A 57,671-nucleotide genomic window follows, 5' to 3' on the forward strand; every position below is an offset into this window, starting at 1 on the left:
CGAACGAGGAATTGACGGCCGCCCTGGCGCGTGCCGACCACGCCCTGTACGCGGCCAAGACGGGTGGCCGCAACCGCGTCGAGATCGGCGCGCCGCGGCTGAGGCGGGCTTAAGCGAAGATGGAACGAAAAAAGGTCCGACGAATCGGACCTTTTTTCTTGATGCTGGCGGAGCGGACGGGGCTCGCCCACGTTCCGCGGGCCGCGGTTTCGCTTGCAAGCGAAACCCTTCGAGCCTCAAACCGTGCCTCCCGCAGGGGAGGCACTCTGATAGAACGAAAAAAGGCCCGACGAATCGGACCTTTTTTCTTGATGCTGGCGGAGCGGACGGGGCTCGAACCCGCGACCCCCGGCGTGACAGGCCGGTATTCTAACCAACTGAACTACCGCTCCGTTTACTCTGATCGGTGCTTCACTTGCAAGACTTCTGAAACTGACTGGTGGGCGCTGAGAGGCTCGAACTCCCGACCTAATCCTTGTAAGGGATCCGCTCTACCAACTGAGCTAAGCGCCCGTTTCAGGGTTTTTCTTGCCGACGTTTGTCATCACGTCCGAAGAGGCCCGAATCATAGCGTATCCCTTCGAAAACCTGCAAGGGGTTTTCGGAAAAAAGTGAACAGGGATGTGACACACCACGTTCTCATATACAACAAACTGTTGTATGGATGTGTAAGCCGATTCGTATTCCTTGCATAAGGATATACACATAATCGACAATTGCCAGTTTACATGCCGGCAATATTTAGACATCAACAATCAGGTGCGAGTTTGCCGAGGCAGGAGAGAACGGCGGAGACAACGCGGCAGTTTTTTTCACTCTTCCCAGCTAGGAAAAACTCAATGATCAAGATGTCCAAGATGCACAAGCGCGTCATCGCCGCGCATGGCGCAATGCTGGCGCTCGCAGCCGTACCCGGCGGCGCGGCCCTGGCCCAGACTGCGCAGGCGACCGAACTGCAGACGGTGACCGTGACCGCACAACGCCGTACCGAAAACATCAAGGAAGTCCCGGTGTCCGTCACCGCCATCAAGGGCGAGAAGCTGGACGTGCTCGTGTCCGGCGGCGCAGACATCCGCCTGCTGGCTGGCAAGACTCCCAGCCTGAACGTTGAGTCCTCGAACGGCCGCACGTTCCCGCGTTTCTATATCCGTGGCTACGGCAACACGGATTTCTCGACCTTCGCATCGCAGCCGGTGTCGCTGATCTATGACGACATCGTCCAGGAAAACCCGATCCTGAAGGGCTACCCGATCTTCGACCTGGCCGGCGTGGAAGTGCTGCGCGGCCCGCAGGGCACGCTGTTCGGCCGCAACACCCCGGCAGGCGTCGTGAAATTCGAATCCGAGAAGCCGAACCTCAAGAAGACCGAGGGTTACTACAACCTGTCGTACGGCACCCACGGCACCGCCAACGTCGAAGGCGCGATCAACGTGCCGCTGTCGGACAAGTGGGCGATGCGCGTGTCGACCCTGCGCCAGCACCGCGACGACTTCGTCGACAACTATAGCGACGTCGCCAAGACGAACAAGACCGGCGAACTGGACGGCTACAACGAACACGCCGAACGCGTGCAGTTCCTGTACAAGCCGGACACCACGTTCAGCGCCCTGTTCAACGTGCACCAGCGCACGACCAACGGCAGCGCCCGTCTATTCCGCGCGAACCTGATCAAGAAGGGCACGAACGATATCGCCGACGGCTACGATCTCGACAGCATCGTGACGAACGCCCAGAACTTCCAGAGCCTCAAGACGAACGGCGCCAATGCCCGCATCACGTGGGACCTGGGTCCGGTCATCTTCCACTCGATCACTGGTTACGAGTCGGTCGGCAGCTACTACAGCCGCGGCGACATCGACGGCGGCACGCCGCAAGGTCCGGGCTTCATTCCGTTCCAGTCCGAGACGGGCGGTTTCATCGACGACCTGAAGCAGTATTCGCAGGAATTCCGCGTCGAGTCGAAGAGCACGGGCCCGCTGAACTGGCAGGCCGGCGTGTACTACTTCAAGGAAGACGTGACGGGCGGCAGCGACGGCTACAACAGCGCCACGGGTGCCCGCACCTCGCGCCAGGCCAGCGAGCAGAATAACAAGGCCTGGGCCGCGTTCGGTTCCGTGACATACAACATCAACGACGCCCTGTCGGTGCGCGGCGGTATCCGTTACACGGACGACAAGAAGGACTTCCGCACCGTCACCGCGATCGGCTTCACGCCGGTGGGCCCGGACAGTGTCGGCGAAAGCAAGGACAAGATCAGCTGGGACCTGTCGAGCACGTACAAGCTGAATCGTGACGTGAACCTGTACGCGCGCGTCGCGACCGGCTTCCGCGCCCCGAGCATCGCGCCGGCCTCGACCTTCGCACCGGTGGGCATCACCGTCGCCGACGCCGAGACCATCACGTCGTACGAAGGCGGCATCAAGGCCGACCTGTTCGAACGCCGTGCCCGCGTCGCGTTCTCGCTGTACGACTACGAGATCAAGAACCAGCAGCTGACCGTGGTCGGCGGCAACACCAACGTCACCAAGCTGATCAACGCGAAGAAGACGGCTGGCCGCGGCGCCGAGTTCGACCTGGAAGGCCTCGTGACGCCGGACCTGCGCGTCGGCGCCAGCGCGTCGTACAACTTCACGGAAATCCGCGACGCGAGCCTGTCGCTGACGAAGTGCGCAGCCTGCACGATCACCGATCCGCTGAACGCCGCCGGCAACGTCCTCATCGATGGCAACCCGCTGCCGCAGGCACCGAAGTGGATCGTCAACCTGAACGCCCGCTACAGCATGCCGGTCGCCAATGGCGAGTTCTACGTCTACACCGACTGGTCGTACCGTTCGAAGATCAATTTCTTCCTGTACGAAGCGAAAGAGTTCACGGGCAAGCCGCTGACGGAAGGCGGTCTGCGCCTGGGCTACATCTGGGCCGACGGCAAGTATGAAGTGGCCGCCTTTGGCCGCAACATCCTCGACCAGCGCCGCATCTCGGGTGCCATCGACTTCAACAACCTGACGGGCTTCACCAACGAACCGCGCACCTACGGTGTCCAGTTCAAAGGCAATTTCTAAGTTTTACCAAGTCGTCAGACAGAAAGGCCGCGAGCGATCGCGGCCTTTTTTTTAATTCGGGGTCAGAGCACATTTCGGATCAATTTTCTTGCGCATCCCGAATCGTTCAAGTCCGCAGGCGCCGTCGGTGTATCGCTTTGGAGAGGCAGGCGGCGTCCCGATCGCGAATTGCTTTAAAGCTCGTGCACCAAAAAGTGCTCTGACGCCGAATTTCTTCGTTGGTGACGATTGAGATATCTCAATGTTGAGGATGTGCATATGTGAGCAACGCCTGACAGTCACGGAACATTGTTAATTAATTGGTCTTGCCAAGGCGATATGTTCTTCTGCTGAGTTCACAGTTTTCCGAAGAATCTAGGTTTTAGCGCTATCAATCGGTGAAAGTGTTGTATAGACATCGAATCCAATTGTGAAATTTCTACACGTTCATTTCTTTCGCGCTAATCTGGCACTCCCGCTTTTCAGACGGGAAATCGACGCTAAAAAAGCGTCGAGACAAAAGATCTCAGGCAATCACGCCTGCGGAAAATCAACTTTTGTGTTTTTCTAAAAGGAATAAACATGAAGTCTCAGCAATCGAAGTCTCCGGCAGTGTTGAAACTGTGCGCCGCGGCCGTCCTTGGTCTCGGCGCCGGCGTTGCGGGCGCGGGGGTGCCCGCGGACGTGCCGGCCACACACGCCGCGCAGCGTGTGGCCGTCTCGGACCAGACCGACCGCATCATCGTCAAGTACAAGGACGAGAGCGCACCGGTCGTCTCCAAGGGCGGGCAGGTATCGGTCGCACGTGCAATGCCGCTGTCCGCCTCGCGCAAGGCCGTGGTCGACCGCGCCGGCCAGCAGTTCGGCATGCTGGTGAAGGCGTCGCATTCGATCGCCACCGGTGCCCGCGTCTTCAGGCTGGACCGCAAGGTGTCGCTGGCCGATGCCGCCAAGCTGGCGGCAGAGCTGAAGTCGCGCGATCCTTCCGTCGAGTACGCCGAGCCGGACCGCATGATGCATCCGCTGTTCACGCCGAACGACTCGATGTACAGCCAGCAGTGGGATTTCTTCGAAGCGACCGGCGGCCTGAACGCGCCGGCCGCCTGGGACAAGTCGATCGGGACCGGCATCCGCGTGGCCGTGATCGACACCGGCTACCGCCCGCACGCCGACCTGTCGGGCCAGATCCTGGCCGGCTATGACTTCATTTCCGATACCGCTATCGCGAACGACGGCAACGGCCGCGACAGCGACGCCAGCGATCCGGGCGACTGGACCGCGGCAGGCGAGTGCGGGGCCGGCGAACCGGCGTCGAACTCGAGCTGGCACGGCACCCACGTGGCCGGCACCATCGCCGCGGCGACGAACAACAGCACGGGCGTCGCCGGCGTCGCATACGGCGCCAAGGTCGTGCCCGTGCGCGTGCTCGGCAAGTGCGGCGGCTACACGTCCGACATTGCCGACGGCATCATCTGGGCATCGGGCGGCACCGTGTCCGGTGTGCCGGCCATCGCGGCGCGCGCCCAGGTGATCAATATGTCGCTGGGCGGCGGCGGCGCGTGCGACACGACGACGCAGAACGCGATCAACAGCGCCCGTTCGCGCGGCACCGTGATCGTCGTGGCGGCCGGCAACGAGTCCCAGAACGCGAGCAACAGCAACCCGGCCAACTGCGCGGGCGTGATCACGGTGGCGGCAACGAACCGCTCCGGCGGCCGTGCCTCCTACTCGAACTACGGCACCGTGGTCGACGTCGCGGCACCGGGCGGCGACAGCGGCGCGGCCATCCTGTCCACGCTGAACGCCGGCACCAAGTCGCCGGGCGCCGACAGTTACGCGGGCTATATGGGGACGTCGATGGCGACGCCGCACGTGGCCGGTGTCGTCGCGCTGATGCTGGCCAAGAACCCGAACCTGACGCCGGACGAGGTCGAGTCGCGCCTGAAGTCGAGCACGCGTCCGTTCCCGGCCAGCTGCTCGGGCTGCGGCACCGGTATCGTGGACGCCTCGGCCGCGGTGGACGCGGCGGCCGGCACGGGTGGCGGTACGGGCACGACGATTTCGGAAACGGAGTCGAACAACACGCTCGGCACGGCCAACGGCGTGACGACGTCCGGCACGACGGTCAATGCCGCGATGGGCAGCTCGACGGACACGGATTATTTCTCCGTCCAGCTGCCGGCCGGTAAAACCCTGAGCGCGACGATGACGCCGAATTCGAGCTCGGACTACGACCTGTACATCTACAACAGCGCGGGCACCTTGCTGGCGCGCAGCGAGAATGGCACGGGCAGCGCGGATACCGCCACGTCGTCCAACACGGGCTCGACCACGGTGACCCGTTATGTACGCGTCGTCTACTACAGCGGCGGCACCGGTTCGACCAGCGGCAAGTACACGCTCAAGCTCACCTGGTAATGCGTTATAACTGGACTCATAACCGTTAAAATTCAATTACTTAACGAAACTTTCCTGTTGTAAAAAACCCGAAAAACGGCCCCATGTGGGCCGTTTTTCGTTACGCTGCACAGTTCGGTTTACTGAAAAGGATGCAGCATGACGCAGCGCCACAAGATCTCTTCTTTGTTGAAAATTTGTGCAGCGGCCTTCGTTGCCGCCGGTTTCGCCGGCCCGGCCGTGGCGCAGACCAATCACGCCGTCGTCCAGACCGACCGCATCATCGTCAAGTACAAGGGCGACAGCGACACGTCGAAGACCGGCGTGGCCGCACGCGGCATCGACCGCGCACGCCAGGCGCTGATCGACCGCGCCGGCCAGACCTATGGCGCCACGATGCGCGCGCTGCGCGCGACGGCGAACGGCGCGAACGTGCTGCAACTCAACCGCACGATGTCGCTCGACGAGGCGCGCCAGCTGGCCGCCGAACTGAAGTCGCGCGACGCCAACGTCGAGTACGCTGAGCCGGACCGCATCATGGTCCCGCTGGCCACCCCGACCGACCCCAGCTATACCCAGCAGTGGGACCTGTACGAAGCCACCGGCGGCATCAACGCGCCCGCCGCCTGGGACAAGTCGACCGGCGCCGGCATCAACGTGGCCGTGATCGACACGGGCTATCGTCCGCACGCCGACCTGTCGGGGCAGATCCTGCAGGGCCATGACTTCATCTCGACGACCACGATCGCCAACGACGGCGGCGGCCGCGACACCGACGCCAGCGACCCGGGCGACTGGGCCCCGGCCGGCAGCTGCGGCACGGGGATCCCCGTCGCGGACCAGAACTCGAGCTGGCACGGCACGCACGTGGCCGGCACGATCGCCGCGAAGACCAACAACGGCCTCGGCATCGCCGGCATCGCGTACAACGCCAGGATCGTCCCGGCGCGCGTGCTGGGCCGTTGCGGCGGCTACACGTCCGACATCGCCGACGCCATCGTCTGGGCGTCGGGCGGCACCGTGACCGGCGTGCCCGCCAATGCGAACAAGGCGCGCGTGCTGAACCTGTCGCTGGGCGGCACCGGCGCCTGCGACACCACGACGCAGAATGCGATCAACAGCGCCCGCTCGCGCGGCGCCGTGGTCGTCGTCGCGGCCGGCAACTCGAACACGAATGCGATCAATTCGAACCCGGCCAACTGCGCGGGCGTGATCACCGTCGCGGCGACGAACCGTGCGGGCGGCAAGGCGTCGTATTCGAACTACGGCACCAACGTCACCATTGCGGCACCGGGCGGCGACAACGGCGCCGGCATCCTGTCGACCTTGAACGCGGGCACGACGACGCCGGCATCGGACAATTACGCCTGGTACATGGGCACGTCGATGGCGACGCCGCACGTGGCCGGCGTCGTCGCGCTGATGCTGTCGGCGAATCCGAACCTGACGCCGGATGACGTGGCCGCCAAGCTGAAGTCGACGGCGCGCGCCTTCCCGGCCGCGTGCTCGGGCTGCGGCGCCGGCATCGTCAACGCGGCCGCCGCCGTGAACGCGGCGCTGGGCTCGACGACCACGACGACGACGACCCCGACCTGGACGTATTGCGCCGCCGAGAACGGTACCTGCTCGTTCACCGGCACGCGCGACGTGCGCTACGGCACCGCCACGAGCTATGTGACGAAGACCTTCACCGGCTCCGTGAAATGCTCGAACTCGGTGTTCGGCGATCCGGCCTATCGCGTCGCCAAGTCGTGCAGTTACTCCAGCGTCACCAAGTAAGTCCTCTCTACCGCCGCCGCATCCCCGCGGCGGCGTTCCCCCTTGCACTATTCCTAATTCCCAGCGATACTGTATGCAATTACAGTAGTCGCTCGGCGCGGGCGACCGCCACCGTGAACGCCCCCGTCCGCAAGATCATCCACTGCGATTGCGATTGTTTTTACGCATCCGTCGAGATGCGCGACGACCCGTCCCTGCGCGGGCGGCCGCTGGCCGTCGGCGGGCGGGCCGAGCAGCGCGGCGTGGTCGCCACGTGCAACTACGAGGCGCGCCGCTTCGGCATCCATTCGGCGATGGCCACCGCGCAGGCGGTCAAGCTGTGCCCGGACCTGATCCTGATTCCACCGAACATGGAAAAGTACCGGGTCGCGTCGCGCCAGATCATGGACATTTACCGCGACTACACGGACCTCGTGGAGCCGCTGTCGCTGGATGAAGCCTATCTCGACGTGACGAACTCGCCGCATTGCAAGGGCAGCGCGACCTTGATCGCGCAAGAGATTCGCCGCCGCATTCATGAAACGGTCGGCATCACGGCGTCGGCCGGCGTGGCGCCGAACAAGTTCGTCGCCAAGATCGCCAGCGACTGGAACAAGCCCGATGGACTGTTCCTCGTGCGGCCGGATGAGGTCGACGCGTTCGTCGCCGTGCTGCCTGTGAAGAAATTGTTCGGAGTAGGGAAGGTGACGGCCGCGAAGCTGCATCGCCTCGGCGCGCAGACGTGCGGCGACCTGCGCGACTGGAATATGGACAAGCTGCAGCAACACTTCGGCTCGTTCGGCGCGCGGCTGTACGATTTGTGCCGCGGTATCGACTACCGCGACGTGAATCCCGTGCGCGAGCGCAAGTCGATCAGCACGGAGGAGACGTACACGCCGGACGTCCCCGACCTGGATGGCTGCCTCGCGTTGTTGCCGGACCTGTACGAGCATCTGCTCGGCCGCATCAAGCGCAACAATGCTGAAAAATTCATCAATAAATTGTTCGTGAAGATCAAATTTGCCGACTTCCAGCGTACGACCGTCGAGTGCGTGGGCTACGCGCCGAACATGACGACGTTCCGTCACCTGATGGAGACGGGCTGGCTGCGGGCGAGCCGTCCCGTGCGGCTGCTGGGCGTCGGCGTGCGCCTGAGCGATACGGAAACGGTCGAGCAGCTGAGCTTGTTTGACGAACGTGCAACACAATAAAAATCCCTTGTCGACGACGTGAATTTTGCCGCCAGTCAGCGTGTAGAATGTCGTTCCTTTGAAATATCGAGATAACTGGAAGCAACGTTATGTGGTTCAAGAATCTTCAGATCTACCGCCTGCCCGCACCGTGGAATTTCTCCCCTGAACAGATGGAAGAGGCCCTGCAGTCGCAGGCGTTCACGCCCGCCAGCAGCAACGAATTGCTGCGCCAGGGCTGGGATTCGCCACGCGGCAACGGCAAGCTCGTTCACGTCGTCAACAAGCAGATGCTGATGATGCTGGGCACGGAAAAGAAATTGCTGCCGAGCTCGGTCATCAACCAGGTCGCCAAGGCCAAGGCCGCCGAGCTGGAAGAGCAGCAGGGCTTCCCGCCGGGCAAGAAGGCGATGAAAGAACTCAAGGAACGCGTGGCCGACGAGCTGCTGCCGCGCGCGTTCTCGATCCGCGGCAACGTGTGGACGTGGATCGATCCGGTCAACGGCTGGCTCGTCGTCGACGCCGCCAGCCCGAGCAAGGCCGACGACGTCATCAAGCTGCTGCTGAAGGCCGTCGACAAGCTGCCGCTGGAATCGCTGCGCGTGCAAAAGTCGCCGGTCGCCGTGATGACGGGCTGGCTGGAATCGGACGAAGCGCCGTACAACTTCACGATCGACCAGGACACGGAACTGCGCGCCACCGGCGAGAGCAAGGCCGCCGTCCGCTACGTGAAGCACTCGCTGGATCCGGAAGACATCCGCCGCCACATCGCCAACGGCAAGCAGTGCACGCGCCTGGCCATGACGTGGAACAGCCGCATCTCGTTCGTGCTGACCGAGCAGCTGGCCGTCAAGGGCATCAAGCCGCTGGACGTGATCAAGGAAAACGAAACGATCACCTACAGCGACGACGAGCGTTTTGATAACGACATCATGCTGATGACCGGCGAGCTGGCCAAGATGCTGACCGACCTGGTCGAGGCACTGGGCGGCGAAGCCAAGGCGTAACGAAAAACGGCCCGGATTTTTTCATCCCCGGGCCGTTTGTCTTTATTTCGCCGACGCCACTTCTTCCGTCGTGGCCGGTTCTTTCTTGCCGACGCCGCTTTCCGGCTGGCCGCCCGAATAGGTCGAGCCCGGGCGATTCTCGCCCGGCGCCGGCTTGCCCGGCAGCGGCTGCAAGGCTTTCGCCTTTTCCACGTCGATGCCAGCGATGTCGGCCACGCGACGTCCGTAATCCTCGTCGCAATGCCACAGGTGCCATACCATGCGCAGCTGGATCACTTCCGGACATTTCTTGAGGTCGTTGCCGACATTGTTGACGAGGTCGTCCCGTTCCCAATCCGCGAACGTGCGGTAGCGGTCGCCGGCCTGCTTGTAGTCGTCGGCGGTGCGGCTCGTCTGGTAGCGGCCCAGGTGGCCTTCGACGTGCTGGTGGTAATCCTTCTCGGGCTGCGGTGCCTCGCCCAGGCCGCCCAGCAGGCTCGGTTCGTAATTGATGTGCTTTTCTTCGCCGCCGCCGTCGACATGGAAAGTCATCTGGCCGTCGCGCTGGTTCGTGCGCGCGATCGCTTTTTCTTGCGGCGCATTGATCGGTAGTTGCAGGTAGTTGGGCCCGACGCGGTAGCGCTGCGTGTCCGAGTAGGACAGGGTGCGGCCCTGCAGCATCTTGTCGTCCGAAAAGTCGATACCGTCGACGAGCACGCCCGTGCCGAAGGCCGATTGCTCGGTTTCGGCAAAGACATTGTCCGGGTTCTTGTTGAGCACCATGCGACCCACGGGCAGCAGCGGGAAGCGGTCTTCCGGCCAGCGTTTCGTGTCGTCCAACGGGTCGAATTCCAGTTCCGGATGCTCGCCGTCGCTCATGATCTGCACGCAGAATTCCCACTCCGGAAACTCGCCGCGCGCGATCGCGTCGTACAGGTCGCGCGTGGCGTGGCTCGTGTCGTGCGCCTGGATCTCGGCGGCCTGCTGGCTCGTCAGGTTGCGCACGCCCTGTTTCGGCTGCCAGTGGAATTTGACGAGGTGGGCGATGCCCTGGTCGTTCACGAGCTTGTACGTGTTGACGCCCGAGCCTTCCATCTCGCGGTAGTTGGCGGGAATGCCCCACGGGCTCTTGACCCACGTAACCATGTGCAGCGCTTCCGGATGGCTGCAGATGAAATCGTAGAAGCGCCACGGCTCCTGCTGGTTCGTGACGGGGTCGGGCTTGAAGGCGTGGATCATGTCCGGGAACTTGATCGCATCGCGGATGAAGAAGACTTTCAGGTTATTGCCCACGAGGTCCCAATTGCCGTCGACCGTCTTGAGCTTGACGGCGAAGCCGCGCGGATCGCGTGCCGTCTCCGGCGATTCCTTGCCACCGATCACGGTCGAGAAGCGCACGAACACGGGCGTCTGCACGCCGGTCTCGTTGAGGACGCGGGCACGCGTGTACTTGCTGGCGGGTTCGTTGCCGATCTTGCCGTAGGCCTCGAAATAACCGTGCGCGCCCGTGCCGCGCGCATGCACCACGCGCTCGGGGATCCGTTCGCGGTCGAAGTGGGTGATCTTTTCGATGAACTGGTAATTCTCGAGGGTGGCCGGACCGCGTTCGCCGACGGAACGCATGGCCTGGTTGTCGCGGACGGGATGCCCCTGGCGCGTGGTCAGGGTGGGGCGCTGCTCGCTCATCGCATGGCTCCTTCAGGTTTGTTGGAAAACCATTATAGGAATTGACGAAAGCGAGCAGCGCCCGACACACCGGGGTCAGAGCCCGATTTTGGGCAATTGCCCAAATCGGGGCTCTGACCCCGGCTTACAGCGCCTGGAACACGCCCGCTGCGCGATTCTTCGTGACGTTATTCCAGGTGAACACTTTGCCGTTCATCGCGACATAGACGCCCGGCGGCAGCATCTGCGCGGCGGCGCAGGCGAAGCCGAAGTTGAACAGCGCATCCGAGTTGGCGATTTCGTACGGGATCATGGCACCGGTGAACACGATCGTCTTGTCCGACGTTGCCGCGCCCAGCACCTCGGCCGTTTCGCGCATCGTATCGGTACCGTGCACGATCACGATCTGCTTCTCGCTCGCGGCCTGGCACGCGGCCAGCACGTTCTGGCGATCGCTGTCCTGCATCTCCAGCGAATCGAGCAGTGACACGACCTGCAGTTCGACAGGAATGGTCATGCGGGAACGTGCAATGACCTCCGGTAAGTGGCTTTCGGCAAAGCCCAGAACGCCATTGAGTTCGTTATAGTGTTTGTCGAAAGTGCCGCCAGTGGCGATGATCCGCAAAGTCATGATGATTTGAAAACTCGGTAAAAAAAGGTGGGTAATGATAGCCGCAAACCGTAGTGTTTCCGTATGTGTCTGCGCTAGAATCGTCCGGATCGGATGAGTATCCTTTCTCCTTTTTGGGCCGAGCCCGCCTTCCAATGAAACCCGTCGCACCTGGAACCGTCATCTTCCATCGCCATCGCGGCTATGGTGTCATCACCCACGTCAACCTGCTGACAGGCTGGATTTCCGCACGCTTCGGCAACGAGTCGCGCACGCTCGACCTGAACCTGTCGACCGACGAGGTGCAGCACGCCGATGGCGAAGCGATCCTGTTCCGCCGCTCGCCGCCGGACCGCATGCCGCATGCGCGCCTGATGGCGATGGTGCGCGAGCTGCACATGGCCGGCTACGAAAAACTGTACCTGTATTCCTGGCCGAAGCCGTCGGGCCTGCATTGGCGCTGGCAATTGTTCACGGGTAAGCGCGACTGGATGCAGCGGCCGTGGCGCGAAGGCTGGTACGGCTCGGGCGCCGACTACAACAACAATCCCGTGATGGGCTGGGGTGATGCGCCCGGCGCCAGCACGGATGAGTTGATCCATGCACTGGCGAAGTTCGATCCCGAAGGTCTTGCGCGCGCGCTCGGGCGCGACGAGGATCACACCGCATGGTTCGCGAACGTGTGTGATGCGCTGCTGCCGGGCTATATGTATTCCTTCGATATGGCGCCGATGCAGCCGAATGCAAACGGCGGCCTCATCGAGATGCCGCCGGTGCCCATCGTTCCCGTGCGTGCCGGGTTGCCCGCGTATGCCGGGCCCGTGATCGAGTGGCCGCCCGGCTGGGCCGGTCTATGGACGCGCCGGCATGAGATGCCGATGCGCAAGCCCAACTTCACCGGCGAACCGGAGTTACGGTAGGGTGGGGTGTTTGATGCCAGAGTATCAAACACATGCCCACATCTTCACGATGTGTTGAAAGTCACTTCCTGAGCCTGGTTGCCTGGATCTCGTCCAGGCACTACATCATCCCATCCTCCTGGTAGCTGTCCTGCCTGCCATTGAATCCAAGGTCCGCTCTGCGGTGCCATTGGGTTCGTCATGTCTATTCGTTTGTTAAACCCAAACCCAATAAATTTACCGACATTAAAAGATTTATTGCTCCGTAGCAAATGTTAACTTTGCCGGCTCGGCTCAGAATCTCCACCAACTTGATGCAACCGCCGCTCGGGCGCCATCACGATTCAGTTGTCGATGATCGTGAAGGCCATCCATCAAGGCGACGCGACATTATAAAAAGATGGAGGAGACGACGATGCCACAAAAGCAACTTCACATTTTACGGAAAAAGCATGAGGAATAAACCAGCGTTTGCACATCCGGCACGGCGTCTGCCGGCCAAATCGACAACCTCGCTTGCCGTCGCAATCAGCGCGGCCATGGTCGCACTTGCGGCCTCCGCACCAGCACGGGCCGATTACACGGTGAACGGGACGACCACAAAGACGATTGCATACTGCGACGGCAACATTGCAATTTCGGGAAGCGGCGCCTATCCGGCCACAGCGACGGGCTGCGACAATATTGCGATCGGCGTTTCTGCGACCTCGAAAGCAGGTTCTCCGGCCGCTTATAGCAATGCCATCGCGATCGGGACCGTGGCTTCGGCGACTGGCGCCCAGGCCACGGCGGTAGGCAGCAGTTCTACCGCGATCGGAGACCACGCGGCGGCAATCGGCTCCAATTCCAACGCCACCGGCGCGCAGGCAACGGCAATCGGCGACGGCGCAGTCGCGAACGGTACGACGGCCTCCGCATTCGGCCAGGGCGCTTCCGCGGTCGACCAGTCGACGGCGGTCGGACAAGACGCCAAGGCCAATACCACGTTTTCGACGGCCATAGGCAAAGGCAGTGTGGCGGCGGGCGGTACGGCACTCGGCTTCCAGGCAAACGCGGGAGCGGGCGATGCGGTCGCGGTTGGTGTGGATAGCGTGGCTTCCGGAGCCGGGAGCGTTGCCATTGCCCGTTCGACGGCGTCGGCAACGAATGCAGTCGCCATCGGCGAAGGCGCGACTGCTGCGGATGCCAATTCCGTCGCGCTGGGTTCCAACGCGACCACGCGCGCAGCGACCACCGTCGGCAACGTGAAGGTGGGCGGGGTAACCTACAATGGCTTCGCGGGTGCCCCGGTGGGCGTGGCGAGTGTGGGCAGTGCCGGCGCGGAACGTCAGGTCGTCAACGTCGCGGCCGGCGACGTCAGTGCCACGAGCACGGACGCGGTCAACGGGTCGCAGCTGTACTCGGTCGCGAACCAGGTTTCGACGGTGACCAATCAGGTGGGTGCGGTCGCCAGCCAGGTCAATGCGGTGTCCAACAGGGTCGACACGGTCGCCGCCCAGGTCAACACCGTGTCCAACAAGGTCGACACGGTTGCGGCCCAGGTCAACACGGTTTCCGACAAGGTCAACACGGTATCCGACAAGGTGGACACGGTTGCGACCCAAGTGACTTCGGTTTCCGGCCAGGTGACGACGTTGAAGACGACCGTCGGCAAGATGGAAGCGAGCATGTCGGCCGGCACGGTCGCGGACCAGACGGGAACGGCAGTCGGCCGCAACTCTGCGGTGAGCGCGGTGAACGGCACCGCTACCGGCACGAACTCGAAAGTGACGGCCGCGAACGGTACCGCGATCGGCGCAAGCTCGAATGTTTCTGGCCAGAACTCGACCGCCATCGGCGCGAACAGCCAGGCCACGGCCAACAATGCCGTCGCGCTGGGAGCGAACTCGGTCGCCGATCGTGACAATACCGTGTCGATCGGCTCGGCCGGCGCCGAACGCCAACTGGCGAACGTCGCGGACGGTACGGCACCGACGGACGGCGTGAACGTGCGCCAATTGAACGGTGCGATCGGTTCGGTCCGTGACGAGATGTCGCAGTATCGCAAGGATGCCAACGCCGGTACGGCGAGCGCGATTGCAGTCGCCAGCCTGCCGCAAGCGGTATTGCCCGGCGAGCGCGTTGTCACGATGGGCGCCGGTACATATGGCGGTCAAGGCGCAGTCGCCGTCGGTATTTCCGCCGCGACGGACAAATGGCTCGTCAAGGGCTCGATGTCGAAACCCGTGTCGCGCCACGGCGCGTTCGGTGCGGGCGTAGGCGTCGGTTATCGCTGGTAACTCGTCCACTCCATTGCGAGTGGACTGATCTGCGCGAACCGCAATGCGAACGGTGCGTATCCGACGGCATGTAATTGCTTTTCATTAAAGTTTTGCTGACTGCTCTATAATGTTTACATTCTTTGCAAAGCTTGTGCCGTCGGTAACATTTGCCGCCTCACCGTTCGCAGTCCATGCCGTCCAGCCCGTACAGCCCGACGCTCAGCCATTCCGCTCAAGATATCGCTGGCGCCCACATCCTTGTCGTCGATGACCGCCCGAACGAGCTTCAATTACTGATCGAAATCCTGCGCGCATCGCGTTGCCGGATCAGCGTCGCGTTCGACGGGGCGCAGGCGTACAACCGTGCGCAACTGATTGCGCCCGACCTGATCCTGATGGATGTGCGCATGCCGCGCATGGACGGCTTTACGGCGTGCCGTCTGCTGGCCGCGAATTCCGCCACCCAGGCCATTCCGATTCTCATCCTGACCGCAGTCGATAGACTCGACGATCGCATTCACGGGCTCGAACTGGGCGCGATGGACTATATCGTTAAACCGTTCGAACCGGCCGAGGTGATCGCGCGAATCCGGAATCATCTGAAAAAAATCATCCGCACGCGTCTGGATGAGTACCTGCCCGACCTGCCCGACGGACCCGATGCGGCGCTGGTACGCGCGGCCGCCGCGGTGCTGGTGCGCGACTTGCGCAATGCGCCGACGGTCGAGGAACTCGCCAGGCTCGTCGGTACGCACGAAAAACGCCTGTCCCGGGCGTTCCGCGACAATCTCGGCCAGACTGCCGGCGAATATATCCGCGACACGCGCCTGAAGACGGCCCAGCGCTTCCTTCTCAATACGTCGATGACCATCGGCGATATTGCGGAAGAGATTGGCTTTTCGACTGCAGGGAATTTCGCCACTGCATTTCGTGAGCGCTTCGAGACGACGCCATCCGACTGGCGGCGCCAGCATGGCCGGACGGGGGACGTCTCTCCGTGTGCGGAACAACTGTCCGATGCATAGACTGTCGGATATGCCCGTGCTGGCCTGGCGTACCTTCCTTCTTTGCCTGCTGTTCACCTGCCTCTCCCTGTCCAACGCCCGGGCCGCCGGCGCGTCCGGCATGCCGGCGCTGCCGGAAGGCGTATCGGTTTTCGAAGATCCCACATCCGCGTTGACGGTCAGCCAGGTGGCCGCGCGGCTCGGTCATCCGCAAGACGGCTTCCTGCCCGCCACCAGGGAACGGCTCAATCCCGGATTTTCGCGGTCCGCATGGTGGCTGTACGTCACCGTGGCCAATCGCGACGACAGCAAGCATGCGCTCGTGCTGGCGCTGCAGGATCCGCGGGTCGACAGGGCGGATTTCTACATTGTTCAAAATGGTAAATGGACCGCCAGCTCCGTTTTTCCTCCCGCCAGCGCCGCCGCAAATGCGGCGCGCCCGCGTTATCCGTTGCTTGACCTGAGCCTCGCGCCGCACGACGAACTTTCCGTACTGGTTCGCATCTCGTCCCGCAAGCCGATACGCCTGCAGCCCGCGATCGTCACCTGGGCGGCCTGGCACGCCAACGAAGTGCGTGCAGCGTTGTGGGATGCCGCGCTTCTCGGCGGGTTCCTGGCGCTGACGTGGTGCGCATTGCTGATCGGGCTCTTTTCGCGCAGCGTCACCTTTCTGTTGCTGGCCATGGTGTCGCTCGGCACCGCCCTGTACGAGGCCGGCATCCGCGGATACCTGCGGACGTTCCTATTGCCGTCTGCGCCAGAGTGGGCGGCCCGCGGCGAAACCATGGCCGTCTATTTCGCGATCGCCTGCTTCATCCTGTTCGTCCTGAACATTTCGAACGGCGAGAAGATCCGCATACCCGTGCGCATTGCCTATCTGACGATATTCGCGTTCGAATGGGTTGGCATGGCCGGTGCGGCGTTTGGCGACCTGTATGTCTTTGTGCGGTTTTGTGCGGGGTTGAACGTCGCATTCGGTCTGTTGAATATTTGTCTTGCGCTTCTGCTTGCCAGACGCCGGACCCCGACCGGCCGCCTGATGCTTGTTACGGTGGTCTTCTCGTTTTTCAATTACGTGATACGAACCCTCGACGGGCACGATGCGCTGCCGTCGGCATTGCTTTGGCTGCACTCCGATATTTTCCCCAACCCTGTCATCGCGATCATCGGTCTTGCGACGAATCTTGTCGTGCTGGCGGCCTGGATCCATCACGTGGGCCGGCAACGCAATGAAGCGAAACAGCATCTGGAAGATCAACAGCGCACGGAACAGGCACGCCTGCGTGCGGAAGTCACCAAGCGCACGCTCGAACTCAATGAAGCCATGCATCAGGCGCAGGTCAATGTGCGGCAAAAGGTCGAGATTCTCGGCTATGTGAGCCACGACCTGCGCGCGCCCCTCTCCACGATCAATGGATACGCGAAACTCCTGCTCGAGACCGCGACCCAGCACCAGGCCAGGTTCATCCAGTTCATCGATCGCAGCGTCCATTATCAGCTCGCCCTGATCGATGAATTGCTCGAATTTACCAAAGCAGAACTGCAACCGCTCGATCTCGACCCGGAAGAAATCGATCTGCCCGCCTTCCTGGACGACATCAACAGTTTTGCCGTCGCGCTGTGCGCGCAGCAGAACAACCACTTCACCTGTCGCATGCTGACGGCGCTGCCGCGGACGGTGATCATCGACCGGACGCGTCTCCAGCAAGTGCTGCTGAACCTCCTGTCCAACGCATCGAAATTCACGCACGGCGGCCAGGTCACGCTGTCCGTCGACGCGCACGAGGAAGCCGGCGCCTGCCATATCGGTATCGAAGTCGCGGATACCGGCATCGGGTTCGACGTCGATGGAAAAACCGGACTTTTCCAGGCATTCCGGCAGGTGCACCCGACCGATGGCGGAACTGGACTGGGCCTGTTCATCGCCGACCGCATCATCCGATCCATGGGCGGCGCGCTGCGGGTATCGAGCCTGCCGGGCGCCGGGTCATCGTTCTCGTTCAGGGTCGCCGTGCGTCACCTTGGACCCATGCTCGTACCGCCCACGCACGTCGACCGAACGGCGGCGCCGGCGGCCGAAGCCACGGCGGTGGCGCTCCGTGTCCACGACAAGTCGTCTTGTCCGGAACCCGAAGCCCTCGACAAGCTGGCCGGATTTGCGCGCAACGGCCGTCTTACCGACATTGAACAATGGATCGAAACGTATGCGGCCCGTGCCGACCATGCGGACTTCCTCGAGGAGGTGCGACGTCGCATCGATGCGCTGGACTTCCGGGCCATCGAGGTGCTGGTCGAGGCATTGATATCGCCGCACGTCACGGTCGAGGACAGTGGCTCTTAACCATTCAGGATATTGGTCGGGTTCCCGTTTGCGAAGTTCACGACATTCTCGAACGCCGCCCGGAAATACAGTTCATAACTGTCGCGCTCGACATACCCGATGTGCGGCGTCGCCAGCACGGTCGGAATCTTCAAGATCGGCGCGTCGCCCGCCAGCGGTTCGCTGGTGAACACATCCAGTGCCGCATACCCCGGCCGTCCCTTGCGCAGCGCGGCCTCCAGCGCACCTTCTTCTACCAGTTCTGCACGGCTCGTGTTCACGAACAACGCGTCGCGCTTCATGCGCGCCAGGTCGTCGGCCTTGACGATGCCGCGCGTCGCATCGTTCAGCCGCAGGTGCACACTGACCACGTCGGCCTGCTCGAAGAACGCTTCACGCGTCGGCGCGGCCGTCAAACCGCCGGCGACCGCGGCGGCCCGGCTTTTCTCGCTGCCCCACACCATCACCTGCATGCCGAACGCCTGCGCATAGCCCGCGATCAGGTGTCCGATCTTGCCGTAGCCCCAGATCCCCAGCGTACGACCCTTCAGCACGCGGCCCAGGCCGTTGAGCTCGGGATTGATCGACGCCGTCTGCCACAACCCGTCCTTCAGGTTGTTGGCGTAGGGCACGATCTTGCGGCTGGCCGCCATGATCAGCGCCCACGTCAGTTCGGCCGGCGCGACCGGCGAGCCGACGCCTTCCGCGATCGCGACGCCGCGTTCGGTCGCGGCCGCCACGTCGATGTGTCCGGCGACCTTGCCCGTCTGCGACAGCAGCTTCAAATTGGGCAGCTTGGCCAGCAGCGCGCGCGGAAACGCGGTGCGTTCGCGGATCAGGACCAACGCGTCGAACGGTGCCAGGCGGATGGCCAGTTGGCCCAGGCCTCGGGTCGAACTGTTGAACACTTTGACCTCGTGGCCGTCCAACATGCGGAAGCATTCGAGGGTGCGGACGGCGTCTTGGTAATCGTCAAGGATCGCAATTTTCATGGATGTTAGCGGATGTTATCAGCAAGAAAGTAATGAAATGACAGAATTTGAACGTTAGGAAATAGCCTACTACATTACTCAACCAAAATTCCTACATTTTTGTTATTGAAGCATTTAAAACGCGTTTGTACGGGTGTAGAATCGACCAGAAATAAGAGCCAGAGATGTCAGACTGACATCATTTGCGGCCAGCAGCACACGTTCCAACCAGCCCGCCGGCCTCCGCGCACACGCGACCCCGGGCTGGCGACATGACCGCCGTAGCACCGAACCGTGAACCGCACGGCTTTCCAGGTGCGGGCCCACGAGGCCATCCTTGACGACGATCCTGCCGGGACAAGATTAACGGGATTCCGACCGCCGCGCGCATTGCAGGCCGCCGCCTCTGCCGCATCAAGGCCATCGGAATCGCCAGGGATTCTTAATTGGCATTGGAGGTATGTATGAACCAGCCCGTGATGGGCGGCGTCGCCGCACTGAACGTCCCAGCTTACATCAAGCACAATAAACTCATCAATTGGGTGGCCGAGATCGCGGCCCTCACGAAGCCCGACGCCATCTACTGGTGCGACGGCTCCGAAGAAGAGTACGACCGCCTGTGCGCACAGATGGTCGAAGCCGGCACGATGAAGCGCCTGAACCCGGAGAAGCGCCCGAACTCGTACCTGGCCTGCTCCGACCCGAGCGACGTCGCGCGTGTCGAAGACCGCACCTTCATCTGCTCGGCCACGAAGGAGCAGGCGGGTCCGACCAATAACTGGACCGACCCGAACGAGATGCGCCAGACCCTGAACGGCCTGTTCGACGGCTGCATGGCGGGCCGCACGATGTACGTCGTGCCGTTCTCGATGGGCCCGCTGGGCTCGCCGATCGCGCACATCGGCGTGGAACTGTCCGATTCGCCGTATGTCGCCGTCAACATGCGCATCATGACCCGCATGGGCAAGGCCGTGTACGACGTGCTGGGCAGCGACGGCGATTTCGTGCCGTGCGTGCACACCGTCGGCATGCCGCTGCAGGCGGGCCAGCAGGACGTGCGCTGGCCGTGCAACGCGACCAAGTACATCGTGCACTATCCGGAAACGCGCGAGATCTGGTCGTTCGGCTCGGGCTACGGCGGCAATGCGCTGCTGGGCAAGAAATGCTTCGCGCTGCGCATCGCCTCCAACATGGGTTACCAGGACGCGCAGCAGGGCGGTCCGGGCTGGCTGGCCGAGCACATGCTGATCCTGGGCGTGGAATCGCCGCAGGGCGACAAGAAATACGTCGCGGCCGCGTTCCCGTCGGCCTGCGGCAAGACGAACTTCGCGATGCTGATCCCGCCCGCCGGCTTCGAAGGCTGGAAGGTCACGACCATCGGTGACGACATCGCCTGGATCAAGCCGGGTGCCGACGGCAAGCTGTACGCCATCAACCCGGAAGCGGGCTATTTCGGCGTCGCCCCGGGCACGAACGAAAAGACCAATCCGAACTGCATGGCCTCGCTGCGCGAAAACGTCATCTTCACGAACGTGGCGCTGACCGACGACGGCGACGTGTGGTGGGAAGGCATGACCAAGGAAGCCCCGGCGCACCTGATCGACTGGCAGGGCAAGGACTGGACCCCGGCGTCCGGCACCAAGGCCGCGCACCCGAACGCGCGCTTCACGGTGGCCGCCACGCAGAACCCGGTGATCGACCCGGCATGGGACGATCCGGCCGGCGTGCCGATCTCGGCCTTCATCTTCGGCGGCCGCCGCTCGACGACGGTGCCGCTGGTGACGGAAGCCCGCAACTGGACGGAAGGCGTGTACATGGCCGCCACGATGGGTTCGGAGACGACGGCAGCCGCCGCCGGCCAGATGGGCATCGTCCGCCGCGACCCGTACGCCATGCTGCCGTTCATCGGCTACAACATGAGCGACTACTTCCAGCACTGGCTCAACCTGGGCCAGAAAGTCGCCGACAAGAACCCGCAAGCGCTGCCGAAGATCTTCTGCGTTAACTGGTTCCGCACCGATGACAACGGCAAGTTCGTATGGCCGGGCTACGGCGACAATATGCGCGTGCTGAAGTGGATCCTGGACCGCAGCCAGGGCCAGGCCGGCGGCGTCGAGCACATGTTCGGCACCACCCCGACCTACGGCGACCTGAACTGGACCGGCATCGAGTTCACGTCCGAACAGTTCACCATGATCACGTCGATCGACAAGGATGCATGGCGTGAAGAACTGAAGCTGCACAGCGAACTGTTCGACAAGCTGGCTTACCGCCTGCCGCAGGAACTGGTCGCGACCAAGCAGCAGCTGGAGAAGCGCCTGGCCGAGTAAGGCTGCCGCGGAGAAACACAGGCGAGGAGACGACGGCCGCACACACGACGATGCGGCCGCGACAAAATGGAAAAGGACAGGTCTGGTGGCCTGTCCTTTTTTCATTGGCTCATCGTGTCGTACTAGTCGGAAATATTGCAACTAACCGACTTTGACGCGGGCGCTCAGTGGAAGCGCGACTGGGACCAGGTGAAATACTGTTCCGAGTGCTGCCGCCGCGCATCGCCTCCGTAACCAAATAAACCCATCGCCTTACGCGAAATCATTTCGTTTTTGATTTTACTAAATCACGCATATCCACTATCCTGTCGTCAACTCGCACTGTTAGCGCAAACATTGTGGATATAAGCGAGCTTCGACGTAAAAGGACAATAGACATGAGACAACGCCGCACTGTGCTGCGCGCCGCTCTGGCGCTGGCTTTCACCACCCCATTCGCATTGCCGGCCATGGCCGCCGACGCCGCGCGCCAGATCGTCATCGATGCGAAGGCGCCGACCGTCGCGCGCGACCATGCCGCCGACCTGTCGGTGGGTTCCGATTACCCGGGCACGCTGATCCGCGACGACAGCCTGGCCCAGTTGAAGATCGCGAAGGATGAGCTGGGCTTCCGCTACATCCGCTTCCACGGCATCTTCCACGACGTGCTGGGCACGTTCAAGGTCGTCGACGGCAAGCCCGTGTACAACTGGACGAAGATCGACTACCTGTACGACAAGCTGCTGGGCATGGGCATCAAGCCGTTCGTCGAGCTGGGCTTCACGCCGGAAGCGATGAAGACGTCGGACAACAGCATCTTCTACTGGAAGGGCAATACCTCGCACCCGAAACCGGAACTGTGGGCCGGCCTCGTCGACGCCTTCGTGCGCCACGTGCAGCAGCGCTACGGCAACGAAGAAGTGCGCACCTGGTTCTTCGAAGTGTGGAACGAGCCGAACCTGGACGGTTTCTGGGAAAAGGCCGACCAGAAGGCCTACTTCGACCTGTATGACGTGACCGCGAAGACCATCAAGGCGATCGACCCGACGCTGCGCGTGGGCGGTCCGGCGACGGCCGGTGCGGCCTGGGTGCCGGAATTCCTCGCGCACACGCAGAAGAGCGGCGCCGCGGTCGACTTCATCGCCACGCACACGTACGGCGTGGACGGCGGCTTCCTGGACGAGAACGGCCAGGGCGACCAGAAGCTGTCGCCGTCGCCGGACGGCATCGTCGGCGACGTGCGCAAGGTCCGCAAGGAGATCGAAGCGTCGTACCTGCCCAAGCTGCCGCTGTATTTCACGGAATGGAGCACGAGCTACAACCCGCGCGACCTCGTGCACGATTCGTACATCAGTGCCGCCTACATCCTCTCGAAGCTGAAGGCGACGGAAGGCATCGCGCAGGGCATGAGCTACTGGACCTATACGGACCTGTTCGAAGAACCGGGTCCGCCGACCGCGCCGTTCGAAGGCGGCTTCGGCCTGATGAACCCGCAGGGCATCCGCAAACCGGCCTGGTTCGCCTACAAGTACATGAACGAGCTGGGCGACCAGCAGGTGCAGACCACCGACAAGCAAAGCTGGGTGACGAAGGATGCGAACGGTGTGCAGGTGCTGGCATGGGACTTCCAGACGCCGGACATGGGCAAGAAGACCAACCGCCCGTTCTTCGGCGCCGTCCAGCCGACGAAGAACGCCACGCCTTTGACGCTGTCGCTGAAGGGCATGAAGCCGGGCACGTATAACGTCCAGGTGTACCGCACGGGCTTCAAGGCCAATGACGCGTACACGGCCTACATCGAGATGGGCAAGCCGAAAACCCTGGCGGCCGACCAGCTCGCGAAGCTGCAGGCGCTGACGGTGGACAAGCCCGAGACGCGCACCGTGAAGGTCGCGGCGAACGGCACCGCGAACGTGCAGGTGCCGATGCGCGCGAACGACGTGGTGCTGGTGAAGATCGCGAAGTAACCTGACCAGGTAATGCGCGGCTCAGCCCCACTGCATCAGGCAGGGGGGTATGAGCAGCACGAGGGCCAGCACGAGGTAGATCAGCTGCAGCGGGATCATCCACCTGGCCCACGTGATCCACGGCACGCGCGCGAGCGCGAGCACGCCGACCGTGATGCCGGACGTCGGGATCATCGGCGTCGACAATTCTCCGAGCTGAAAAGCGAGGATCGCGGTCTGGCGCGTCACGCCCACCAGGTCCGCGAGCGGCGCCATGATCGGCATCGTCAGCGCGGCCTGGCCCGTGCCCGAGTGGATGAAGAAGTTGATCACCGACTGGATCAGGTACATCTTCTGCGCCGCGAACACGGGATGGCTCGACTGCACGAGCGGCATCAGCCCGTGCAGCATCGTGTCGATGATGTGGGCGTCGCGCGCGAGGATCATCGTGCCGCGCGCGATCGCGATCACGAGCGCCGTCGGTGCCAGGTCTTTCGCGCCCTGCATGAAGGCCGCCACCCAGTTGTCGGGTCCCAGCCGCCCGACGATGCCCACGACGATCGCCATGGATAAGAACAGCGCCGCGATCTCGTCGATGTACCAGTCGAATTTCACCACGCCGATCACCATCGCCGCCAGCGACAGCGCGAAGATCGCCAGCACCGCCTTGTGCCGGCCCGTCATGCGGTCGAGGCCAATGTGCGCCGGCTGTTCCTGGCGCCGCGACTGGTCCAGCACGTAGGTCGGGCTCAATGTCGGGTTCTGCTTCACGCGCGCCGCGTACCACATCAGGAACAGGATCGTGACGGACGTCGTCGCCACCCACACGATCAGGCGATACCCGATCCCCGAAAACACGGGCACGCCCGCGATGCCCTGCGCGATGCCGACGTTGAACGGATTGAGGAAGGCGGCGCCGAAGCCGGCCTGCGAACCGAGGAAGGGGATCGACACGCCGGTGATGGTGTCGTAGCCGAGCGCCAGCGCCAGCGGCACGAAGATCAGCACGAACGGGATCGCCTCCTCGTTCATGCCGAACGTGGCGCCGCCCAGCGAGAACAGGGTGACGAAGACGGGAATCAGCGCGGCGCGCACGAGCGCCGAGTGCTCGTGCATGCGGGCGATCGAGCGGATGCCCGTGTCGATCGCGTCGGTCTTCTGCACGACGGCGAACGCGCCGCCGACGACCAGCACGAAGCCGATGATCTGCGCCGCCTCCACGAAGCCCTTGATGGGCGCCTTCATCAGCGCAACGAGGCCTTGGGGCGCGCTCTCGACATAGTGGAACGAGGCCGGGTCGATGAGCTGCTTGCCGTTCACGAGGTGCGTGTCGTACTTGCCGCCGGGGATGAACCACGTCGCGAGCGCGATCAGTGCGAGGATCGCGAACAGCAGCACGAAGGTATTGGGGATTCGCAGGCGCATGTTATTGGCTTAAAAGTGAACCCGAACGGAAGGGCGTCGTCCCCGCGATCTTACAGATGTGCATCCCGCGCAGCAGGTGGCGGTGTGCGGTGCTCGCGAACAGCAGGCCGTTGCGGCTCACATGCACGGTCGCCGTGGCGCCGGTGACCGGGTTGACGATGTCGGCGACGGCGTCGCCGGCCTTTACTTCGTCGCCCAGCGCCTTCAGGAACACGAGCACGCCCGTCTGCGGCGCATGCAGGGGCTCCACGGCTTCCAGCGGCGACGCCGCGCACCGCGGCGCGGGCAGGGCGTCGTGCGGGATGTCGACGATGCCTTCGCGCGCGAGGAACTGCAGCAGCGCGTGCGCATCCTGCTCCGCGTAATCGTAGCGCACGTCCATCTCGCCGCGCAGTTCGACCGTGACGGCGGCGCAGGCGGGCGGAATCGGGATCGACGGTCCGAAGTGCGCGGCCAGGTCCCACCACAGCCGGCTGCACGCCTCGTCGAACGGCTCGCCACCCGAACCGGCGGACAGCAGGTAGGCGCGCGCGCCGAGCAGCGTCGCCAGCGGTGCCACGCGGTCCGCCAGCGCGGGACCGGTATAGACATGCAGCAGCGCCTCGTTGTCGCAATGCAGATCGAGCACGATGTCGGCGTCGATCGCCATCTCCAGCAGCGTTTTTTTCAATACCTGCGTTGCATCCGTCGGTTCCCACCGTTCGACGGCGGCGCGTGCCTCGGCGCGGATCGCGGCCACGTTCGCGGCCGCATCCGGCCCGAGCCGGCCGGCCAGCGTGTCTTTCAATTCGCCGGCGACGTGGCGGAAGGCGCGGTTGAAATTGGTACCTGTGCCCAGGTCGAAGCGCCCGAACGGCGCGCCGTGCACGATCTGCGACAGCCCGATCGGATTCGCGGCCGGTACGAGGATCACCTCACCATGGATGCGGCCCGCCGCATCGAGTTGCTCCAGTTCGCGCCGCAGGACGTGCGCGACGAGCATCGCGGGCACCTCGTCCGCGTGCAGCGACGCCTGGATATAGACCTTGCTACCGCTGCCCGCGCGGCCGTAGTGGTACGACGTGAGCTGGTAGCTGGCGACGCCCGGTTCGGTCGCGATCGGATGGGTCTTCGTATGCATGCGGACGTGTCTCCTGGCGTCGGTCTGCGGCCGATTATGTATGAATTTTTACACAACGTAAATCGATGAAAGATTATTTTCAAAATGTTGTTGAGTTGAGCGCTGTAACTGTTTTACATTAAAAAACATTAACTCATTGACATCCGGTCACATGACTTCTGCCGTCCCGTCCAGCGCTTCGCCCGACATCGGTTTCGCCGAATCTTCGCTCGGCCAGTCGCTGCTGCGGGTGCTGGCGGAAGGCTCGGCGTCGAACCGCGCGATCGCGGATTACGTGCTGCGCAACCAGGTGCGCGTGACGGCGCTCGGCATCGAGGAACTGGCCGACGCGTGCGCCGTGTCGACGGCGACCATCAGCCGCTTTGCGCGCGACCTCGGTTTCAGGAATTACGCGGCGATGCGCGGCGCGGTGGCGGAGACGCTGCAATCGGTGTTGCAGCCCGTCGAAAAGCTGCGCAGCACGATCGCGCGCCGCGCCGCGAAAGCGTCGCCGGCGCTGGAAAGCCTCGGTTATGCGGAAGCGGCCATCACGGCCACGAGCCGCGCGCTGTCCGGCACGCAGATCGACCGCGTCGGCGCCGTGCTCACGAAGGCGCGCACCGTGTACGTGCTGGGGTTCGGCCTGTCGTCGTTCCTCGCGGGCGCGCTCGCGATGCACTTGCAGCCGTTCTGCCGCCACGTCGTCGAGGCGGCGGCGAGCGGCGGCACGGAAGTCGCGGCCAGTCACCTCGCGACCATCACCGACAAGGACGTGCTGGTCGTGATCTCGCTGCCGCGTTACACGCTGGACGCCGCGTCGCTGACCCGGTTCGCGCGCGATGCCGGCGCGACCATCGTCTCCATCACCGATTCGCCGGCGTCGCCGCTCGCCGAACTGGGGCATCACGTGCTGTACGCGCACAGCACGCACCCGGTGCTGCCCAGCAGTTCGAGCGCCGCGCTGGCCGTCATCGAGGCGCTGGCCGTGTCGCTGATGACGTCCAACAAGGCCAACGTGGCCAAGGCGGCCCGTCACACCGAGGCGATCGCCGCGTATCTCTACGGTGAACACCAGATTCGCAAGCTCGTCAAAAAAACCTGAGTCACCACAAGACACCAAGAGGGAGAGCACCGCATGACCAAGCACATTTCGAGAGCCCTGCAACCGACCATACTGGCGGCGGCCGTCGCCGTCTTGACGTCGCAGCACGCCACCGCGCAAACGCAGACGCAGGCGGACGAACCGAAGATGCACCGCGTGGAGATCACCGGCTCGTCGATCAAGCGCATCGACACCGAGACCGCGCTGCCCGTGCAGCTGATCTCGCGCGAGGACATCGAGAAGATGGGCGCGACCACGGCCGCGGAACTGGTCAAGAACATCAGCGCGAACACGGCGCCGGTGACGGACGGCCCGAGCATCACGGACGGCACGTCCGGCCAGCGCGGCCTGAACGGTGCCAACCTGCGCGGCCTCGGCGTGTCGTCGACGCTGATCCTGCTGAACGGCCGCCGTCTCGCCAACTTCGCGTCGCCCGGCGACAACTCGGGCGTCGATCTCAATAACATCCCGGCCGGCGCGATCCAGCGCGTCGAGGTGCTGAAGGATGGCGCATCGGCGATCTACGGGACCGATGCCATCGGCGGTGTGATCAACTTCATCACGCGCAAGGACTACACGGGCATCGACCTGGCCGCGTCGGCCGCGGGCACGCAGCAGGGCGGGGCGGGCAAGAAGACGCTGAGCCTCAGCGGCGGCACGGGCGATTTGACCACCGACCGCTTCAACGTGTTCGGCGTGCTCGACATCCAGCAGCTCGACCGCCTGCGTTCGGGCCAGCGCCGCTTCATTTCCGAGCATCCGCTCGCGACGACGCTGCCGGCGCAGATGTCCAGCAACACCTTCCCGGCGAATATCGACATCTCGGCCGCGCAGCGTGCCGCGTTGATCGGCGCGGGCCTGCTGCCGGCCGGCAGCCGTGCGAGCCGCGTCAACCCGAGCGCGCCGAAGTGCAATCCGCCCGCCACCGTGTATGCCGAGAAGGGGCCGGGCGGCGTGGCCGGCTGCAGCTACGACTACATGGAAGACACGGAGATCTATCCGGACTCGCGCAAGATCGGCTTCATCGGCCGCGCGACCTTCCAGCTCGATCCGGACAACCAGCTGTTCGCGGAGCTGGTGCAGACGCAGGCCAAGACCAAATACGTGCTGTCGCCGAACCCGGTGTCGACCCTGCGCAACCTGCCCGTCAGCATCCTGCCGGAGGCATACCGCAACGCACTGTCGGCGCCCGGCCTGCCCGCCACGGTCAACCGGATCCGCTACCGAATGGCGGAAGCGGGCAACCGCACCAACGACGTGACGAGTACCGGCCAGCGCCTGCTGCTGGGTGCCACGGGCACCCTGGGCGGCTGGGACTACGACGTGGCGCTGGGCCGCGCCGAGAACAAGGCCATCGACAAGTACGTCGACGGCTACTTCCTGTACGACCAGTTCGAGGCCGGCGTGCGTTCGGGCGCGATCAACCCGTTCGGGCCGTCGTCGCAGGCCGGCCGGGACCTCATCAACAAGATCCGGGTCAACGACGAAGCACGCAATGCGAAGGGCGTGTCGACTTCCCTCGACGGCAAGATGTCGCGCTCCCTGACGACGCTGGCCGGCGGCGACCTGGCGCTGGCTGTCGGCGGCGAACTGCGCCACGAACACCAGACGTTCAGGCCGTCGGACCTGCTGCGCTCGAATAACATCCAGGGGGACCGCGACAGCACCATTCCGGCCGGCGAGCTGGCCGACGTCGAGACGGCGGACAACACGAGAAAAGTGGCCTCCGTGTTCACCGAGGTGGTCGCGCCGTTCACCAAGGAACTCGAGATGCAGTTCGCGGTGCGCTACGACCACTACAGCGAAGTGGGCAACACGACCAATCCGAAGATCGGCCTGCGCTGGCAGCCGATGCAGTCGCTGCTGGTGCGCGCGTCCGCGGGCACGGGCTTCCGCGCGCCGTCGCTGTCGGACTTGAAGCGCCCGACGATCTTCGGCACGACGGCCGGCATCCTGACCGACCCGCAGTGCGTGAAGCAGGAAGGCAGCATCGACACGTGTACCGACCAGTGGAACGTGGAACGCCGCTCGAATCCGGACCTGAAGCCGGAAAAATCGCGCGAGTTCTCGCTGGGCGTCGTGTTCGAACCTGTTAAACGCACGAGTCTCTCGATCGACTACTGGAACATCGAGAAGCGCGACGTGATCAGCACCCTGGGCGAACAGGTCATCATCGAAAACCCGGCAGCGTACAACGGCAAGTACATCCAGCGCGACGAGGACGGCTTCATCTCCAACATCCTGCTGATGAAGGAAAACCAGGGCAAGCTCAGGACGTCGGGCTTCGACATCGCCGGCGACTGGCGTTCCGAGCGCGGACCGTGGGGCCGCTTCGGCGTGAACCTGTCCGGCACGCTGATCCTGCATTACGACCGCCAGTTCGGTCCGCAGGAACCGTTCCGCACGAACCTGGGCGTGTTCCTGAACGACCAGGCGATCCAGAAGTGGCGCCACCGCGTGAACTTCGAGTGGGACAACGGCCCGGTCACGCTCACGCTGGCGAACCAGTACTCGATGGGCTACACGGACCAGAACACGACCTACGACCCGTACACGGACACGCTGCTGGCGCCGAACCACGTGAAGTACTACTCGCTGTGGGACTTGACGGGCAGCTGGACGATCAGCAAGCAGCTCAAGGTGCGCGCGGGCGTCCTGAACATGTTCAACGCGGATCCGCCGTTCTCGAACCAGGCCTGGTTCTTCCTGGCCGGGTACGACCCGAGCTACACGGACCCGCGCGGCCGCAGCGCGTTCGTGAGCGTGAACTACTCGTTCCGCTGACATGCTGAAGAAACTGGGTGTCGCGCTGGCGCTGGCGGTATGCGCCGGCGCGGTGATGGCGGCCGACGCCGGGCCGCCGAAAGGATCGCTGGTCATCATCGGCGGCGGCCTGCGCGTCAACAACGCCGAGGTGTGGGAGAAGATCGTCGCGCTGGCGGGCGGGAAGGGCGCGCGCATCGCCGTGCTCCCGACGGCCGCGCAGACGCCCGCGAAGGAAGCCCAGCTCACGGTGGACGCGCTGAACCGCTACGGCGCGCGCGCGTTCGTCGTCCCGGTCGCGCCCATGCTGGCCGGGACGGACGTGCGCAAGGCCGCGGACGATCCAGCGCTGGCCGACGCGATCCGCAAGGCCGGCGGCGCGTTCTTCACGGGCGGAGATCAAGCCCGCATCACGGGTTCGCTGCGGCGTGCGGACGGCAGCAACACGGCCGTGCTGGACGCGTTGTGGGCGCTGTACCGGCGCGGCGGCGTCGTCGCGGGCACGAGCGCCGGTGCGGCCATCATGAGCAGCACCATGTTCTACGACCCGCCGCTGGAAGTGATGCCCGTGCTGAAGAACGGCGTGGCGGACGGCAAGGACGTGGCGCCGGGCCTCGGCTTCGTCGGCGACGACGTCTTCGTCGACCAGCACCTGCTCGCGCGCGGGCGCTTCGGCCGCATGCTGCCCGCGATGCTGGCCAAGGGTTATACGCTGGGACTGGGCATCGACGAGAACACGGCGGCCGTCGTGGGACCGTCGCGCGACGTGACGGTGATCGGCTACCGCGGCGCGCTCGTGCTCGATCTGGCCGGGGCCACGACGGACAAATCGAAGCCGGGATTCAATCTCGCCAATGCACGCATCAGCTACCTGGACAGCGGCGACCGGTTCAACCTGGCCACGCGGACGTACACGCCGGGACCGGGCAAGGAGCCCGTGGACCGGCAGTACGTCGAGCACCGCGCGCCGATCTTTTATACGGACATCCTCGGCAACACGGCGGTCGCGGACCTGCTCGAGAAACTGGTGGACAGCGATCTGCAGCGGGCCGTCGGCGTGGCGTTCGAAGGGCCGGACAGCCAGTCGCCGGACCGCGGCTTCGAGTTCACGTTCACGCGCGTGCCGGACACCGCGGAATACGTGACCAACCGCGAGGATGCGTATTCGATCTACCGGATCCGGATGGACGTGCGGCCGGTGCGGGTGCACCAGCCGTTTTATACGGTGGAGTAGCAAGACTGTCGTTCCCGCCTGCGCGGGGACGACGTGGGTTACTTGAGCAGCGGTTTCAAGTATTTGCCGGTCACGCTGTCCGGATTGTCGGCCACGTCTTCCGGCGTGCCGTGCGCGACGATCGTGCCGCCGCCCGCGCCGCCTTCCGGACCCAGGTCGACGATCCAGTCCGCCGTCTTGACGACGTCCAGGTTGTGCTCGATGATGACGAGCGTGTTGCCCTGGTCGCGCAGGCGGTGGATCACCTTCAGCAGCAGGTCGATGTCGGCGAAGTGCAGTCCGGTCGTCGGCTCGTCGAGGATGTACAGCGTGCGGCCGGTATCGCGCTTGGACAGTTCCAGCGACAGTTTCACGCGCTGCGCCTCGCCGCCCGACAAGGTGGTCGCGCTCTGGCCCAGCTTGATGTAGCCGAGACCCACGTCCAGCAGCGTGTGCAGCTTGCGAGCGATGACCGGCACCGGCTTGAAGAACTCGTGCGCATCCTCGACCGTCATGTCCAGCACTTCGGTGATGTTCTTGCCCTTGTACTGGACTTCCAGCGTCTCGCGGTTGTAGCGCTTGCCGTGGCAGACGTCGCAAGGCACGTACACGTCCGGCAGGAAGTGCATCTCGACCTTGATCACGCCATCGCCCTGGCACGCCTCGCAGCGGCCGCCCTTCACGTTGAACGAGAAGCGGCCCGCGGAATAACCGCGTTCCTTCGCGGTCGGCACCGTCGCGAACAGGTCGCGGATCGGCGTGAACACGCCCGTGTACGTGGCCGGGTTCGAACGCGGCGTGCGGCCGATCGGCGCCTGGTCGACCGAGATCACCTTGTCGAAGTGTTCCAGGCCGTGGATCGCCTCGTGCGGCGCCGGTTCCGTCTGCGAACCGTACAGGTGGCGCGACAGGGCCGGGTACAGCGTATCGTTCACGAGCGTCGACTTGCCGGAACCCGACACGCCCGTCACGCACGTCAGCAGGCCTACCGGCAGCTCCAGCGACACGTTTTTCAGGTTGTTGCCGGTCGCGCCCGTGATGACGAGCTGGCGGTCCGGGTCGGCCTGCGTGCGCTTCTTCGGCACGTGGATCTTCTTCTTGCCCGACAGGTAAGCCGCCGTCAGCGACTCCTTGCTCTTCATGATGTCCTTGAGCGAGCCTTCGGCGATCACGGCGCCGCCGTGCACCCCCGCGCCCGGACCCATGTCGACGATGTAGTCCGCCGTGCGGATCGCATCTTCGTCGTGTTCCACCACGAGCACGCTGTTGCCGATGTCGCGCAGGTGCTTCAGCGTGGCGATCAGGCGGTCGTTGTCGCGCTGGTGCAGGCCGATCGACGGCTCGTCGAGCACGTACATCACGCCCGTCAGGCCGGAACCGATCTGCGACGCGAGGCGGATGCGCTGCGCTTCGCCGCCCGACAGGGTGTCGGCGCTGCGGTCCAGCGACAGGTAATCGAGGCCGACGTCGTTCAGGAATTTCAGGCGCGCGACGATTTCCTTGATCACGCGCTCGGCGATGTCCTTCTTCGCGCCCGTCAGTTTCAGGTCGTCGAAGTAGGTCAGGCAGTCGCGCAGCGGCGTCTTCGCGACTTCATAGATGGCGCGCTGCTGCTTGCCATTGCCGATCTTGACGTAGCGCGCTTCCGTGCGCAGGCGCGCGCCGCCGCACGACGGGCACTCCTTCTCGTTGATGAACTTCGCCAGCTCTTCCTTCACCGCCATCGAATCCGTCTCGCGGTAGCGGCGCTGCAGGTTGTTGACGACGCCTTCGAACGTGTGCTCGCGCATCACCGTGCGGCCACGCTCGTTCACGTACGCGAACGGCACCGACGTCTTGCCGGAGCCGAACAGCACGACGTCCTGCGCGGACTTCGGCAGCTGCTCGAACGGCTTGTCGAGGTCGAAGCCGTAGTGCGACGCGAGGCTCGTCAGCATCTGGTAGTAGAACTGGTTGCGGCGATCCCAGCCCTTCACGGCGCCGGACGCCAGCGACAGGTTCGGGAACGCGACGATGCGCTTCGGATCGAAGAACTCGATATGGCCCAGGCCATCGCATTCCTGGCAGGCGCCCATCGGGTTATTGAAGGAGAACAGGCGCGGCTCCAGCTCCTGCAGCGAATAGCCGCAGACGTTGCACGCGAACTTGTTCGAGTAGATGTGCTCCTTCTCCGTGTCCATCTCGTACGCGACGGCGCGGCCGTCCGCGATGCGCAGCGCGGTCTCGAAGCTTTCGGCCAGGCGCTGCTTGATCTCGGCATTCACCTTGATGCGGTCGATGACGACGTCGATCGTGTGCTTTTCCGTCTTCTTGAGTTTCGGCAGGTCGTCCACGTCGTAGATCTTGGCTGCGTGCGTGCCGCTCTGGATGCGGAAGCGGACGAAGCCCTGCGCCTGCATCGCTTCGAACAGGTCGCCGTGCTCGCCCTTGCGGTTCGCCACGACGGGCGCCAGGATCATCAGCTTGGTCCCTTCCGGCATGCCCAGCACGGCATCGACCATCTGCGACACGGTCTGCGCGGCCAGCGGCTCTTCCGGGTGATCCGGGCAGTAGGGCGTGCCGACGCGCGCGTACAGCAGGCGCAGGTAGTCGTGGATCTCGGTGACGGTGCCGACGGTCGAGCGCGGGTTGTGCGACGTCGCCTTCTGCTCGATGGAGATGGCGGGCGACAGGCCCTCGATCATGTCGACGTCCGGCTTTTCCATCAGCTGCAGGAACTGGCGCGCATAGGCCGACAGCGATTCGACGTAGCGGCGCTGGCCTTCGGCATACAGCGTGTCGAAGGCGAGCGACGACTTACCGGAACCCGACAGGCCGGTGATCACGATCAGCTTGTTGCGCGGCAGGTCGAGGTTGATGTTCTTGAGATTGTGCGTGCGGGCGCCGCGGATACGGATTTCTTCCATTGTTGTTTGAAGGCTTTCGAATGGTTGCGGGGCCGGCGCACGAATGGCACAGGTGAGCGGGCCGAACGGGAAAGCACACTAGTTTACCTGTTTTTATTTACAGTGGTATGCCGACCCTCGAAAAAGTCTGCGAGGCTTAACAGCATGATATGACGACCTGTCAAGATCTGCCGTTCCGGTATAACGTGCGCGTGTCGTATGTGGTCCGGGAGCGGGGCAATTCAATGGCAGACTCACCAGAAAACAGAAAAAATTTTCGGTGGTCCTATTGATGCATATCTCTTCCAAAATGGGCACTTTGGCCCCATCTACGAGGTCTGATCGGGTGCTGCGACCCGGGTGTCCGGTCAGTGCGGAACCAGTTGCTTTATGAGGCAACTGACCAGCATAATAGCGGACGCAATATCAACAGTTTCCCTCACGCTTAGTCTTCATGCAGAGTCAGGGATCATCCAAAGGAGCTTTACAAAATGGCATCAGTTAACAAGGTCATCATCGTCGGCAATCTCGGCCGCGATCCGGAAATCCGCTACATGCCGAGCGGCGACGCCATCGCCAACATCGCGGTGGCCACGTCCTACAAATCGAAGGACAAGAACACCGGCGAGCAGAAAGAGCTGACCGAGTGGCACCGCATCTCGTTCTTCGGCCGCCTCGCCGAAATCGTCGGCCAGTACCTGAAAAAGGGTTCGTCGGTCTACGTGGAAGGCCGCCTGCAGACCCGCAAGTACACCGACAAGGACGGCATCGAGCGCTACGCCACCGACATCATTGCTGAAAACATGCAGATGCTGGGCGGCCGCCAGGGCATGGGCGGCGGCGACAGCTACGGTGGTGGCGACGACATGGGTGGCTACGATGCCCCGCCGAGCCGCCCGGCCCCGCGCCAGGCCCCGCCGGCCCCGGCCGCACGTCCGCAGCCGAAACCGGCACCGAACTTCTCGGATATGGATGACGATATCCCGTTCTAAGCGCGACCTCGTTGTCCACTGATGAAAGCCCGCTCTTCGGAAGAACAGCGGGCTTTTTCTTTGTACATGCCGATGGGTTACCAATGTGTGCCTGATTGCGCCACACAGGTCTTGAGCGTTCATCTTTTCAGTGTGTTCACGTTACGTGAACAAGAAAAAATCGTGAACAAACGGGGCGAGCCTGCCCAATATGTGGGCTGCCTCACGCCCCGGGTGCAAATCGTCCCCAGAGTTTGATTCAAGTTAGTGCATGTAACTACAGCCGCCACCAATCTGGCTGGCATAAAACCTGCATCAGCTACTGCATCAGCCGCCGCCGGCGGTCACACCGATCGGAGCCCAGCATGCACGCAGAAACTCTCCCCGCCGTATCCACCGCCCAGCCCGACGTCAAACTGTCCGGCGACGTGTTCGGCGCCCTGATCAACCTGTCCGGCCGGCGCCGTTTCACGTCACAGCGGGTGGTGCTGTATTCCGTGCTGGCGTCACTCGGCCATGACGGCGCGGACAAGACTGCCCGCGACACCCTGGCGGCCTTCCGGGACGCGCATGTCACGCTCGTGCAGGGCAAGCAGGGTTTGCCGGGCATCTTTTGCCAGCAACTGCGCGACGCGTATTTCGGCACGATGCGGGGCGACCAGATCATCCGCGACTTCATCGCACTGGCCGAGAGTACGCTGGACGCCATCGGCACGACGTCGCGGCGCGCGCCCGCGCTGCTCGATGAGCTGGTGCGCAGCGCGACGCCGCTGCTCACCGTGCTCAATGCGCTGACCCTCGTGTACGAGGAACAGTCCAAGCGCCATGCCCTGCTGCAGCGCAGGCAGATGCAGGAATTGATGGGGGACATCAAGACCATCGCGCGGCAGGCGCGCATGGTCGCCTTCAATGCCCAGGTCGTTGCTGCGCGCGCCGGCGACGTCGGCAGGGAGTTCGCCGTGGTAGCGAGCACCATGACCAACGTCACCGGCGAGATCGATGCGCTGGTGCAGACCGCGCTGGAGGGTTCGCTCGCCTACTGAATCAGATGCGCTGGCGCTGCACGGTGTCGGAAACGTGCTGGTCCTGGACCCTGCGCGCGTCGCGCACCGTGAAGTCCGTCACCGACCGCAGGTCGAACAGCGCCGCGCCGTCGCTGCCCGGCTGGGCATTGACCGCGCTGAAGACGGCGTCCCGTACATCCTCCAGCACGAAGGCGGCGCGCGCCTCGGGCTGCGCATACGTCACCGTGACGTGGTCGACGTCGATGCCGGCCGCATGGCGCACGTACAGGCCATAGGCCGGGCACGGGCCGAACATGCCCGGCTCGGGATACGCTGTCGGCTTTTCCAGCGGGACCACGTCGCGCAGCATGGCCGTGCCGCCGCCTTCGACGTGCAAGCGCAGGTTCGACAGGTGGATGTCCTCGACCGGATGACCGGGCAGGCCGCTGATCGTGCTGGTAAAACCCGTTTGGGCGCCCGAGACGACGATGTTGCTGATGTTGACGCGCCGGATGGTCCCGACCGGCGGCGCATCCGGCCCACGCAGGCGCGCGCCGAGGCAGATGAAGATCGGATCGTTGGCCACCTTGCGCATGGTGATGTTGGAAATCGTGAGGTCTTCGATGTGCGAACCGTCCACGCTTTCGATGGCGAGGCCGCGGCAATCGTCGAAGATGCAGTTGGTGATCGTGATGTTCCTGAAGTCGCCATTCGATTCCGTGCCCAGCTTGATCCGCCCGACGCGGCCCGAGTGGTAGTCCGGTGTGCTGCGCTTGAATGTCCCGTCCAGCAGCGTGCCGACGTCGAAATTCCCGGCCACGTAACAATCCGAAATCGTGATGTTGTCGCAGGCCGCGATCCGGCCCAGTGCATACGACGCCTTCAGGCAGATGCCGTCGTCCCAGGGCGAATTGACGCTGCACCTGGAAATGCGCACGTTGCTGCAGCAATCGATGTCCATGCCGTCGCGATTGGTATCGATGCGCAGATTATCGACCGTCACGTTGCTGCATCCGGTCGCCAGGATACCGAAATGGCCCCCTCTCAAGATGCCGAAGTCGCGCAGCAGGACGTTATTGCATTCGCGTAGCGAGATCGCCTTGTTGCCTTCGCCCGGCCCGCCGTCCGCGTCGTAGCGTATGCTCCCGTCGGGCAGCTTCCGGTAGCCCGGGTTCAGTCCCTTGCCATCGATGTGGCCGGTGCCGGTGATCGCAACGCTGTCCAGGCCGATGCCCCAGATCAGGCTGTTCTTCCAGTGGCTGTGGCCGAAGTCCTGGTAGTTGCCGCCCGCGGCATTCGGTTCCGGCAGGTCGTACGGCGCGACCTTCCAGTCCACCGCTTCGATGACCGCGCCCGCCTCCAGATGCAGCGTGACGCGGCTGCGCAGCCGGATCGATGCGGACAGGTAGCGCCCGGGCGGGACATGCACGGTGCCGCCACCCGCCCTGGCCGCCGCCTCGATGGCGGCGTTGATGGCGCCGGAATCGACCGTCTTGCCGTCTCCGCGGGCACCGTAGTCGCGCACGTCGTGGCGCGCTGCGGCTTGCGCCTGCGCGTTGCCGAAGGCGGACAGCATGGGAAGCGAGACCGCCAGTCGGGCGGCTGAACCAAGCAAACGACGGCGGGTAAGTGTGCTCATGGACCGATACGCGGAAGAGTGGGTAATCTCTCGATGTTATCGATCTCACAATATATCTGCAAGCAGTTTATGCCTCCACCTGCATCCCCAGCGGCGCCCGATTCAGCCTGACATACGCATCCAGCACATCCGTCTTGTGCACGGCCCCGAGCAGCTCGGGGTCGAGTGCGCTGCGCACGGCCGGCAGCCGCTCGCCGAAGTGGCGCATGAACTGGCGCAGCGCGTCGTCCAGGCCCATGTCGGCGGTGACGACGGGCAGGGCGTCGGGCCGGGCGATGTCGGCGCAGGTGCGGGAGGATGCCTCGTCCCGCTCGTACAGCGCGGCCACGTCGTGCAGCGCCACCACGCCGCGGTAGCGCCGGGCGGCATCGACGAGGTAGACGTATTTCACGGGGTGCTGGCGAAACAGCGCGGCGGCCTGCGCGATGGAGGCATCGAGCGGCAGGACGGTGTCGGCGGGGCGGATCAGTTCCTGCATCCGGATCGCGCGCAGGCGTTCGCGTTCCTGCTCGTCGGCCGCGCGGCGCGCCGTGATCTCGTACATCGACGGCCCGTTCACGGCCCGCGCGACGGCAAAGGCGACGACGCAGGCCAGCATCAGCGGCAGCATCAACGCATAGCTGAGTGTCATCTCGAAGATCATCAGGATCGCCATCAGCGGCGCGCTCGTGGCAGCGGCCAGCAGGGCGCCCATGCCGACGGCGACGAACGCGGCCGGCGCGGCGGCCGTTTCCGGCGTCAACGCCTGCGGCACCAGCGCGAACAAATGGCCGACGGCCGCGCCGACGAACAGCGTGGGCGTGAAGATGCCGCCGATGGCGCCGGATCCGCTGGTGAGCAGCGTCGCCGCGATCTTGCAGACGAGGACCACGAGAACGGCCTGCCATAGCCAGGACTGGTGCAGCAGCGCGTTCACGACGCTGTAGCCGTTGCCCCAGACCTGCGGCACCCAGATGGAGATGGCGCCCACGCCCAGGCCGCCGAGCGCGAGGCGCAGCGGCAGCGGCAGGCCGCTGTTGGCGAACATGCCGCGCGTGCGCTGCAACGCGACCAGGAAGGCCGGCGCGATCAGCCCCGCGAGCACGCCCAGCGCGACGAACCACACGACCTCCAGGTTGGCGATGGGCGCGAACGCGGGCATCTCGTACGTCGGATGATAGCCGGGCAGGCGGCGCATGGTGATGTTGGCGACGACGGCGGCGACCATGATCGGCCCGAGGCTGTTCATGGTGATGGCCCCCAGGATGATCTCGGTGACGAAGAACGCGCTGGCGATGGGCGCGTTGTAGGCCGCGGCGATGCCCGCCGCCGCGCCGCACGCCACGAGCAGGCGCAGACGCTCCGTATTGAAACGGGCGATGCGGCCGACGACGGACGCGCTCATCGCCGCCAGCTGGATCATCGAGCCTTCGCGGCCGATCGAGCCGCCCGACGCGATCGACAGCAGCGACGATACGCTGTTCACGAGCGTAAGCTGCACCGGCACCTTGCCGTCGCCGACGGCCACCACTTCCATGTAGTCCGCACGCGCACCGCCGGCATGGCGGCGCGCCAGCACCAGCACGCAGCCGGCCAGCAGGCCGCCCGCGCTTGGCATCAGCAGGCGTGCCTGCCAGGGCAGTGCGGTCGCGATGTCGACGAACGAGCCGCTGCGGCCGAACAGCAGCGCCTGCAGCAGCGTGAGACCGTCGCGGAAGAGGAGCGTCGCCAGCGCGCCGACGAAGCCGACGAGCGCCGCCCACAGCAGGATGGCATTGGCGCGCAGCAGCAGCGAGAGCCGCGTGCGCAGGCGATCGGGCAAAGGAGCATTCATGACGAGGGGGCGGAGCCCGGCGCGGACCAGGTCGGCAACTATAGCATGCGCGCTGCGTTATGCGATCTGCATTTGAGGGATGTCAACCCGACGCCGACGGTACGACTTAGGATCGCTTCAGCGCCGTGTGCGCATTCCGACCCGGAGGTTCTCATGCCGTATCCACTGCTCCGGCTGGTCCGTCCGCTGCTCATCCTCGTTGCCGTCATCATCATGGCGGCGTCCGGCCATGCATGGGGCCGTGAGCCCCCGTTGCCGAGCGTATCCGCCCCGTACCGTGTCACGGTGTATGCCCATGTTCCCGAGCCCATGAAACTGTCGTTCGCACCGGACGGCTCACTGTATGTCGGGCGCCAGCCGGGACTGCGCATCCATCGTGTCGGACCCGGCGGGCAGCCGGTGACGGAGTTCGGTCCGCCAATGACCGATCCGGACGCCGTGCTCGTCGACGCCGCCACGCACATCGGCGGGCACAAGTTTGCGGTCTTCGTCGGCGGTGGCGGCGTCCTCGCGGCGATCCATGCCGACGAGACGTCATCGGTCCTCTTCGACACCGGCTTCGACGATGTCGACGACATGAAGTTCGACCGTCACCGGCGCCTGGTTTTTTCGGACGACCGGCCACGCGTGTTGAGCACTACCGGAGCCCCGCCGACCGTCCTGTTCGAGACGCCGACACGTCCCGGCAGCATCGCCATCGATACGCGCAACCGGATCTTCGTTGCGCTCGCCGACGGTACGATCCGGATCTACGGCCCGGATGGCCGTCTCGTGGACGATGCTTTCGCCACCGGCCTGGCCGGGCTGGACACCTATCTCGCCTTTCCCGGCATCGCGGGCGCCGCGATGCCGGGGCCGCTGTACGTCCTGAGCGGCACCACGCTGCTACGCTTCACGCCTGGAGGAAAGGCGATGACGATCGGGACTGGCTTCGTGCCCGGCCCGTCGAGCGGGACTGGCTTCGTATTCGGTCCGGACGGCGCCCTGTATGTGTCCGACTACTATGCGAACCGCATTCTGCGGATTTCGCGTCGCGGCCGGCCATAGCGCGGCCGGGTGTCGAAATGCCGTATCCTCGTTCGTCGTCGAGAAGCAGACTCGACTCGACAACGACCGCAAGGAACCGACATGACAACGCAAGACACCGTAAAAGGCCCCGCCTCGTACTTCCCCTCCATCGAAAAGAAGTACGGCAAGCCGATCGCGCACTGGATGCAGGTCCTGGAACAGGCGGGTCCGCGCAAGCACATGGAGCTGGTCGCCCACCTCAAGAACGACCACCAGCTGGGCCACGGTCACGCCAACGCGCTGGTCGCGGCATTCATGGCGAAGGCGTAGCGCAGCCGGCGTCGCCGAACGCGATGCGCACGGCCAGTCCGCGCCCATCGGGGCGGCCGTCGAGCGTGATGCGGGCGCCGTTGCGGGCCGCGGCCCGTTCCGCGATCGCGAGACCCAGGCCGCTGCCCGCCTGGTCCTGACCCGGCACGCGGTAGAAGCGTTCGAACACCCGCGCGCGCAGCGTGGGCGGGATGCCGGGACCCTGGTCCGACACCGTGATGCAGGGGCCGGCGTCGAGGCACACGTCCACGCGCGCGCCGTCCGGTGAATACTTGATCGCGTTGCCGACCACGTTGTCGAGCAGGGCGGCCATGCTTTCGCGGTGCAGCGGCAGGGTGATCGGAGCGGGCGCGTGCAATTCGATGTCGACGCCGCGCTGCAGCGCCAGCGGCGCGGCCACGGCGATGCGTTCGCGCAGCAGCGCGGCCAGGTCCAGGTCCTGCAGCGGCGCGTCCGTCGATTCCTGGCGCGCCCGTTCGAAGGCGAGCAGCTGGTGCACCGCGTGCGTGGCGCGTGCGACCCCTTCGCGCAGGCCGGCACCGGCTTCGGTCTTCTGGGCCGCGTCCGTGGACGCTTCCAGCAGGTGGGCATTGAGCTGCACGACCGACAGCGGCGTCTTGAGCTCGTGCGCGGCGTCGGCGAGGAGTTCTTGTTCGCGCGCGAGCCGTTCGGACAGGCGCCGCATCAGGCGGTTCACCGCATCCACGACCGGGGCCAGTTCGCGATAGGGCGACGCGGGCAGCGGCGCCAGCTCGGCGGCACCGCGCGCCTCGAGGGCCTGCGCCACCTCGCGCAGCGGGCGCAGGCCCACGCGCACGATGAGCCATGCCGGCAGCAGCATGAACGGCAGGCTGTAGACCAGCGGCGAGAGCAGGTAATTGGCGGCCGACGGGGTGAATACCCAGTCGCTGTCGGGCTTTTCGCGTCGCTCCACCGTGATGCCGCGTGTGGCGTCGCGTTCGGTCCAGAGCGCCCACCCGTCGTCCAGCGGCGCGCCCGGCGCCGAATCGTACGCGAGCTGCCGTCCCAGCCAGACGCGGATGCGCGCCTGCGTCGGGTAGCCGAACTCGCGGAACATGTCCAGGCGCAGGTCTTCGATGCGCTGGCCGATGCGCGCCAGCGCCGCCGGGTCGGGTGGCAGCGACTGCATGTTGAGCATGATTTGGCGCGTCCAGGCCCGGTTGACGGCCGCCGTCTGGCGCACTTTGTCGACCTTCACCTGCTTCACGATATGGGCCAGCGCCGCCAGCCAGATGGCGAGCATGACGAGCATGAAGCCGATCAGGAGGCGACGCAGCAGCGACTTCGGCGGCGACATGCTAGCGGTCGCCGTCATGGCGCACCATGTAGCCGACACCGCGCACGGTGCGGATGTAGCCGTCGCCGATCTTCTTGCGCAGGTTCGAGATATGCACGTCCAGCGTCTGGCCCTCGCTGTAGGGCAGCACGCCCTGTTCGAGTTCCGCGCGCGTGACGATGCGGTCCGGGTTGCGCACGAGCGCGTGCAGCAGCGCGAACTCCGTCCGCGACAGGTTCACGGGCGCGCCGCGGCAGGTGGCGCTCATGCTGCGTGCGTCGATGGCGAGGTCGCCGACCTGCCACAGCGCGTCGGCCTGCGCGCCGCCGGCGCGGCGCACGACGGCGCGCAGACGGGCCAGCAGCTCGGGGATGTCGAAGGGTTTGATGAGGTAATCGTCGGCGCCGCCGTCGAAGCCGTCGAGGCGGTCCTGCAGGCTGTCGCGCGCCGTGATCAGGACGGCGGGAAGCACGTGGCCGGCCGCGCGCAGGCGGCGCAGCAGGGCGACGCCGTCGCCGTCGGGCAGGCCCAGGTCCAGCAGCAGCGCGTCGTGGCGGCGCTCGTCCAGCAGGCGCGCGCAGTCGCTGCCCAGGCGCACCCAGGTGACGTCATGGCCGTCGTTGTGCAGCACCGACTGCAGCGCGCGGCCCAGCGCCAGGTCGTCTTCCACGAGTAGGAGTCGCATGGAGCGCAAGTATAGCGACGCGCCGCCGCCGCGCCTATCGGCCGTGAAGCCTCCCTGAAGATTGCAGGCGCTTCCCGCCTCTAGAATGGCGGCATCCCAACGTCAGGAACCCCCATGCGCCGCCTTGCCCTGCTGCTTGCCTTCCTCGCCACCCCATCGTTCGCCGCCGACTGGCCCATGTTCATGGGCGACCCCGCGCACACCGGCCGCGTGGCCGGCGAGACGCGTGCCATCAAGGGTTTCAGATTGGCGGGGCGGTTCGACGTCCACGCGGCGATCCATGCGTCGCCCGTGGCGGCGCAGGGGCGCGTGTTCGTCGGCGCGGAGAACGGCAACCTGTACGCGCTCGACGCGAAGACGCGTACCCTGCAGTGGCTGTATCACGCGCGCGGCGGCATCGCGTCGACGCCCGCGGTGGCCGACGGCACCGTCTACTTCCTCGACCGCGCAGGCAGCGTGCATGCGCTCAAGGCGGACGACGGCTCGCCGCGATGGACCTTCCGCACGCAGGGCGAGGCGGTGTTCGCCGCCCACGGCATGTTCGGCATGCCGCGCGACGGCCAGCCCGTGCCCGACCCGTGGGACCTGTACCTGTCGTCGCCGCTGGTCCATGACGGCAAGGTCTACGTCGGCAGCAGCGACGGCCACGTGTACGCCCTCGACGCGAAAGACGGCAAGCTCGCGTGGGCGTGGCGCACGGGCGGCATGGTGCATTCGTCGCCCGCGCTCGCAGGCGGCAACATCGTCGTCGGCAGCTGGGACGGCGCCGTGTATGCGCTCGATGCGCAGACGGGCGAGCAGCGCTGGCGCCACCAGACGGGCGTCGAGCAGAAGACCAGCATCATGTTCGGCATCCAGGCATCGCCCGCCGTCGATGGCGACACGGTATACGTCGGCTCGCGCGACGGCTTTTTCTACGCGCTCGATGCGGTGGGCGGCCAGCCGAAGTGGCGCTACGACGCGCAGGGCAGCTGGGTCGTCGGCACGCCGGCGGTGGATGGCGACAGCGTGTACGTCGGCACGTCGGACACCGGCCTGTTGCTGGCGCTGGACAAGCGCACCGGCCGCGAACGCTACCGCTTCGAAACGAAGGTGTGGACCTTCGCGTCGCCGCTGCGCGTGGCCGACGTCGTCGTGGCGGCGTCGATGAAGGGCGAATTGCACGCGCTCGACGCGGCGACCGGGCGCGCGCGCTGGTCGTGGCGCAGCGATGCGCTTGCCGTGAACGATGGCCGCGTGATCGACACGGCCACGGGCAAGCTGGACACGAAGCACATGTACGAGGGCGGACCGCATGCGCTGTACTCGGCCATGGAATACGTCAAGCGCCTCGGTGCCTTTGAGGGTTCGCCGGCCTGGTACGACGGCCAGCTGATCGCGGCCACCGCGACAGGCGAGGTGTTGTTCTTCGAACCGCAGCGCTGACGGGCGGCTTTACTAAAACGCCGCACGCCGCTGTCCGCGCGGCGGGCGGCATCGTTTGACCATCAAGCGCGGCCAGTTTAGTAATCGCCGCTAAACAGCGCCGCAAAGCCTTTCCGGCGTTTGACCCTCCCTCCGGGCGGATGCAGAATCCGCCGCATAACGATCCCGGCCGTCCGCGCCGGGACTTCATGCCTATCCCGGAGACCATCATGCGCCACGCCAGTTCGGGCCTGCCCACGCCCGTCGCACGCCCACCCCGCCTTTCGAACGCCTTGCTCGCCGCCGTGTTGCTGGCGGCATCTACCGTCCACGCGGCCACGTGGGGACCGTTCAACGCCGAATTCCCGGCCGCCGCCGACGGCCTGGTCAAGAAGGCGCCCGCCGGCGTGACGCTGGCGGCGCAGCGCGTCGCCATCGGCGGCTGGTTCAAGCCGTCGGAGGCCACGCGCGGGACGGTGCTGCTGGCCGGCGCGGACGGCATCGGCTACCTGTGCAGCGTGGACGGCACGCTGGCCTTCTGCGGCGCGGGTGCGCCGGTGCGCAGCAGCGTGCCGCTGCCCGCCGGCGCCTGGACCCATGTGGCGGCCAGCCGGGACGGCCGCCACGTCGTCCTGTACGCGAACGGCAGGGAAGTGGCGCGGGAGGAGGTGCAAGGCAGCGCAGCGGCCGCCGCGCAGATCGCGATCGCACCGCGCACGGGGACCGATGCCGCGTTCGCGGGCCGCGTGGCCGGGCTGACGCTGGGGGACGACGCACAGGCCGTCGCACGGCTCGCGGCGACGCCGCCAAACGAAGGCATGATCGTGTTCGAGACCGGCAGCCCCCACTGGCCGCTGCAGACCCGCCAGATGGCCGGCCAGCTCGTGCCGCAGGATGCGTGGACGCTGCCGCACAGCGCGACGCCGCCGTCGCAGCCCGTCGCCGTGCCGGCCTATGCGGGGCCGGCGCTGGAACCGCGGGGCGCGAACGCATGGACGATCCGTGCGTGGACGCTGCAATCGGCGGACCAGGCACCGGGATCCGCGCAGCAGATCGCCAGCGGGGGCTATGACGCGTCGCGCTGGTACAAGGCCACGGTGCCGGGGACCGTGCTCACCACGCTGGTCGACCGCGGCGTCTATCCGAGTCCGGCGTATGGCCTCGACAACCTCGCGATCCCGGAAAGCCTCAGCCGCCAGGACTGGTGGTACCGCACGAGCTTCGCGCTGCCGCGCGGCCACCGCCCCGGCCGTCACCTGTTCGTCACGTTCAAGGGCATCAATTACGCGTCCGCGATCTGGGTCAACGGCCGCCGCGCCGGCACCACGCGCGGCGCCTTCGTGCGCGGCAGCGTCGACCTGGGGCCGTACCTGAACCCGAAAGGCGAGAACGTCATCGCCGTCAAGGTGTCGCCGCCGCCGCATCCCGGCATCGCGCACGAGGAATCCGTCGCGGCCGGCGTCGGCGAGAACGGCGGCGTGCAGGCGCAGGACGGCCCGACCTTCATCGCCACCGAGGGCTGGGACTGGATCCCGTCCGTCCGCGACCGCAACACGGGCCTGTGGCAGGACGTCGTCCTGCGCAGCACGGGCGACGTGCGCGTGGGCGATGCGCACGTGATCACCGCGCTCGCGGACGACCATCGCGAGGCCGACGTCGGCATCGAGGTGCCGCTGACGAATTTGTCGAACAAGACCGTGCGCGCGACCGTGCGCGCCACCATCCGCGACCGGGCGGGATCGATGCAGCCTATCGTCGTGAGCCGCACGCTGGACGTGGCGCCCGGCACGCACACCGTGCGCTTCGCATCGAACGACTTCGCCGCGCTGAAGGTCAAGCAGCCGCGGCTGTGGTGGCCGAACGGCTACGGCAAGCCGGAGCTGCACGACCTCGACGTCGACGTGCTGCAGGGCGCGGCGCTGTCCGACCATGCGCGCACCGCGTTCGGCATCCGCAGCGTGACCTACGAGCTGTCGCTGGTCGACCGCACGGGCCACCTGCGCCGCGTGGAGGCCGATTTCACCAGGGCGCACGCGCTCGGCGTGCGCATCACCGACGCCCGCCACGAGGCGCTGCGCAAGGTCGCGGGCAACCAGTGGGCGACCGGCCTGCGTGCGGAAGCGGAAGGCACGGCCGCGATCCGCGAACTGGCCGATGCCGGCAGCCTCGCGCCGCACCTCGTCATCAAGGTCAACGGCGTGCGCATAGCGGCGCGCGGCGGCAACTGGGGCATGGACGACTTCATGAAGCGCGTCGACCGCGCGCGCCTGGAACCGTATTTCCGCCTGCACCGCGACGCCCACGTGAACATCATCCGCAACTGGGTCGGCCAGAACACGGAAGAGACGTTCTTCGAGCTGGCCGACGAATACGGCCTCATGGTGCTGAACGACTTCTGGGCCTCGACACAGGACTACAACATCGAGCCGCAGGACGTCGACCTGTTCATGGCGAACGCCGTCGACGTCGTGCGCCGTTTCCGCAACCACCCCTCGATCGTCGCCTGGTTCGGCCGCAACGAGGGCGTCCCGCAGCCGGCGCTGAACGAGAAGCTGGAAGCGCTGATCTACGCGGAAGACGGCACGCGCTGGTACACGGGCAGCTCGAACCGCGTGAACCTGCAGAACAGCGGCCCGTACGACTACCAGCCGCCGGAAACGTATTTCACGACGCACGGCAAGGGCTTCGCCGTCGAGGTGGGCACGCCGTCGTTCCCCACGCGCGAGGCGTTCGAGGCCGCGGTGCCGGCATCCGAGCGCTGGCCGCTGGGCGATACCGCCGCGTACCACGACTGGCACCCCAGCGGCAACGGCCGCGTGGAACCGTTCATGAAGGCGCTCGAGCGGCAGTACGGCGCGCCGGCGTCGCTGGCCGACTTCGAGCGCAAGGCGCAGCTGATGAACTACGAATCGCACCGCGCGATCTTCGAAGGCATGAATGCGGGGCTGTGGCGCGAGAACAGCGGCCGCATGCTGTGGATGACGCAGCCGGCCTGGCCGAGCACGATGTGGCAGATCCTCAGCCACGACTACGATACGCACGCCGCCTACTACGGCACGAAACACGCGTCCGAACCCGTGCACGTGCAACTGAACCTGCCCGATCACGCGGTCGACGTCATCAACAACCCGACCGCGCCGCTGGACAATGCGCGCGTCGCATTCGAGGCCTGGACCGTCGACGGCCGGCTGGCGGGCCGCGGCGCCGCCACCGTCAGTGTCCCCGGCGTGGCCACGTCGGGGCCGATCGACCTCGGCATCGCGCCGCTGCTGGCGCGCGAAGGCCTGCTGGTCGTGAAGCTGACCTTGACCGACGGCGCGGGCCGCACGCTGTCGGACAACGTGTACTGGCCGTCGACGAGCCCCGAGCGCCAGCGCGGCCTCGATACGCTCGCCGGCGTGCCCGTGACCGTGCACGCATCCGCCCGTACGGAAGGGAGGGTGGACGTCACGCTGACCAATCCGTCGAAGGTGCCCGTGCTGAACACCAAACTGACCCTGCTCGACGCGGCCGGCGCGCGCGTGCTGCCCGTGTACTGGTCGGACAACTACGTGGCGCTCATGCCGGGCGAGAGCCGCACCGTCAGCGCCGAATTCAGCGGCGGACAAGGCGCGCTGAAGGTCGCCGTACGCGCCTGGAATGGCCCGGAACAAGCTGTCGCGGTGGACGCCGCGCAGCCTTGAACCTGCGCGACAAGTTGATTGTTTAGTAAAGACGAAGAAACTGAAAGGTGTCCGGCGAAATTCTTTGATTTTACGAATCCTGGTTGAAATACTCGTCGACACGTGTCCGGTTCGCCGGCACGCAGAATTCAAAAAACCAAGGAGATATGATGCTGCATCCAATCAAACGGACGGCCATGAGCATGGCCGTCGCCAGTGCCTGCGCCTTCGCCGCCATGCCCGCCTGGGCGCAGGCCGACACCAAGCCGGCACAATCCGCCGACACGATCCCGGAAGTGACGGTGACCGCCACCCGCTTCAGCACCTCGCTGCTCAAGACGCCGGTCGCGGTGACGGCGTTCTCGCAGGACCAGCTGACCCGCAAGGGCGCCACCAACATCCGCGACCTCGCCAACGACATCCCCAACGTCACCATCGATTCGGGCCTCGACAACGGCGTGCAGATCACGATCCGCGGCATCACGTCGACCAACTTCACCGAGACGGGCGACCCGGCCGTGGGCTTCCACGTCGACGGCCTGTACTCGCCGCGGCCGCAGGGCGCGCAGGCGCTGATGTTCGACATCGACCAGCTCGAAGTGCTGCGCGGTCCGCAGGGCACGCTGTTCGGCCGTAACTCGACGGGCGGCAGCGTCAACGTCATCACCGCGAAGCCCGACTTCAACGGCAACTACGGCCGCGTCGAGACGGACTTCGGCAACTACAACAAGAAGCAGGTCAACTGGGTGCAGAACGTCGTCGTCAACGACAAGCTGGCGCTGCGCGGCTCCTTCATGCGCGTGCGCCGCGACGGCTACGCCGACCAGCACCAGGACCTGTCGGAAGCGAACGTGCCGTCGAAAGGCTGGATCCCGAACGGCGTGCCGGACGTCGACATGCGCTACAACCGCCAGGTCCGCCCGTCCGACTACTACACCAACCAGAACGAGTGGGCCGCGCGCCTGCAGGCCCTCCTGCGCGTCAACAAGGATCTCACGCTGCACGCCGCGTACGAGCACTTCCAGGATTCGGGCGCGGGCTATGCGTTCTTCCGCGATTGCGGCGCCGGCGTCGGCACGCGCTATGCCTGCACCAACGACGAGTTCTACATCAACGTCAACGTGCCGGGCCAGACCGACATGAAGATCCGCACGGTGCGCGCGGGCGCGGACTGGAACGTCAACGACCGCACGTCGGTGAGCTACAACTTCGCCGTCGCCGACCAGCGCCGCAGCCAGATCTCGGACGACGACCTGGGCCTGCAGAACGCGCCGTCGTGGGCCGACATCGCCCCGTTCCCAAATACGAAGGACGGCAACTGGGGCACCTGGCCGCTGCGCGACACGTGGCACCGCACGGCGGATTCGCGCTACCTGTCGACCGTGCACGAACTGCAGCTCAAGCAGCAGCTGGGTTCCCTGAAATACGTGTCCGGCCTGTTCTGGATGCACGAGCGTAACCGCATCGACTACGAGATGACGGAAGCGATCCAGAAACCGTTCGGCGACCCGGGCAGCGTGGTGTACGCGCAGCCGAATCGCCAGATCGATTCGAAGGCCATCTTCGGCCAGGCCGACTGGAGCTTCGCGCCGAAGTGGACGGCCACGCTGGGCGCGCGCTACAGCCGCGATTCGAAGGAAGACAAGGGCGGCAAGGTGTACGGCGCCAACTGGATCGGCAACCCGGCCTATTACCGCGGCCTGTACGACCGCGGCATCCCGGGCACGCCGGGCTTTACGATCCACGACGGGACCGACCTGACGCAGCAGATGGGCTGGGCCGGCGGCGGTCCGATCGCCTATGCCGGCTACGCCAACGCGACCAACAACGATCACAAGGAAACCTGGGGCAAGGTGACGTGGCGCGCGGGTCTGCAATTCCAGATCACGCCGCGCCAGATGGCTTATGCCTCGGTCTCGACGGGCTACAAGGCGGGCGGTTTCGCGGACAAGGTCGACAGCTGCAACTACCACCTGTGCGCCGCGACGGGCAAGCCGGGCGAGGCGACGTTCCTGCCGTACGGCCCGGAGACCGTCACCAACTATGAGCTGGGCTGGAAGGGCCGCTTCCTGGACAACCGCCTGAGCCTCTCGGCCACCGCCTTCTACATGCGCTACAAGGACATGCAGCTGACGGGGAACTACTTCGTCAACCAGATCATCCCGGACAACGGCCTGCCTTGCCCGGCCGACCAGCCCAAGTGCGACGTGTACGAATCCTGGCGCACGATCAACGTGGGCGACACCCGCATCCCGGGCCTGGAACTGGAGTGGGACTACAAGCCGTGGCGCGGCGCGCGCGTGGGCGGCGGCTTCGCCTTCATCGACACCAAGGTGCACGGCTTCTACAACTACAGCGACGATTACCAGTGCGGCGACGTGCGCGCGGAATTCGGCGTCCAGCCTTGCCCGGCCATCTACAACGGTCCGGACAAGTCCCTGCTGGGCCGCCGCCTGTACGACATCGACGGCAACCACCTGCCGAACACGCCGAAGTACCAGGTCTACCTGAACTTCTCGCAGGAGTTCGAGCTGCCGGGCGGCTACCGCCTCACGCCGTACGTGAAGGTGAACTGGCGCGACAAGGCCTATTTCGACCTGCGCAACACGGACTGGGCCGGCATCGGCCGCTACCAGGCCGCGTATGCGCTGGCGGATGCGTCGGCACGCCTGGATGCCCCGGACGGCAACTGGTATGCGGAAGCGTACGTGCGCAACGTGACGGACAAGCGCGCCAAGACCAGCAGCGATTCGCTGTGGGGCGGCTTCATGAAAGCCACCTACGTCGAGCCGCGCATGTTCGGCATCCGCGCGGGCTTCAATTATTGAAGACTGCGTGAAGAAAGCCCGTTCCATTCGTGGCTAGAATGAGCCGGTGCTCATGGGAGGCCACGGATGGAACGTCGGTGTTTTTTGCTTGCCACGGCTGCCTGCCTGGCCGGTTGCGGGGGCGGCAACGCTTCGGTTCAGCAGGCCGTCGCGCCCGGTCCCGCGGCACCGGCGGGCACCGTCGACACCTTCGCCGTCGCGAGCCGCGCGCTCGGGCGCACGATGAACGTCGCGCTGTACCTGCCGCCGGGCGGCGCGCGCCATCCCATCCTCTATCTGTTCCACGGCTTCGGCGGCAACGGCGCGGCATTCTTCGATGCCGGCCTGGCCATCAACCGCGCGGCCGACCGGCTGGGCACACCGCTCGTCATCGCCGCGCCCGACTACGACAACGGCTTCGGCGTGAACACGACGCCGGCGCAAGGGGCGCAGACCTCAGGCGGCACGATCGGCCTGTACGAGGATTACCTGATGACGGAGATGCTGCCGGCCGTCGAATCACGGCTCGGCGTGACGGCCACGCGCGCGGACCGGCGCATCGGCGGCGTGTCGATGGGCGGATTCGCCGCGCTGCATCTCGCATTGCGCCACCCGGAGATGTTTTCACGCGTGGGCGCGCACAGCGCCGCGTTATGGGACTACAGCGGCGCGGACCAGTTCACCGGCCAGCGCGACTGGCTGTACCCGACGCCGGCGCTGCGCGCGCAACGCGATCCGCTGCTGCTGGCGCAGCACGCCGACCTGCGCGGCCTGCGCTTCTACCTCGACGTCGGCGATCGCGATCCGTTGCGCAAGCAGGACGAAGCGATGCAGGCCGTGCTCGGCGCCGCCAGCGAATTCCACATGGGCAGCGGCGGCCACGACGCGCAGTTCTGGCGCAGCCGGCTGGAAGACTGGTTGTCCTTCTACAGTGCCGCCTGACGCCGCTGGCCCTGAAACAGCCCACCACATAAATTCGGGGTCAGAGCACATTTCGCCGCAAATTCGGGGTCAGAGCCTGAGCCTTCCCCTCAAATTTTTGTTGTAAACAGCTTGGGAAGCTGTTAACTTTCAATCCCAAAAACGGCGCATGCATGGCTGTGTTAGCCCTTTCGTTCGTAGCTACCAACTGCGAACAAAGGGGAACAGGCCATGCATGCACAGCGGATCATACAGGAGTTACTTCAAGCGCAGTGCCCATCCATGCACGCCAAGCGACGCGAGTGTTTGGCGGCGATGACTGATGCTGCGGCCCGTGGCGGTCTCGGTGTGGTGAAGATGGGCAAGGCGATCACTGGCCAGACTAGTTTGCGTCATCGCATAAAGCGCTGCGATCGATTGCTGAGTAATCCGCAACTAGCTTCTGAGCGCCTGTTAGCGTATCGAGCGCTGGCCCGACGCGCCTTGCACGAGCAGGTGCGTGTTTGCATCATCGTCGACTGGTCCAATTTGCTGAATGACGTAAGCCAGCACGTTCTGCGTGCCGCATTGATCGTTCGTGGACGAGCCTTGGTCATCTACGAGGAAGTGCATCCGACCGAGCTGTATGGCGCCGCTTCGGTTCACCGGGCTTTCATGAAGAATTTGCGCTCGGTGCTTCCGCCTGGGTGCCAGCCCATCATCATTAGCGACGCAGGTTTTCGGGCCACATGGTTCAAGATGCTGAATGAGCTTGGCTATGCGTGGGTCGGCCGCATCCGCAACCGCGACATGGTGAAAAAGAGCGGCTCATGTACTTGGCGCAGATGCAAACAGCTTTATGCCGACACCAAGGGAAAGGCACGCGACCTGGGAGATTTTCTTTATGTCCGCTCCAATCCAGTGGCGTGCCGTCTCGTGCTCATTAAGCAGCCGCGCAAGGGGCGTCAGCGCAAGACCGCCTTTGGCAAAAAGGCGCGCAGCCGTCACAGTATCAAGAATCAGGCCTCGCAACGCGAACCGTGGCTGCTGGCTTCCTCACCATCGCTATCCCGGCTAAGCGCCGACTCCGTGGTCGACTTGTACAGGTGCCGCATGCAGATCGAACAGACTTTCCGGGATCTCAAGAATGCGCAATGGGGTATGGGACTGACTACTGCACAAACGCGAAAACCTCGACGTTTGGCTGCGTTACTGCTCATCGCGGCGTTACTTGGCTTTGCTCTGTGGTTGATTGGCTTGGCCGTCAGGTGCGCCGGGTACCGCATTGAATACGGCAGCCGTAAAAAGGCAGCAACCACGCTGTCAATCCTGTCGTTGGCACGCCATTGGCTGATCGAGCCTCACGCAACCAAGCTGACACGAAGTCAGCTTGCCGACGCATCGTCAGAGCTGACTTCCATGATGCTTACCTATGACATCTGAGCAAAATTTGAGGGGAAGGCTCAGGGTCAGAGCACTTTTTGAGACACAATCTTCAAAGCAAGATCTTTCGGAGCTTCAGCCAGCTCCGGCGTGTTGACCGGCGTGAATGGCGTCCCGATTGCTCCAATCTAGGAGAAGCACTGTTCACCCGGACATTGACCCGGAATGTGCTCTGACCCCGAATATGGTCGGAAATGTGCTCTGACCCCGAATTTTCTGCCCCGAATTTTCAGCGCTGCTGGCCCCGGCCCGTCGCTGCCCACCAGATCCCGCCCATCAGGTGCGCGAGATATTGTGGGTCGCGGTACATGTCGCCGTTGTGGCCCAGCAGCGTGACGAACACGCGGCCCTTCTCGACCGTGTGGTACCACGACACCGGGTGGTCACGGCCCATGCCCGTCGACACCTGGCCGGGCCAGATCTTCGTGACGTCGTAGCTGGATTCGTCGATGTTCAGCACGGGGTGGATGGCGACCTTGTACGGGTTCGTCGTCTCGTACCACTCGTCGCTCCAGATCCAGCGCGGCGGGATGCCGAAGGTCGCCGGGAACGTTTTATCGACGACGTCGACGGCGCCCGTCTGCAGCATCGGGTGCGTCTTGAACGAGCGGCCGACGAGCTTCTCGTACCATACCCACCCGTTCGGCGGCGTGATGGCAGCGCGGTGCACGACGACGGCATTGCCGCCGTCACGCATGTAGGCCTCGAACTTCGCGCGCTGCGCCGGGTTCAGTTCCTCGCCCGGCGTGTTGAGGAAGACGACGGCCGCGTACTGCTTCAAATCGCCGTCGAACGCCTCGGGCTTGTTCGTGTACGTGAAGTCGAACGCGTGCAGCTTCGCCAGCTTTTCCAGGCTCTCGCGCGCGATCGGGATGTATTCGTAGTGGTACTTGTTGGGGATGGCCAGTACGAGCAGCTTGTACTGGACGTCCGCCGCCCACGCGGCCGGCGTGGCCAGCAGGGCCACGGCCAGCGCCGATGCGATACGTTTCATATGGATCCTTTCAAGGTGCGGGCACGCCTTCCGGCTTGCGCGAATGACTCCCGATACTGCGCGGGATGAGCCAGCCGCCGTCGGCGAGCCAGTCCGCCAGGCGATCCGGCCAGTGCTGCAGCGAGATGCGTTCGCCGCGCTGGCCCACGTTGAAGGCGTGGTCCGTGTCCGCGTACAGGTGCAGCTCGGCCGACACGCCGGCCTTCACGAGCTGCTGGTACAGGGTGATGGTGGGCGGCATGCAGCACGTGTCGCGCGAGCCCGCGACGAGGAACGCGGGCGGCGCACCGTCCACGGCCTTCGCGGGAGAGCCCAGCGGCCCGGGATACACGAGCACCTGGAAGTCCGGGCGCGCGCTCTGGCGGTCCAGCGCATCCGTCTTGCCGCGCGGCGCGGGCTCCGGATTGTCGGCGACAAGCGACACGAGTTCGCCGCCCGCCGAGAAGCCCATGATGCCCACGCGCTGCGGGTCGATGCCGTATTCCCCCGCATGCGCGCGCACCCAGCGCACGGCGCGCCGCAGGTCGGCCGCGCCGTCGCCTTCGATGCTGTAGCCGGCGGAATCCGGATCGCGCGCCAGCCGGTATTTCAATACGAAGGCCGTCACGCCCATGCGGTTCAGCAGCTTGCCCGCGACGACGCCCTCGTTCTGGAACACGAGCATGCGATGCCCGCCACCCGGCACGACGACGATCGCCGCGCCGTTCGCATGGCGCGGGTCGGCGCGCAGCACCGTCAGCGACGGGTCGTGCACGTTGCTGACGTACGCCCCGTCCGTCAGCTTCTCGGGCTCGCCGTGACGCTTTTCGGAACCGGGCGCGCCGTCGGGCCACAATTGAACGGCCTGCTGGGCACAGGCGCTGCCGGCGCAGCCCAGCGCCAGCAGCATCGCCACACAAAGGCGCTTAGTCGACATGGCTCGTGTACAGGCTGTGGTGCGTGAGGATGAACAGCGTGCGCTTGTCGGCGCCGCCGAAGATCAGCTGGAGCGGACGCTCCGGCACGTCGATGCGGCCCCGTTCCTTGCCGTCCGGACCATAGATGAACACCTGGCCGTTGGCGACATAGACATTGCCGTCCGGGCCCAAGGTCGCGCTTTCGCCGCCGCGGTCGGCGACCTGCTTCAGGTCCGTGATGGCGCCGCCCTGGCCCACGAGACCGCTGAACGTGCGGTTCTCGGAACCGTTCGTGAAGATCACGCGCTCGCCCACGCGGGCGCTGGTAAAGCCGTGCGTGTCCAGCGTGTCGGACCAGCGGTAGCCCAGGTGGTCCGTCGGGCCCTGGCGCGTCACGCGCCATGCCGGGAGCACGAGGCTGCCGTCCGGCGACACGTATTCCTGCGCCTTCGGCTTCGCCACGTCGCGCGCGAACATCTCGCTCAAGGTGGTGAACTCGTAGGTCTTCGGATCGATCTGGTCCTGGAACTCGCCGTTCTGCCAGAAGTTGACGGGAATGGCCACACGCGCATCCGCACGCGCTGCGACCGCCGTCGGCTTGATCATCGTGTAGCCTTCCGGCGTCGGCGGCACGTCCGGCTTGAACGCATACACGCTCGCGCTCGCGCCGTAGTGCGATACGACCATCACGTTGCCGCTGCGGTCGATGGCGAGGTTGATCGGGTCGAGCGGCGTGTCGCGCACGATCTCCAGGCCGCGGTCATGGCTCCATGCGTGGACGCGCTTGAAGTGGCGATCGATGAAGTACAGCTTGCCGTTGGCGTCGACGGCCGCGCCGGCGATGGAATAAAAGCCGTCCGCGACCTTCTCGACCTTGCCCAGCGGTGCCGGCGCGGCCGTCTGCTTGCCCGTGTAGTCGAGGATCGCAAATTCCCGCTCGCGCACCTGGATGTTGTGCGTGACGTCGGTGATGGCGTTCTCGTACGGGTACTTCGACGCGCGCGCATACGTCGTGCAGCCGTTCTCGTCGCAGGTGGCGAAGCCGCTTTCGCCGTTCACGTGCACGTTGCGGAAGCGGATGTCGCTGGAATTCGCGATGCGCACGGCCGTCACCGCCGGCTTGATGGAGCGGGTGACGCGGTAGCCGTGGTAGTTCGCGATCAGGATATTCTTCGAGTTGCGGATATCGAGCGACACGGAATCCATGCCGTCGCGGACTTCTTCTTCGGTCTGCGGTGCATAGAATGACCAGTTCTCCACGCCGTCCAGCACGATCTCGTTGCGGATGTGGTGCTCGGCCGAGAGTTCGTACACGCGGCCCGGCGTCTTCGTGTTCGTCACGTAGAAGCCCGCCTGCGCATAGCCGCTCGGCGACCAGATGCCGGTGAACGTGCCGCCGCCGCCGTCCGTCACCCAGACGCTCGGGTACTGGCGGTCCCACCAGGCGGTCGTATCCCACCGCTCCGTCTTCTTGTACGGATCGGCGCGCGTGCCGTCGTACAGGCGCGTGCCGTGGCCGCCCTGGATGCGCACGTCGTCGACCAGCGACTGCTCGCCCGCGCGCCACAGCAGCGCAACGGCGCGGTTGTTGACCTCACCGGTCGCGAGGCCGATGCCGGACACGATGCCGGCGCCGCCGCGCGCGCTTTCCAGCAGCGCCTTCGGCGTGTCGACGCCCTGGAACAGCGGCGAGCCATTCGGCAGCACGAGCTGCGTCAGGCCCGGGTGCAGGCCGACGATCACGGTGTCCGGCTTCATGCGGATCGTGTCGTTGACCATGTAGAAGCCCTGCGGCAGGTACACGACGCGGTTGCTGTCGATGGCTTTCTGGATCGCGGCCGTGTCGTCCGCGCGGCCGTCGCCCTTCGCGCCGAATTTGTGCACGTTGGCCCATTCTTTCGACGGCGGCAGCGCTTTCAGCACACGCTGCGGCGTGACCTTGGCGCTCAAAGGCGCCGTCTTGTAGTTGGTCGTGAAGCGGCCCGGTGTGCCCAATTGATCGAGCTTCATGCCGTAGTTGAGTTCCGTGACCTCGTACGCGCGGCCGGCGCCCGCGAGGGTCTTGCCGCTGTCGCGGAACTTCGCGAAGGTCGGCACGTTCTTCGCGCTGGCGTGGTCGAACGCGATCTGCGTGTAGACGTTGTCCTCGTTGCTGATGACGACGGCGGCCTTTGCGACGTTCTCGAAGCGGACGTTCTTCGCATACAGCCAGTCGCCGTAGCCGCGGTCGATGTCGATGCCGACCGGGGTGTCGCGGATGTCGACGTTGTCCAGCGTGAGCCCGGCCTCGTGCTCGCGGATGGCGGCGTCGCGCTGGCCGTCGAACGTCGCGTCGACGAGCGTGAACTGCCAGGCGGGCGACGTCTTTTCGGCCAGGATGCCGTAGCGGCCGCCGTGGAATTTCAGGTCGTACGCGATGTTCCCGACGTGGTAGACGCCGGCGAGGCCGCTGCCGATATGGAAATCGATGTGCGACAGGTTCGAGTGCTGCGCCGTGTGCATGCGCACGCCGGTGGCGGCCGGGTTGCCGTCGCCGATCTCGAAGTCGACGTTCGACAGCACGGAATAGAAGGTTGCGGAGTTCGCGTCGCGCACGTCCTTGTCCGCGCCGACGGCGCCCGCGACGGGCATCGGCACCTTGCCCACCGTGTACTGGTCGCCGCCGGTGAAGATCACCATGTTGGCGACGCCCTGCTGGAAGCCCGGCGTCTTCGGCGCCAGCACGAACACGGGACGCGTCGCGCCCACGCCGTACACGCGCACGGCGAGCGGGATCAGGATGCTCTTCGTGATGCGGTAGCGGCCCGACGGCAGGAACACGACGCCGCCTTCGCCCTTGTTGGCGGCGGCGTCGATGGCCTGCTGGATGGCGGCGGTGTCGTCCGTTTTGCCGTCACCCTTCGCGTGCACGACGACGGCGCGCGGATCTTCCGGCATGGTCTGGAAAGCCGATACGGAGGCGGCGGATGCGGGC

General features: G+C 65.1%; 38 protein-coding genes and 2 tRNA genes (2 of these 40 cut by a window edge). 25 read left to right on the forward strand and 15 right to left on the reverse strand.

What is annotated here, in order from left to right; genetic code table 11:
- On the forward strand, window positions 1-113 hold the final stretch of the coding sequence (locus tag ACEN9G_RS13905) for a GGDEF domain-containing protein (RefSeq protein WP_413336829.1). 1,042 nt of this gene lie to the left of the window's left edge; only the last 113 of its 1,155 coding nucleotides appear in the window; the start codon falls outside the window, past its left edge; its stop codon occupies window positions 111-113.
- A gap of 202 nt (window positions 114-315) precedes the next feature.
- On the opposite strand, the gene ACEN9G_RS13910 is transcribed toward ACEN9G_RS13905, so the two are convergent.
- Window positions 316-392: transfer RNA gene (locus tag ACEN9G_RS13910), tRNA-Asp, on the reverse strand.
- 45 nt (window positions 393-437) lie between these two features.
- Window positions 438-513 (reverse strand) — tRNA-Val (locus ACEN9G_RS13915).
- Window positions 514-839: 326 nt separating this feature from the next.
- Between ACEN9G_RS13915 and ACEN9G_RS13920 the strand changes: the two genes are divergently transcribed.
- From ACEN9G_RS13920 to ACEN9G_RS13940, 5 genes are all read left to right on the forward strand, one after another.
- Window positions 840-3,062, forward strand: a complete 2,223-nt coding sequence (locus tag ACEN9G_RS13920; RefSeq protein ID WP_413336830.1) for a TonB-dependent receptor — start codon at window positions 840-842, stop codon at window positions 3,060-3,062.
- A gap of 561 nt (window positions 3,063-3,623) precedes the next feature.
- On the forward strand, window positions 3,624-5,459 hold the full coding sequence (locus ACEN9G_RS13925) for a S8 family peptidase (protein WP_413336831.1): 1,836 nt from the start codon (window positions 3,624-3,626) through the stop codon (window positions 5,457-5,459).
- A gap of 138 nt (window positions 5,460-5,597) precedes the next feature.
- Entirely contained in the window at window positions 5,598-7,217 is a 1,620-nt protein-coding gene (locus ACEN9G_RS13930; protein WP_413336832.1) for a S8 family peptidase, read from the forward strand.
- 176 nt (window positions 7,218-7,393) lie between these two features.
- Window positions 7,394-8,407, forward strand: coding sequence for a DNA polymerase IV (dinB, locus tag ACEN9G_RS13935; RefSeq protein ID WP_495605556.1), 1,014 nt, complete (start codon window positions 7,394-7,396; stop codon window positions 8,405-8,407).
- Window positions 8,408-8,496: 89 nt separating this feature from the next.
- Entirely contained in the window at window positions 8,497-9,393 is an 897-nt protein-coding gene (locus ACEN9G_RS13940; RefSeq protein WP_036233477.1) for a recombination-associated protein RdgC, read from the forward strand.
- A gap of 42 nt (window positions 9,394-9,435) precedes the next feature.
- Here the strand turns inward: ACEN9G_RS13940 and ACEN9G_RS13945 are convergent, their stop codons facing one another.
- Together ACEN9G_RS13945 and ACEN9G_RS13950 are read right to left on the reverse strand one after the other, a co-directional pair.
- Window positions 9,436-11,058 carry a catalase gene (locus tag ACEN9G_RS13945; protein WP_413336834.1) on the reverse strand — a complete coding sequence of 541 codons (1,623 nt, stop codon included), beginning with the start codon at window positions 11,056-11,058 and terminating at the stop codon, window positions 9,436-9,438.
- Window positions 11,059-11,182: 124 nt separating this feature from the next.
- Complete coding sequence (locus tag ACEN9G_RS13950) at window positions 11,183-11,668, reverse strand: asparaginase domain-containing protein (protein ID WP_413336835.1); 486 nt, start codon at window positions 11,666-11,668, stop codon at window positions 11,183-11,185.
- A gap of 134 nt (window positions 11,669-11,802) precedes the next feature.
- Here ACEN9G_RS13950 and ACEN9G_RS13955 point away from each other — a divergent pair, with 134 nt between their 5' ends.
- The 4 genes from ACEN9G_RS13955 (at window position 11,803) to ACEN9G_RS13970 (ending at window position 18,152) form a co-directional block, all read left to right on the forward strand.
- Window positions 11,803-12,567 carry an L-asparaginase gene (locus tag ACEN9G_RS13955; protein WP_413336836.1) on the forward strand — a complete coding sequence of 255 codons (765 nt, stop codon included), beginning with the start codon at window positions 11,803-11,805 and terminating at the stop codon, window positions 12,565-12,567.
- A gap of 431 nt (window positions 12,568-12,998) precedes the next feature.
- Window positions 12,999-14,825 (forward strand): YadA family autotransporter adhesin, encoded by a 1,827-nt coding sequence (locus ACEN9G_RS13960; RefSeq protein WP_413336854.1) that lies wholly within the window; start codon window positions 12,999-13,001, stop codon window positions 14,823-14,825.
- Between the two features lie 173 nt (window positions 14,826-14,998).
- Window positions 14,999-15,832 carry a response regulator transcription factor gene (locus ACEN9G_RS13965; RefSeq protein ID WP_413336837.1) on the forward strand — a complete coding sequence of 278 codons (834 nt, stop codon included), beginning with the start codon at window positions 14,999-15,001 and terminating at the stop codon, window positions 15,830-15,832.
- Between the two features lie 16 nt (window positions 15,833-15,848).
- Window positions 15,849-18,152, forward strand: coding sequence for a sensor histidine kinase (locus ACEN9G_RS13970; RefSeq protein WP_413336838.1), 2,304 nt, complete (start codon window positions 15,849-15,851; stop codon window positions 18,150-18,152).
- On the opposite strand, the gene ACEN9G_RS13975 is transcribed toward ACEN9G_RS13970, so the two are convergent.
- Window positions 18,149-19,123 (reverse strand): D-2-hydroxyacid dehydrogenase family protein, encoded by a 975-nt coding sequence (locus tag ACEN9G_RS13975; RefSeq protein ID WP_413336839.1) that lies wholly within the window; start codon window positions 19,121-19,123, stop codon window positions 18,149-18,151. The two genes, ACEN9G_RS13970 and ACEN9G_RS13975, sit on opposite strands and share 4 nt — an antisense overlap.
- Window positions 19,124-19,566: 443 nt before the next feature.
- Between ACEN9G_RS13975 and ACEN9G_RS13980 the strand changes: the two genes are divergently transcribed.
- The 3 genes from ACEN9G_RS13980 to ACEN9G_RS13990 all read left to right on the forward strand — a co-directional run bounded on the left by ACEN9G_RS13980 (window position 19,567) and on the right by ACEN9G_RS13990 (window position 23,378).
- Complete coding sequence (locus ACEN9G_RS13980; protein ID WP_413336840.1) at window positions 19,567-21,432, forward strand: phosphoenolpyruvate carboxykinase (GTP); 1,866 nt, start codon at window positions 19,567-19,569, stop codon at window positions 21,430-21,432.
- Between the two features lie 189 nt (window positions 21,433-21,621).
- Window positions 21,622-21,666, forward strand: coding sequence for a hypothetical protein (locus ACEN9G_RS13985; protein ID WP_495605557.1), 45 nt, complete (start codon window positions 21,622-21,624; stop codon window positions 21,664-21,666).
- A gap of 143 nt (window positions 21,667-21,809) precedes the next feature.
- Window positions 21,810-23,378 carry a GH39 family glycosyl hydrolase gene (locus tag ACEN9G_RS13990; protein WP_413336842.1) on the forward strand — a complete coding sequence of 523 codons (1,569 nt, stop codon included), beginning with the start codon at window positions 21,810-21,812 and terminating at the stop codon, window positions 23,376-23,378.
- Window positions 23,379-23,399: 21 nt separating this feature from the next.
- On the opposite strand, the gene ACEN9G_RS13995 is transcribed toward ACEN9G_RS13990, so the two are convergent.
- Window positions 23,400-24,782, reverse strand: coding sequence for a YfcC family protein (locus ACEN9G_RS13995; RefSeq protein ID WP_413336843.1), 1,383 nt, complete (start codon window positions 24,780-24,782; stop codon window positions 23,400-23,402).
- 1 nt (window position 24,783) lies between these two features.
- Window positions 24,784-25,902 (reverse strand): succinylglutamate desuccinylase/aspartoacylase family protein, encoded by a 1,119-nt coding sequence (locus ACEN9G_RS14000; RefSeq protein ID WP_413336844.1) that lies wholly within the window; start codon window positions 25,900-25,902, stop codon window positions 24,784-24,786.
- Window positions 25,903-26,053: 151 nt separating this feature from the next.
- Between ACEN9G_RS14000 and ACEN9G_RS14005 the strand changes: the two genes are divergently transcribed.
- From ACEN9G_RS14005 to ACEN9G_RS14015, 3 genes are read left to right on the forward strand one after another with little or no spacing between them, the layout of a single operon-like run.
- Window positions 26,054-26,983, forward strand: a complete 930-nt coding sequence (locus tag ACEN9G_RS14005; RefSeq protein ID WP_413336845.1) for a MurR/RpiR family transcriptional regulator — start codon at window positions 26,054-26,056, stop codon at window positions 26,981-26,983.
- A gap of 33 nt (window positions 26,984-27,016) precedes the next feature.
- Window positions 27,017-29,767: a TonB-dependent receptor gene (locus ACEN9G_RS14010; protein ID WP_413336846.1), complete on the forward strand. Its 2,751-nt coding sequence runs from the start codon at window positions 27,017-27,019 to the stop codon at window positions 29,765-29,767.
- 1 nt (window position 29,768) lies between these two features.
- Window positions 29,769-30,980 (forward strand): cyanophycinase, encoded by a 1,212-nt coding sequence (locus ACEN9G_RS14015; RefSeq protein WP_483126712.1) that lies wholly within the window; start codon window positions 29,769-29,771, stop codon window positions 30,978-30,980.
- A gap of 38 nt (window positions 30,981-31,018) precedes the next feature.
- Here ACEN9G_RS14015 and uvrA read toward each other — a convergent pair whose 3' ends face one another.
- Window positions 31,019-33,865 (reverse strand): excinuclease ABC subunit UvrA, encoded by a 2,847-nt coding sequence (uvrA, locus tag ACEN9G_RS14020; protein WP_413336849.1) that lies wholly within the window; start codon window positions 33,863-33,865, stop codon window positions 31,019-31,021.
- A 470-nt stretch (window positions 33,866-34,335) separates the two neighbouring features.
- Between uvrA and ssb the strand changes: the two genes are divergently transcribed.
- A complete protein-coding gene (gene ssb, locus ACEN9G_RS14025) occupies window positions 34,336-34,836 on the forward strand; it encodes a single-stranded DNA-binding protein (RefSeq protein WP_105380070.1) in 501 nt (166 codons plus the stop codon).
- A 344-nt stretch (window positions 34,837-35,180) separates the two neighbouring features.
- The gene (locus tag ACEN9G_RS14030; protein WP_413344722.1) at window positions 35,181-35,858 is read left to right on the forward strand and encodes a methyl-accepting chemotaxis protein; all 678 of its coding nucleotides are present in this window, start codon (window positions 35,181-35,183) and stop codon (window positions 35,856-35,858) included.
- A gap of 1 nt (window position 35,859) precedes the next feature.
- Here ACEN9G_RS14030 and ACEN9G_RS14035 read toward each other — a convergent pair whose 3' ends face one another.
- Both ACEN9G_RS14035 and ACEN9G_RS14040 read right to left on the reverse strand, forming a co-directional pair.
- On the reverse strand, window positions 35,860-37,395 hold the full coding sequence (locus ACEN9G_RS14035; RefSeq protein WP_413344724.1) for a rhamnogalacturonidase: 1,536 nt from the start codon (window positions 37,393-37,395) through the stop codon (window positions 35,860-35,862).
- Window positions 37,396-37,525: 130 nt separating this feature from the next.
- Window positions 37,526-39,271: a ClcB-like voltage-gated chloride channel protein gene (locus ACEN9G_RS14040; protein ID WP_483126713.1), complete on the reverse strand. Its 1,746-nt coding sequence runs from the start codon at window positions 39,269-39,271 to the stop codon at window positions 37,526-37,528.
- Between the two features lie 153 nt (window positions 39,272-39,424).
- Between ACEN9G_RS14040 and ACEN9G_RS14045 the strand changes: the two genes are divergently transcribed.
- Window positions 39,425-40,318, forward strand: coding sequence for an NHL repeat-containing protein (locus tag ACEN9G_RS14045; protein WP_413344279.1), 894 nt, complete (start codon window positions 39,425-39,427; stop codon window positions 40,316-40,318).
- Between the two features lie 81 nt (window positions 40,319-40,399).
- Entirely contained in the window at window positions 40,400-40,609 is a 210-nt protein-coding gene (locus ACEN9G_RS14050; RefSeq protein ID WP_413344277.1) for a DUF4287 domain-containing protein, read from the forward strand.
- Here ACEN9G_RS14050 and ACEN9G_RS14055 read toward each other — a convergent pair.
- Together ACEN9G_RS14055 and ACEN9G_RS14060 are read right to left on the reverse strand one after the other, a co-directional pair.
- Window positions 40,593-41,945 (reverse strand): ATP-binding protein, encoded by a 1,353-nt coding sequence (locus tag ACEN9G_RS14055; protein WP_413344275.1) that lies wholly within the window; start codon window positions 41,943-41,945, stop codon window positions 40,593-40,595. The genes ACEN9G_RS14050 and ACEN9G_RS14055 overlap by 17 nt on opposite strands.
- Complete coding sequence (locus ACEN9G_RS14060; protein ID WP_413381243.1) at window positions 41,929-42,591, reverse strand: response regulator transcription factor; 663 nt, start codon at window positions 42,589-42,591, stop codon at window positions 41,929-41,931. Before ACEN9G_RS14060 ends, ACEN9G_RS14055 begins: the two co-directional genes overlap by 17 nt.
- A gap of 114 nt (window positions 42,592-42,705) precedes the next feature.
- Here ACEN9G_RS14060 and ACEN9G_RS14065 point away from each other — a divergent pair, with 114 nt between their 5' ends.
- The 5 genes from ACEN9G_RS14065 (at window position 42,706) to ACEN9G_RS14085 (ending at window position 52,807) form a co-directional block, all read left to right on the forward strand.
- Window positions 42,706-44,016: an outer membrane protein assembly factor BamB family protein gene (locus tag ACEN9G_RS14065; protein ID WP_483126714.1), complete on the forward strand. Its 1,311-nt coding sequence runs from the start codon at window positions 42,706-42,708 to the stop codon at window positions 44,014-44,016.
- 209 nt (window positions 44,017-44,225) lie between these two features.
- Window positions 44,226-47,678: a glycosyl hydrolase 2 galactose-binding domain-containing protein gene (locus ACEN9G_RS14070; protein WP_483126715.1), complete on the forward strand. Its 3,453-nt coding sequence runs from the start codon at window positions 44,226-44,228 to the stop codon at window positions 47,676-47,678.
- A gap of 149 nt (window positions 47,679-47,827) precedes the next feature.
- Complete coding sequence (locus tag ACEN9G_RS14075) at window positions 47,828-50,485, forward strand: TonB-dependent receptor (RefSeq protein ID WP_413342655.1); 2,658 nt, start codon at window positions 47,828-47,830, stop codon at window positions 50,483-50,485.
- Between the two features lie 84 nt (window positions 50,486-50,569).
- Complete coding sequence (locus tag ACEN9G_RS14080) at window positions 50,570-51,406, forward strand: alpha/beta hydrolase (protein ID WP_413342653.1); 837 nt, start codon at window positions 50,570-50,572, stop codon at window positions 51,404-51,406.
- A 261-nt stretch (window positions 51,407-51,667) separates the two neighbouring features.
- On the forward strand, window positions 51,668-52,807 hold the full coding sequence (locus ACEN9G_RS14085; RefSeq protein ID WP_413346176.1) for an IS4 family transposase: 1,140 nt from the start codon (window positions 51,668-51,670) through the stop codon (window positions 52,805-52,807).
- Between the two features lie 229 nt (window positions 52,808-53,036).
- Here the strand turns inward: ACEN9G_RS14085 and ACEN9G_RS14090 are convergent, their stop codons facing one another.
- The 3 genes in view from ACEN9G_RS14090 to ACEN9G_RS14100 are tightly spaced (at most 10 nt apart) and all read right to left on the reverse strand, a layout consistent with a single transcriptional unit that may run on beyond the window.
- Window positions 53,037-53,801, reverse strand: coding sequence for a ThuA domain-containing protein (locus ACEN9G_RS14090; protein ID WP_413337517.1), 765 nt, complete (start codon window positions 53,799-53,801; stop codon window positions 53,037-53,039).
- Between the two features lie 10 nt (window positions 53,802-53,811).
- Complete coding sequence (locus ACEN9G_RS14095) at window positions 53,812-54,717, reverse strand: alpha/beta hydrolase (RefSeq protein ID WP_413337516.1); 906 nt, start codon at window positions 54,715-54,717, stop codon at window positions 53,812-53,814.
- A protein-coding gene (locus ACEN9G_RS14100) for a glycosyl hydrolase family 28-related protein (protein WP_413337515.1) crosses the window boundary here: on the reverse strand, window positions 54,707-57,671 show its 3' portion. It continues 59 nt past the right edge of the window; 2,965 of the gene's 3,024 nt are visible here — the last part of the coding sequence; the start codon falls outside the window, past its right edge; it ends in the stop codon at window positions 54,707-54,709. The genes ACEN9G_RS14095 and ACEN9G_RS14100 overlap by 11 nt, the downstream gene beginning before the upstream one ends.

This window comes from Massilia sp. Masssp94, assembly GCF_059491305.1.

What these genes read in the sequence shown, in the direction of transcription:
- ACEN9G_RS14085 (WP_413346176.1), top strand. Translation starts at nt 51,668, where the DNA reads ATGCACGCCAAGCGACGCGAGTGTTTGGCGGCGATGACTGATGCTGCG.
- ssb (WP_105380070.1), top strand. Translation starts at nt 34,336, where the DNA reads ATGGCATCAGTTAACAAGGTCATCATCGTCGGCAATCTCGGCCGCGAT.
- ACEN9G_RS13930 (WP_413336832.1), top strand. Translation starts at nt 5,598, where the DNA reads ATGACGCAGCGCCACAAGATCTCTTCTTTGTTGAAAATTTGTGCAGCG.
- ACEN9G_RS13925 (WP_413336831.1), top strand. Translation starts at nt 3,624, where the DNA reads ATGAAGTCTCAGCAATCGAAGTCTCCGGCAGTGTTGAAACTGTGCGCC.
- ACEN9G_RS13920 (WP_413336830.1), top strand. Translation starts at nt 840, where the DNA reads ATGATCAAGATGTCCAAGATGCACAAGCGCGTCATCGCCGCGCATGGC.
- ACEN9G_RS14005 (WP_413336845.1), top strand. Translation starts at nt 26,054, where the DNA reads ATGACTTCTGCCGTCCCGTCCAGCGCTTCGCCCGACATCGGTTTCGCC.
- ACEN9G_RS14060 (WP_413381243.1), bottom strand. Translation starts at nt 42,591, where the DNA reads ATGCGACTCCTACTCGTGGAAGACGACCTGGCGCTGGGCCGCGCGCTG.
- ACEN9G_RS13945 (WP_413336834.1), bottom strand. Translation starts at nt 11,058, where the DNA reads ATGAGCGAGCAGCGCCCCACCCTGACCACGCGCCAGGGGCATCCCGTC.
- ACEN9G_RS13995 (WP_413336843.1), bottom strand. Translation starts at nt 24,782, where the DNA reads ATGCGCCTGCGAATCCCCAATACCTTCGTGCTGCTGTTCGCGATCCTC.
- ACEN9G_RS14075 (WP_413342655.1), top strand. Translation starts at nt 47,828, where the DNA reads ATGCTGCATCCAATCAAACGGACGGCCATGAGCATGGCCGTCGCCAGT.
- ACEN9G_RS14030 (WP_413344722.1), top strand. Translation starts at nt 35,181, where the DNA reads ATGCACGCAGAAACTCTCCCCGCCGTATCCACCGCCCAGCCCGACGTC.
- ACEN9G_RS14000 (WP_413336844.1), bottom strand. Translation starts at nt 25,902, where the DNA reads ATGCATACGAAGACCCATCCGATCGCGACCGAACCGGGCGTCGCCAGC.
- dinB (WP_495605556.1), top strand. Translation starts at nt 7,394, where the DNA reads ATGCGCGACGACCCGTCCCTGCGCGGGCGGCCGCTGGCCGTCGGCGGG.
- ACEN9G_RS14050 (WP_413344277.1), top strand. Translation starts at nt 40,400, where the DNA reads ATGACAACGCAAGACACCGTAAAAGGCCCCGCCTCGTACTTCCCCTCC.
- ACEN9G_RS14045 (WP_413344279.1), top strand. Translation starts at nt 39,425, where the DNA reads ATGCCGTATCCACTGCTCCGGCTGGTCCGTCCGCTGCTCATCCTCGTT.
- ACEN9G_RS14035 (WP_413344724.1), bottom strand. Translation starts at nt 37,395, where the DNA reads ATGCTGTCCGCCTTCGGCAACGCGCAGGCGCAAGCCGCAGCGCGCCAC.
- ACEN9G_RS14065 (WP_483126714.1), top strand. Translation starts at nt 42,706, where the DNA reads ATGCGCCGCCTTGCCCTGCTGCTTGCCTTCCTCGCCACCCCATCGTTC.
- ACEN9G_RS14015 (WP_483126712.1), top strand. Translation starts at nt 29,769, where the DNA reads ATGCTGAAGAAACTGGGTGTCGCGCTGGCGCTGGCGGTATGCGCCGGC.
- ACEN9G_RS14040 (WP_483126713.1), bottom strand. Translation starts at nt 39,271, where the DNA reads ATGAATGCTCCTTTGCCCGATCGCCTGCGCACGCGGCTCTCGCTGCTG.
- ACEN9G_RS13965 (WP_413336837.1), top strand. Translation starts at nt 14,999, where the DNA reads ATGCCGTCCAGCCCGTACAGCCCGACGCTCAGCCATTCCGCTCAAGAT.
- ACEN9G_RS13960 (WP_413336854.1), top strand. Translation starts at nt 12,999, where the DNA reads ATGAGGAATAAACCAGCGTTTGCACATCCGGCACGGCGTCTGCCGGCC.
- ACEN9G_RS13980 (WP_413336840.1), top strand. Translation starts at nt 19,567, where the DNA reads ATGAACCAGCCCGTGATGGGCGGCGTCGCCGCACTGAACGTCCCAGCT.
- ACEN9G_RS13955 (WP_413336836.1), top strand. Translation starts at nt 11,803, where the DNA reads ATGAAACCCGTCGCACCTGGAACCGTCATCTTCCATCGCCATCGCGGC.
- ACEN9G_RS13990 (WP_413336842.1), top strand. Translation starts at nt 21,810, where the DNA reads ATGAGACAACGCCGCACTGTGCTGCGCGCCGCTCTGGCGCTGGCTTTC.
- ACEN9G_RS13975 (WP_413336839.1), bottom strand. Translation starts at nt 19,123, where the DNA reads ATGAAAATTGCGATCCTTGACGATTACCAAGACGCCGTCCGCACCCTC.
- ACEN9G_RS13950 (WP_413336835.1), bottom strand. Translation starts at nt 11,668, where the DNA reads ATGACTTTGCGGATCATCGCCACTGGCGGCACTTTCGACAAACACTAT.
- ACEN9G_RS14055 (WP_413344275.1), bottom strand. Translation starts at nt 41,945, where the DNA reads ATGACGGCGACCGCTAGCATGTCGCCGCCGAAGTCGCTGCTGCGTCGC.
- ACEN9G_RS14010 (WP_413336846.1), top strand. Translation starts at nt 27,017, where the DNA reads ATGACCAAGCACATTTCGAGAGCCCTGCAACCGACCATACTGGCGGCG.
- uvrA (WP_413336849.1), bottom strand. Translation starts at nt 33,865, where the DNA reads ATGGAAGAAATCCGTATCCGCGGCGCCCGCACGCACAATCTCAAGAAC.
- ACEN9G_RS14090 (WP_413337517.1), bottom strand. Translation starts at nt 53,801, where the DNA reads ATGAAACGTATCGCATCGGCGCTGGCCGTGGCCCTGCTGGCCACGCCG.
- ACEN9G_RS14070 (WP_483126715.1), top strand. Translation starts at nt 44,226, where the DNA reads ATGCGCCACGCCAGTTCGGGCCTGCCCACGCCCGTCGCACGCCCACCC.
- ACEN9G_RS13940 (WP_036233477.1), top strand. Translation starts at nt 8,497, where the DNA reads ATGTGGTTCAAGAATCTTCAGATCTACCGCCTGCCCGCACCGTGGAAT.
- ACEN9G_RS14095 (WP_413337516.1), bottom strand. Translation starts at nt 54,717, where the DNA reads ATGTCGACTAAGCGCCTTTGTGTGGCGATGCTGCTGGCGCTGGGCTGC.